The sequence below is a fragment of the Paenibacillus sp. VCA1 genome (assembly GCF_031583795.1).
Classification (GTDB): domain Bacteria; phylum Bacillota; class Bacilli; order Paenibacillales; family Paenibacillaceae; genus Paenibacillus_AQ; species Paenibacillus_AQ albilobatus.
Window position 1 is genome coordinate 56,971 of record NZ_JAVLSX010000007.1, and the last position, 57,671, is coordinate 114,641.

General features: G+C 52.3%; 54 protein-coding genes, 1 pseudogene and 1 riboswitch (1 of these 56 running past the window's edge). Of the genes and pseudogenes, 32 read left to right on the top strand and 23 right to left on the bottom strand.

The genetic code is table 11. The features are described 5' to 3' along the window. On the top strand, window positions 1-1,409 hold the 3' portion of the coding sequence (locus tag RJP21_RS16965; RefSeq protein WP_310860329.1) for an MMPL family transporter. The gene continues 682 nt to the left of window position 1, outside the view; 1,409 of the gene's 2,091 nt are visible here — the last part of the coding sequence; its start codon lies beyond the left edge, outside the window; its stop codon occupies window positions 1,407-1,409. A 37-nt stretch (window positions 1,410-1,446) separates the two neighbouring features. On the opposite strand, the gene coaA is transcribed toward RJP21_RS16965, so the two are convergent. Next, complete coding sequence (coaA, locus tag RJP21_RS16970; RefSeq protein WP_310860330.1) at window positions 1,447-2,370, bottom strand: type I pantothenate kinase; 924 nt, start codon at window positions 2,368-2,370, stop codon at window positions 1,447-1,449. 288 nt (window positions 2,371-2,658) lie between these two features. Between coaA and RJP21_RS16975 the strand changes: the two genes are divergently transcribed. From RJP21_RS16975 to RJP21_RS17000, 6 genes are all read left to right on the top strand, one after another. Beyond that, window positions 2,659-3,594 (top strand): DNA-binding transcriptional repressor DeoR, encoded by a 936-nt coding sequence (locus RJP21_RS16975; protein ID WP_160042063.1) that lies wholly within the window; start codon window positions 2,659-2,661, stop codon window positions 3,592-3,594. Window positions 3,595-3,787: 193 nt separating this feature from the next. Further along, window positions 3,788-4,456, top strand: a complete 669-nt coding sequence (gene deoC, locus RJP21_RS16980; RefSeq protein WP_310860607.1) for a deoxyribose-phosphate aldolase — start codon at window positions 3,788-3,790, stop codon at window positions 4,454-4,456. A gap of 160 nt (window positions 4,457-4,616) precedes the next feature. Beyond that, window positions 4,617-5,798 (top strand): NupC/NupG family nucleoside CNT transporter, encoded by a 1,182-nt coding sequence (locus RJP21_RS16985; protein ID WP_310860331.1) that lies wholly within the window; start codon window positions 4,617-4,619, stop codon window positions 5,796-5,798. Window positions 5,799-5,839: 41 nt separating this feature from the next. Continuing rightward, complete coding sequence (gene deoB, locus RJP21_RS16990) at window positions 5,840-7,021, top strand: phosphopentomutase (protein ID WP_310860332.1); 1,182 nt, start codon at window positions 5,840-5,842, stop codon at window positions 7,019-7,021. A gap of 41 nt (window positions 7,022-7,062) precedes the next feature. Beyond that, window positions 7,063-7,770, top strand: a complete 708-nt coding sequence (deoD, locus tag RJP21_RS16995) for a purine-nucleoside phosphorylase (protein ID WP_160042055.1) — start codon at window positions 7,063-7,065, stop codon at window positions 7,768-7,770. Window positions 7,771-7,813: 43 nt separating this feature from the next. Next, on the top strand, window positions 7,814-9,115 hold the full coding sequence (locus RJP21_RS17000) for a pyrimidine-nucleoside phosphorylase (RefSeq protein WP_310860333.1): 1,302 nt from the start codon (window positions 7,814-7,816) through the stop codon (window positions 9,113-9,115). Window positions 9,116-9,376: 261 nt separating this feature from the next. Here RJP21_RS17000 and RJP21_RS17005 read toward each other — a convergent pair whose 3' ends face one another. Together RJP21_RS17005 and RJP21_RS17010 are read right to left on the bottom strand one after the other, a co-directional pair. Next, window positions 9,377-9,790, bottom strand: coding sequence for a DUF4190 domain-containing protein (locus RJP21_RS17005; protein WP_397386232.1), 414 nt, complete (start codon window positions 9,788-9,790; stop codon window positions 9,377-9,379). Between the two features lie 99 nt (window positions 9,791-9,889). Beyond that, on the bottom strand, window positions 9,890-10,765 hold the full coding sequence (locus tag RJP21_RS17010; protein WP_310860335.1) for an AraC family transcriptional regulator: 876 nt from the start codon (window positions 10,763-10,765) through the stop codon (window positions 9,890-9,892). Window positions 10,766-10,964: 199 nt separating this feature from the next. Between RJP21_RS17010 and RJP21_RS17015 the strand changes: the two genes are divergently transcribed. The 5 genes from RJP21_RS17015 to RJP21_RS17035 all read left to right on the top strand — a co-directional run bounded on the left by RJP21_RS17015 (window position 10,965) and on the right by RJP21_RS17035 (window position 14,830). Then, window positions 10,965-12,023, top strand: a complete 1,059-nt coding sequence (locus RJP21_RS17015; protein WP_310860336.1) for a Gfo/Idh/MocA family protein — start codon at window positions 10,965-10,967, stop codon at window positions 12,021-12,023. Further along, entirely contained in the window at window positions 12,020-12,877 is an 858-nt protein-coding gene (locus RJP21_RS17020) for a sugar phosphate isomerase/epimerase family protein (RefSeq protein WP_310860337.1), read from the top strand. Before RJP21_RS17015 ends, RJP21_RS17020 begins: the two co-directional genes overlap by 4 nt. Before the next feature lie 30 nt (window positions 12,878-12,907). Beyond that, window positions 12,908-13,780, top strand: a complete 873-nt coding sequence (locus RJP21_RS17025) for a sugar phosphate isomerase/epimerase family protein (protein WP_310860338.1) — start codon at window positions 12,908-12,910, stop codon at window positions 13,778-13,780. Window positions 13,781-14,069: 289 nt separating this feature from the next. Continuing rightward, complete coding sequence (locus tag RJP21_RS17030) at window positions 14,070-14,495, top strand: SRPBCC family protein (protein ID WP_310860339.1); 426 nt, start codon at window positions 14,070-14,072, stop codon at window positions 14,493-14,495. Between the two features lie 2 nt (window positions 14,496-14,497). Further along, entirely contained in the window at window positions 14,498-14,830 is a 333-nt protein-coding gene (locus RJP21_RS17035; protein ID WP_310860340.1) for an ArsR/SmtB family transcription factor, read from the top strand. Window positions 14,831-14,923: 93 nt separating this feature from the next. On the opposite strand, the gene RJP21_RS17040 is transcribed toward RJP21_RS17035, so the two are convergent. The 3 genes from RJP21_RS17040 to RJP21_RS17050 form a co-directional block, all read right to left on the bottom strand. Continuing rightward, entirely contained in the window at window positions 14,924-15,568 is a 645-nt protein-coding gene (locus RJP21_RS17040) for a helix-turn-helix transcriptional regulator (protein WP_160042037.1), read from the bottom strand. 116 nt (window positions 15,569-15,684) lie between these two features. Continuing rightward, window positions 15,685-15,924: a DUF362 domain-containing protein gene (locus RJP21_RS17045; RefSeq protein WP_160042035.1), complete on the bottom strand. Its 240-nt coding sequence runs from the start codon at window positions 15,922-15,924 to the stop codon at window positions 15,685-15,687. An 18-nt stretch (window positions 15,925-15,942) separates the two neighbouring features. Continuing rightward, window positions 15,943-17,019 carry a P-loop NTPase gene (locus RJP21_RS17050; RefSeq protein ID WP_310860341.1) on the bottom strand — a complete coding sequence of 359 codons (1,077 nt, stop codon included), beginning with the start codon at window positions 17,017-17,019 and terminating at the stop codon, window positions 15,943-15,945. Between the two features lie 500 nt (window positions 17,020-17,519). Between RJP21_RS17050 and RJP21_RS17055 the strand changes: the two genes are divergently transcribed. From RJP21_RS17055 to mnmH, 5 genes are all read left to right on the top strand, one after another. Beyond that, complete coding sequence (locus RJP21_RS17055; RefSeq protein WP_373309159.1) at window positions 17,520-17,885, top strand: globin domain-containing protein; 366 nt, start codon at window positions 17,520-17,522, stop codon at window positions 17,883-17,885. 205 nt (window positions 17,886-18,090) lie between these two features. Then, entirely contained in the window at window positions 18,091-18,627 is a 537-nt protein-coding gene (locus tag RJP21_RS17060) for an NADPH-dependent FMN reductase (RefSeq protein WP_160042029.1), read from the top strand. Window positions 18,628-18,826: 199 nt separating this feature from the next. Continuing rightward, entirely contained in the window at window positions 18,827-19,876 is a 1,050-nt protein-coding gene (locus RJP21_RS17065) for a D-alanyl-D-alanine carboxypeptidase family protein (protein WP_310860343.1), read from the top strand. A gap of 208 nt (window positions 19,877-20,084) precedes the next feature. After that, a complete protein-coding gene (gene selD / locus RJP21_RS17070) occupies window positions 20,085-21,134 on the top strand; it encodes a selenide, water dikinase SelD (RefSeq protein WP_160042025.1) in 1,050 nt (349 codons plus the stop codon). A 10-nt stretch (window positions 21,135-21,144) separates the two neighbouring features. Beyond that, complete coding sequence (mnmH, locus tag RJP21_RS17075) at window positions 21,145-22,224, top strand: tRNA 2-selenouridine(34) synthase MnmH (RefSeq protein ID WP_310860344.1); 1,080 nt, start codon at window positions 21,145-21,147, stop codon at window positions 22,222-22,224. A 77-nt stretch (window positions 22,225-22,301) separates the two neighbouring features. Here mnmH and RJP21_RS17080 read toward each other — a convergent pair whose 3' ends face one another. Further along, window positions 22,302-23,483, bottom strand: a complete 1,182-nt coding sequence (locus RJP21_RS17080) for an MGDG synthase family glycosyltransferase (RefSeq protein ID WP_310860345.1) — start codon at window positions 23,481-23,483, stop codon at window positions 22,302-22,304. Between the two features lie 682 nt (window positions 23,484-24,165). Here RJP21_RS17080 and RJP21_RS17085 point away from each other — a divergent pair. After that, a complete protein-coding gene (locus tag RJP21_RS17085; protein WP_310860346.1) occupies window positions 24,166-24,930 on the top strand; it encodes an SDR family oxidoreductase in 765 nt (254 codons plus the stop codon). Window positions 24,931-25,008: 78 nt separating this feature from the next. On the opposite strand, the gene RJP21_RS17090 is transcribed toward RJP21_RS17085, so the two are convergent. After that, window positions 25,009-25,194 (bottom strand): hypothetical protein, encoded by a 186-nt coding sequence (locus RJP21_RS17090; protein ID WP_160042019.1) that lies wholly within the window; start codon window positions 25,192-25,194, stop codon window positions 25,009-25,011. A 138-nt stretch (window positions 25,195-25,332) separates the two neighbouring features. On the opposite strand from RJP21_RS17090, the gene RJP21_RS17095 reads away from it, so the two are divergent. The 3 genes from RJP21_RS17095 to RJP21_RS17105 all read left to right on the top strand — a co-directional run bounded on the left by RJP21_RS17095 (window position 25,333) and on the right by RJP21_RS17105 (window position 28,856). After that, window positions 25,333-27,729, top strand: a complete 2,397-nt coding sequence (locus RJP21_RS17095) for a YcdB/YcdC domain-containing protein (protein ID WP_310860347.1) — start codon at window positions 25,333-25,335, stop codon at window positions 27,727-27,729. 146 nt (window positions 27,730-27,875) lie between these two features. Next, window positions 27,876-28,382, top strand: coding sequence for a hypothetical protein (locus RJP21_RS17100; RefSeq protein ID WP_310860348.1), 507 nt, complete (start codon window positions 27,876-27,878; stop codon window positions 28,380-28,382). Between the two features lie 57 nt (window positions 28,383-28,439). Further along, on the top strand, window positions 28,440-28,856 hold the full coding sequence (locus RJP21_RS17105) for a potassium channel family protein (RefSeq protein WP_310860349.1): 417 nt from the start codon (window positions 28,440-28,442) through the stop codon (window positions 28,854-28,856). 100 nt (window positions 28,857-28,956) lie between these two features. On the opposite strand, the gene RJP21_RS17110 is transcribed toward RJP21_RS17105, so the two are convergent. Further along, on the bottom strand, window positions 28,957-29,469 hold the full coding sequence (locus RJP21_RS17110) for an acyl-CoA thioesterase (RefSeq protein WP_310860350.1): 513 nt from the start codon (window positions 29,467-29,469) through the stop codon (window positions 28,957-28,959). 227 nt (window positions 29,470-29,696) lie between these two features. Between RJP21_RS17110 and hemG the strand changes: the two genes are divergently transcribed. Together hemG and RJP21_RS17120 are read left to right on the top strand one after the other, a co-directional pair. Next, the gene (hemG, locus tag RJP21_RS17115) at window positions 29,697-31,091 is read left to right on the top strand and encodes a protoporphyrinogen oxidase (RefSeq protein WP_310860351.1); all 1,395 of its coding nucleotides are present in this window, start codon (window positions 29,697-29,699) and stop codon (window positions 31,089-31,091) included. Between the two features lie 231 nt (window positions 31,092-31,322). Further along, window positions 31,323-33,056, top strand: a complete 1,734-nt coding sequence (locus tag RJP21_RS17120) for an RNA polymerase sigma factor (protein ID WP_310860608.1) — start codon at window positions 31,323-31,325, stop codon at window positions 33,054-33,056. 97 nt (window positions 33,057-33,153) lie between these two features. On the opposite strand, the gene RJP21_RS17125 is transcribed toward RJP21_RS17120, so the two are convergent. After that, complete coding sequence (locus RJP21_RS17125; RefSeq protein ID WP_310860352.1) at window positions 33,154-34,059, bottom strand: helix-turn-helix transcriptional regulator; 906 nt, start codon at window positions 34,057-34,059, stop codon at window positions 33,154-33,156. 96 nt (window positions 34,060-34,155) lie between these two features. On the opposite strand from RJP21_RS17125, the gene RJP21_RS17130 reads away from it, so the two are divergent. Further along, a complete protein-coding gene (locus RJP21_RS17130; RefSeq protein ID WP_310860353.1) occupies window positions 34,156-34,698 on the top strand; it encodes a dihydrofolate reductase family protein in 543 nt (180 codons plus the stop codon). A gap of 199 nt (window positions 34,699-34,897) precedes the next feature. On the opposite strand, the gene RJP21_RS17135 is transcribed toward RJP21_RS17130, so the two are convergent. From RJP21_RS17135 to RJP21_RS17145, 4 genes and pseudogenes are all read right to left on the bottom strand, one after another. Then, complete coding sequence (locus RJP21_RS17135) at window positions 34,898-35,980, bottom strand: ABC transporter permease (protein ID WP_397386233.1); 1,083 nt, start codon at window positions 35,978-35,980, stop codon at window positions 34,898-34,900. Then, a complete protein-coding gene (locus RJP21_RS31460) occupies window positions 35,946-36,530 on the bottom strand; it encodes an ATP-binding cassette domain-containing protein (protein ID WP_483874794.1) in 585 nt (194 codons plus the stop codon). Before RJP21_RS31460 ends, RJP21_RS17135 begins: the two co-directional genes overlap by 35 nt. Then, window positions 36,519-36,893: pseudogene (locus tag RJP21_RS31465) on the bottom strand (ABC transporter ATP-binding protein); the annotation flags it as partial. The pseudogene RJP21_RS31465 and the gene RJP21_RS31460, both read right to left, overlap by 12 nt. 59 nt (window positions 36,894-36,952) lie before the next feature. Beyond that, the gene (locus RJP21_RS17145; protein WP_310860355.1) at window positions 36,953-38,116 is read right to left on the bottom strand and encodes a COG1470 family protein; all 1,164 of its coding nucleotides are present in this window, start codon (window positions 38,114-38,116) and stop codon (window positions 36,953-36,955) included. Window positions 38,117-38,345: 229 nt separating this feature from the next. Between RJP21_RS17145 and RJP21_RS17150 the strand changes: the two genes are divergently transcribed. After that, window positions 38,346-38,963, top strand: coding sequence for an RNA polymerase sigma factor (locus tag RJP21_RS17150; RefSeq protein WP_310860356.1), 618 nt, complete (start codon window positions 38,346-38,348; stop codon window positions 38,961-38,963). Beyond that, window positions 38,932-39,783 carry an anti-sigma factor domain-containing protein gene (locus tag RJP21_RS17155; RefSeq protein WP_310860357.1) on the top strand — a complete coding sequence of 284 codons (852 nt, stop codon included), beginning with the start codon at window positions 38,932-38,934 and terminating at the stop codon, window positions 39,781-39,783. The genes RJP21_RS17150 and RJP21_RS17155 overlap by 32 nt, the downstream gene beginning before the upstream one ends. Before the next feature lie 125 nt (window positions 39,784-39,908). On the opposite strand, the gene queF is transcribed toward RJP21_RS17155, so the two are convergent. The 5 genes from queF to RJP21_RS17180 form a co-directional block, all read right to left on the bottom strand. Further along, complete coding sequence (gene queF / locus RJP21_RS17160; RefSeq protein WP_310860358.1) at window positions 39,909-40,406, bottom strand: preQ(1) synthase; 498 nt, start codon at window positions 40,404-40,406, stop codon at window positions 39,909-39,911. Window positions 40,407-40,449: 43 nt separating this feature from the next. Continuing rightward, window positions 40,450-41,208 (bottom strand): 7-carboxy-7-deazaguanine synthase QueE, encoded by a 759-nt coding sequence (queE, locus tag RJP21_RS17165; protein WP_310860359.1) that lies wholly within the window; start codon window positions 41,206-41,208, stop codon window positions 40,450-40,452. Beyond that, window positions 41,205-41,696, bottom strand: a complete 492-nt coding sequence (queD, locus tag RJP21_RS17170) for a 6-carboxytetrahydropterin synthase QueD (protein ID WP_310860610.1) — start codon at window positions 41,694-41,696, stop codon at window positions 41,205-41,207. The genes queE and queD overlap by 4 nt, the downstream gene beginning before the upstream one ends. Continuing rightward, complete coding sequence (gene queC / locus RJP21_RS17175) at window positions 41,696-42,364, bottom strand: 7-cyano-7-deazaguanine synthase QueC (RefSeq protein ID WP_310860360.1); 669 nt, start codon at window positions 42,362-42,364, stop codon at window positions 41,696-41,698. The genes queD and queC overlap by 1 nt, the downstream gene beginning before the upstream one ends. Window positions 42,365-42,491: 127 nt before the next feature. Then, window positions 42,492-42,530: riboswitch (PreQ1 riboswitch) on the bottom strand. 476 nt (window positions 42,531-43,006) lie between these two features. Further along, window positions 43,007-43,648: an FMN-dependent NADH-azoreductase gene (locus tag RJP21_RS17180; protein ID WP_310860361.1), complete on the bottom strand. Its 642-nt coding sequence runs from the start codon at window positions 43,646-43,648 to the stop codon at window positions 43,007-43,009. Between the two features lie 317 nt (window positions 43,649-43,965). On the opposite strand from RJP21_RS17180, the gene RJP21_RS17185 reads away from it, so the two are divergent. After that, complete coding sequence (locus tag RJP21_RS17185; protein WP_310860362.1) at window positions 43,966-44,784, top strand: Cof-type HAD-IIB family hydrolase; 819 nt, start codon at window positions 43,966-43,968, stop codon at window positions 44,782-44,784. A 71-nt stretch (window positions 44,785-44,855) separates the two neighbouring features. On the opposite strand, the gene RJP21_RS17190 is transcribed toward RJP21_RS17185, so the two are convergent. The 4 genes from RJP21_RS17190 to RJP21_RS17205 form a co-directional block, all read right to left on the bottom strand. After that, window positions 44,856-45,296, bottom strand: a complete 441-nt coding sequence (locus tag RJP21_RS17190; RefSeq protein WP_310860363.1) for a hypothetical protein — start codon at window positions 45,294-45,296, stop codon at window positions 44,856-44,858. 156 nt (window positions 45,297-45,452) lie between these two features. Next, window positions 45,453-46,427: an electron transfer flavoprotein subunit alpha/FixB family protein gene (locus tag RJP21_RS17195; protein WP_310860364.1), complete on the bottom strand. Its 975-nt coding sequence runs from the start codon at window positions 46,425-46,427 to the stop codon at window positions 45,453-45,455. A 69-nt stretch (window positions 46,428-46,496) separates the two neighbouring features. Continuing rightward, window positions 46,497-47,264, bottom strand: coding sequence for an electron transfer flavoprotein subunit beta/FixA family protein (locus tag RJP21_RS17200; RefSeq protein ID WP_310860365.1), 768 nt, complete (start codon window positions 47,262-47,264; stop codon window positions 46,497-46,499). A 174-nt stretch (window positions 47,265-47,438) separates the two neighbouring features. Then, window positions 47,439-48,020, bottom strand: a complete 582-nt coding sequence (locus RJP21_RS17205; RefSeq protein ID WP_160041977.1) for a fatty acid metabolism transcriptional regulator FadR — start codon at window positions 48,018-48,020, stop codon at window positions 47,439-47,441. A 241-nt stretch (window positions 48,021-48,261) separates the two neighbouring features. On the opposite strand from RJP21_RS17205, the gene RJP21_RS17210 reads away from it, so the two are divergent. From RJP21_RS17210 to RJP21_RS17230, 5 genes are read left to right on the top strand one after another with little or no spacing between them, the layout of a single operon-like run. Continuing rightward, window positions 48,262-50,439, top strand: coding sequence for a heterodisulfide reductase-related iron-sulfur binding cluster (locus RJP21_RS17210; protein WP_310860366.1), 2,178 nt, complete (start codon window positions 48,262-48,264; stop codon window positions 50,437-50,439). Then, window positions 50,436-52,838 carry a 3-hydroxyacyl-CoA dehydrogenase/enoyl-CoA hydratase family protein gene (locus tag RJP21_RS17215; RefSeq protein ID WP_310860367.1) on the top strand — a complete coding sequence of 801 codons (2,403 nt, stop codon included), beginning with the start codon at window positions 50,436-50,438 and terminating at the stop codon, window positions 52,836-52,838. The genes RJP21_RS17210 and RJP21_RS17215 overlap by 4 nt, the downstream gene beginning before the upstream one ends. 25 nt (window positions 52,839-52,863) lie before the next feature. Continuing rightward, complete coding sequence (locus RJP21_RS17220) at window positions 52,864-54,048, top strand: acetyl-CoA C-acetyltransferase (RefSeq protein ID WP_310860368.1); 1,185 nt, start codon at window positions 52,864-52,866, stop codon at window positions 54,046-54,048. 24 nt (window positions 54,049-54,072) lie between these two features. Continuing rightward, complete coding sequence (locus RJP21_RS17225) at window positions 54,073-55,854, top strand: acyl-CoA dehydrogenase family protein (protein ID WP_310860369.1); 1,782 nt, start codon at window positions 54,073-54,075, stop codon at window positions 55,852-55,854. A 48-nt stretch (window positions 55,855-55,902) separates the two neighbouring features. After that, window positions 55,903-57,597 carry an AMP-binding protein gene (locus RJP21_RS17230; protein WP_310860370.1) on the top strand — a complete coding sequence of 565 codons (1,695 nt, stop codon included), beginning with the start codon at window positions 55,903-55,905 and terminating at the stop codon, window positions 57,595-57,597. The last annotated feature ends 74 nt before the right edge of the window (window positions 57,598-57,671 follow it).

A 57,671-nucleotide genomic window follows, 5' to 3' on the forward strand; every position in this document is an offset into this window, starting at 1 on the left:
ACGTCATCCCGATGACGGGTTTGGCGCTTTGCCTCGACTACGCATTTATTGTGATCAACCGTTTTCGTGAAGAGTTGGAGAAGGAAAGTCTTGAAAAAGCGCTGCAAACGGCGATGCGTACGTCTGGGAGAGCGGTTTATTTTTCGACTGTGTGCGTCTTGTGCGGACTGGCCGCCGTGGCGTTGATTCCGATGCCGATGTTCCGGAGCGCGGCTTTCTGCGCCATGTTGACCGTGATTCTGGCGGCTGCCGTAAATTTGAGCCTGGTGCCGGCGATGCTGCTGCTCTTTTCGCCATGGCTCAAGCGGAAACGTTTCACGCGTGCTTACCATTCTCGGAGTTATAAGCTCTGGGCATTTTGGGCCGATATCGTCATGCGCAAACCCGGCAGGATGTTGGTTGCGGCATGCTGTATCATGCTGCTGCTTGTTTTACCTACATTCCGGTTGACGACAGCCGTTCCCGATGCAAGTTCACTCCCGCCCGGGACGGCATCGAGGGAAGCGGATGAGGCGATCCGGAATCATTTCCGGCAGAATGGCGTTTCGGAGGTGCTGCTTGCGGCGCAATCCGCCAACGGGAAGTTTACTTCGGAAGAATGGAGAGAAATCGCGGGATGGATAAAGCAAATACAAAACGACTTGTCGGTTATGAGCGTTAAACCGTGGCCGGGAAGCTTCCAATCGAACTTGAAATCATCCGCCAATGCGACGGCCCTTTTTCGCATCTCATTAATGGGGGAACCGGGATCATCGGAGGTAAACGAATGGCTGCGGGTGACGGAAAACAAGGCCAAGCAAGCGGGACTTCGCATAGAATTGGGCGGGGAGGCCAAGTCCCGGCAGGAAGTGGTCGATGCGATTGCAGACGTTTTGCCCAATATGCTTTTGTTGATCGCAGGCACCAATGCGCTTGTTTTGTTTGCGGCGTTCCGGTCGGTTTTGATCCCCCTGAAAGCCATTCTGATGAACATGCTCAGCATTGCGGCCTCGTTTGGCGTATTGGTGATCGTATTTCAAAGCGGATTCGCCGGGCAAACACCTGAAAACATCGCGATTATGGTCCCGGTCTTTGTCTTTGGTTTGGTTTTCGGCGTGAGTATGGATTATGGGGTGTTTTTGCTGTCGCGGATGTCGGAAGCGTTTTGGGAAAAGGGAGATGTCGTCGCGGCGATCAGGGAAGGACTGGCTTCTACCGGCAAGCTGATCACGGCGGCGGCGGCCATTTTGATCGCCGTGACGCTGCCGTTTGCTTTTGGCAAAGTGGAGGGGGTCAGGCAGCTCGGCGTCGGAATCGCTGCGGCGGTTTTTATTGACGCGACGCTGGTCCGTCTGCTCATGGTGCCGTCGTTGATGAAGCTGCTGGGGCATTTCAATTGGTGGGTGCCGCGCTGGTTCCGTTCGCGCTGAACGTTCGGCGGCACCCATGATGGGAATGACCGATGATCTATTTGCGCAGCAGTACTTTATCGATCAAATGGTCGGAGCCTTTTTTGATGATCATTTTCGCGCGCTCTTTCGTAGGCAATATGTTTTCATGCAAATTTTTGGCGTTGATGTCCTGCCATATTTTGGCTGCAGTATTGATCGCTTCTTCTTCCGAAAGGGCGGCGTATTTATGGAAATACGAGCGCGGATCCTGAAACGCCGAGTCGCGGAGCAGCAGAAACCTTTCGATATACCATTTGCGGATGTTCGTTTCGTCCGCGTCGATGTAAATGGAAAAGTCAAAGAAGTCGCTGACGAAAAACGGTTCGCGGGTGTTCACCTGCAGGACGTTGATCCCTTCGACGATCAAAATGTCCGGCCGATCCACCAACTGCGTGCGGTCGTTTAACACGTCATAAGTGAAATGGGAGTACAACGGCGCCTCCAAGGCCGGTTCACCCGACTTGACGCTGCTGATGAAATGCATCAGCTTGTTGATGTCATAGCTTTCGGGAAAGCCTTTTTTGTTCATGATGCCTTTGGCTTCCAGCACCCGGTTGGGATAAAGGAATCCGTCCGTTGTGACGAGATCCACCTTAGGATGCTCAGGCCAATGCGACAAAAGAGTTTGCAGCAATCTGGCCGTCGTGCTTTTGCCGACGCTTACGCTTCCGGCGATGCCGATGACAAACGGTGCTTTGGTGCCGGGGACGCTCAAAAAAGAATTCATTTTCGATTGAAGCTGCATAAAGGCGGTGACATATACATGGATAAGCCGCGCAAGCGGCAAATACACCTCGGAAACTTCTTCAATCGCAATTTTTTCGTTTAAACCCTTTAATTTTTCGAATTCCTCTTCCGATATGGTAAGGGATGGCAGATCACGGGACAACGCCCAGGATGTCCGGTCAAACTCAAAGTATGGGGAATATGTATTTTTCATGATCGCTCGCTTTCTGTCCGGCCTGGAAGGGCGGGCCCGCGCGTCTTGTATTTCATCGTCCTTTTTCGGGGGCCGGGCTTGTCTTTAACAATATACGTCAATCCGCCATTTTTGTTATACTGTTTGTGACGGAAAATTCACATTTACTATCTTATCAAATAAACGGCGCCGGAAAAAGCATATCTTTCAAGAAGGAATCGGGCAAACGTACAGGAATTATATTTAGGATCGGATGCGGAATCGCAAGACCAAAGAGACTAGAGAGATAAAGACGGGTGATGATCACGAATGGACATAGAAAAACAACGATTGTCGATAGAAGCTGCGAGACTTTACTATCAATCGGACTTCAGTCAGCAGGATATCGCGCAGCGGCTCGGCGTATCCCGTCCGACGGTATCGAGGCTGCTGCAGTTCGCGAAGGAACAAGGGTATGTCAGGATCGAAATCGTGGATCCGCAGGAAGACTCGCACATGTTATCGAAAAAGCTGGAGCAAAAATACGGCCTTGATACCGTCCAAGTGTGTTATTCGCCGTTGAATACCTACGAGGAGATTCAAAAGCATATTGCTAAACAAACCGCGGATTACCTGCATGAAATCGTCCAGGATAAGGATATTATCGGGGTAACCTGGGGAACGACGATGTTCGCGGTCGCCCGGCAGCTGCAGCCCAAGAGCGTAAGGGGCGTCGAGGTCGTGCAGCTGAAGGGAGGCGTCAGCCATTCCCATGTCAACACGTACGCTGCCGATACGGTGAATCTATTTGCCGAAGCCTATCAGACGGTGGCGAGATATCTTCCGCTGCCGGTTATTTTTGACAATATTGCCCTGAAGCGCATTGTCGAGGAGGACCGGCATATCAGCCGGATCATCGAGCTGGGCAAGCAGGCGAACATTGCCGTGTTTACGGTCGGAACCGTTAGAGAGGACGCGCTGCTTTTCCGGCTGGGGTATTTTACCGATGAAGAGCAACATCTCCTGAAAAAAAAGGGGGTCGGAGACATCTCCTCCCGTTTCTTCGATAAGGACGGAAATATTTGCAGCGAGGAAATCAATAATCGAACGGTCGGGATCGATTTGCAGGAGCTGCGGAAAAAGGAAAAATCCATCCTCGTCGCCGGCGGGCAAAGCAAGGTTGACGCGATTCGGGCCGCGCTCGCAGGGAAGTACGCGAATATTTTGGTCACGGATCAATTCACTGCCCAATCCCTTCTTGTATAAAGAATGCAAAATCTGCCATAGGTACATATGGCAGATTTTTTTTGCGCAAAATAGGCGGGTAATTCCACTTCTTCCGTCATGAACATAATTTCAAGACAGTGTTTACATATGTTCTGGCGAGTGTTATGATAGGTCTGCAGCAACGAAAGAATGATAGAAATTTTGGGTAATTATTGTTGAAGGAGATGACATGATGGCAAATCTTGCAGGTATGATCGATCATACGTTGCTTCGCGCGGATGCAAGCCAAAGCGAAATCCAAAAACTGACGGAAGAAGCGAAGAAATACGAATTTGCTTCCGTATGTGTAAACCCGACATGGGTTAAATATGCTGCCGAACAATTAAACGGCACCAATGTGAAAGTGTGCACCGTCATCGGTTTCCCTCTGGGAGCGACGACTTCGGCCGTCAAAGCGTTTGAAACGCAAAACGCGATCGAAAACGGCGCCACCGAAGTGGATATGGTTATCAACATCGGCGCATTGAAGGATAAGCAGGACGCTTTTGTTGAACAGGACATTAAAGCCGTCGTTGATGCGGCCAAAGGAAAAGCGCTTGTTAAGGTCATTATCGAAACCAGCCTTCTTACGGATGAAGAAAAAGAGCGCGCTTGCCGCTTGTCCGTGAAAGCGGGTGCAGACTTCGTCAAAACTTCCACCGGATTTTCCACGGGCGGAGCGACGCCTGAGGATGTCCGTTTGATGCGTCAAACGGTGGGTCCGAACATCGGCGTCAAAGCCTCGGGCGGCGTGCGCAGCCTTGAAGACATGAACAAAATGATCGAAGCCGGCGCCAACCGGATCGGAGCAAGCTCCGGCGTGAAAATCATGGAGGGCGGACAGTCTACGTCTTCTTATTAATACGGCTGACGGTTTCAATCTTGCCGGCCGTAAAGCGGAGATAATTGGATAAGCCATGCTCCGCTTTTTCATGAATGCTATGGAAGCGCTTTATGAAAATAACTTTTCAACGCAGGCATCATAAGAATCTTTAAACTAAAATCAACATAGGGAGACAGCCATGAAATATTTGATTGCGGTATTAGGTTTACTCGTTGTGTTCGCACTGTCTTTTGTTGCCAGCAATAACAAGCGTGGCATTCGTTATCGTCCGTTGATCATCATGGTTATCCTGCAACTCATTCTGGCGTTTATTTTGCTGAATACGGTTGTCGGAACCGCGCTGATTAAAGGATTTTCGGATATTTTCAAAAACTTGCTGGATTTTGCCGCGGAAGGCATCAATTTCGTGTTCGGCGGTATTGCCAACGAAGGGCAAGCTCCGTTCTTCCTGAACGTGCTGCTGCCGATTATCTTCATTTCCGCTTTGATCGGCATTTTGCAATACTTCAAAATACTGCCGCTGATCATTCGGTTCATCGGTCTCGTGCTCAGCAAGATAAACGGCATGGGCAAGCTCGAATCCTACAATGCCGTTGCTTCGGCTATTTTGGGACAATCCGAGGTCTTTATTTCCGTCAAAAAACAGATCGGCTCGCTGCCGAAGCATCGTTTGTATACGCTTTGCGCATCCGCGATGTCGACGGTCTCCATGTCGATCGTGGGCGCGTACATGACCATGATCAATCCGAAATACGTCGTGACTGCCCTCGTCCTGAACTTGTTCGGCGGCTTCATTATTGCTTCCATCCTGAATCCATACCGGGTAACGCCTGAAGAAGACGAGCTTCAAGTGCAGGAGGAGTCGGAAAAACAATCGTTTTTCGAAATGCTGGGAGAATATATCATGGACGGTTTCAAAGTCGCGATTACCGTGGCGGCGATGCTTATCGGTTTCGTAGCGCTGATCGCCATGATCAACGGCATCTTCAACGGTATTTTCGGCATTTCCTTCCAGGAACTTCTCGGTTACGTCTTCGCGCCGTTTGCTTTCGTGATGGGCGTGCCTTGGAATGAAGCGGTGGAAGCCGGCAGCATCATGGCAACGAAGATGGTATCCAACGAATTTGTCGCCATGCTGGATCTCGGCAAACATACGGCAATGTCCGCGCGGGCCGTCGGCATCGTATCGGTGTTCCTCGTATCGTTTGCGAACTTCTCGTCCATCGGCATCATCGCCGGCGCAGTGAAGGGATTGCATGAGAAGCAGGGCAATGTCGTGGCCCGTTTCGGCCTGAAGCTTTTGTACGGCGCGACGCTCGTCAGCGTGCTTTCCGCAACGATTGCCGGAGTGTTTTTGTAAAAACAGATGCGTTATACTCATAGATGAAGGAGTGATCATAAATGGCAGACTTTAAACGCGTACATTTGATCGTAATGGATTCGGTAGGGATCGGCGAAGCGCCAGACGCCGCCCAATTCGATGATTTCGACGTCGATACGCTCGGCCACATCGCGAGAGAACGGAACGGTCTGAACATGCCGAACATGGCCAAGCTCGGCTTGTCCAACATTCGGGAAATCCAAGGCGTCGAAAAGGCCGGCAAACCGCTTGCCTACTACACGAAGATGCAGGAAAAATCCGCAGGCAAAGATACGATGACCGGACACTGGGAAATTATGGGCCTGTATATCGATACGCCGTTCCGCGTTTTCCCTGACGGTTTTCCGGATGAACTTATCAAGCGCATCGAAGAAAAAACCGGACGCAAGGTCATCGGCAACAAGCCGGCAAGCGGTACGGAAATCATCGACGAGCTTGGCGAAGAACAGATGAAGACCGGAGCGCTGATCGTCTACACATCGGCGGACTCCGTATTGCAGATCGCCGCGCATGAAGACGTGATTCCGCTCAAAGAGCTTTATGAAATCTGTGAATTTTGCCGCGAAATCACGTTGGATGATCCGTACATGCTGGGCCGCATCATCGCACGTCCTTACGTGGGCCAGCCGGGTTCGTTCAAACGTACGGCCAACCGCCACGATTACGCGCTGAAGCCGTTTAACCGCACGGTGATGAACGAGCTGAAGGACGCGGGCTTTGACGTCATCGCGCTCGGCAAAATTTCCGACATCTATGACGGGGAAGGCGTTACCGAGGCGATCCGTACGTCCTCCAACATGGACGGTATGGACAAATTTATCGCGACGATGGACAAGGACTTTACCGGCCTCAGCTTCCTGAACCTGGTCGATTTCGACGCGCTGTACGGACACCGCCGCGATCCGCAAGGGTATGGCCAGGCGCTTGAGGATTACGATGCGCGCCTGCCGGAAGTTTTCGCAAAAATGACCGACGACGATCTGCTGATCATCACCGCGGACCACGGCAACGATCCGACTTACCGCGGTACGGACCATACGCGCGAATACGTGCCTCTGCTCGTCTATTCCCCGCGTTTCAAAAACGGCGGAAGCGAGCTTGCGCTGCGGAACACGTTTGCGGACCTCGGCGCCACCGTGGCCGACAACTTTAAAGTAACGATGCCGGAATACGGCACCAGCTTCCTTAAAGAGTTGAAATAATCGACGCATTCCTATCAAATACCTGTCGGGAGGACAAATTCATGAGTACACATATTGGAGCAAAAGCCGGCGATATCGCCGAAACGATTCTGCTGCCTGGCGACCCGCTTCGGGCGAAATACATCGCGGAAACGTATCTGCAGGATGTGACCTGCTACAACGAAGTGAGAGGGATGCTTGGTTTTACGGGGACATATAAAGGCAAAAAAGTTTCCGTTCAAGGCACGGGCATGGGGATTCCGTCCATCAGCATTTACGTGAACGAGCTGATCAACGAATACGGCGTCAAAAACCTGATGCGTGTCGGCACCTGCGGCAGCATGCAGAAAGACGTTCATGTCCGCGACGTCATTTTGGCGCAGGCGTCCTGCACGGACTCCGGGGCGAACCGCCATTATTTCGGAGGATATGATTTCTCGCCGATCGCCAGCTTCCAGCTGCTGAAAACAGCTTACGACAAAGGCGTAGAAAAGGGACTGAAGCTGCATGTCGGCAACGTGTTCAGCTCGGACATTTTCTACCGCGACGACAAATCCGTCGTTGAAAAGCTGATGCAGCACGGCATTCTCGGCGTGGAGATGGAAACAACCGCTTTGTACACGCTCGCGGCCAAATTCGGCGTCAACGCGCTTACGCTGCTCACCGTCAGCGACCATCTGCTGACAGGCGAAGAAACAACGGCGGAAGAACGCCAAACGACGTTCAACGACATGATGGAAGTTGCGCTCGAAACGGCAATCACGCTGTAAGTTATCATAATTATTATCCTTTGAAAGAGAGGCATTGCTACCTATGAGAATGGTCGACTTGATTGAAAAGAAACGTGACGGCGGAGAATTGACAACGGAAGAAATCAATTTCATCATAGAAGGCTATACGAAAGGGGAAATTCCTGATTACCAGGTCAGTGCCTTGGCAATGGCGATTTTCTTTAAAGACATGACCCAGCGGGAGCGCGCCGATTTGACGATGGCCATGGTCCATTCCGGCGATACGATCGATCTGTCCGAGATCGAAGGGATCAAGGTCGACAAGCACTCCACGGGCGGCGTTGGCGATACGACGACGCTGGTGTTGGCACCGCTGGTCGCCGCGCTTGATATTCCCGTAGCCAAAATGTCCGGCCGCGGCTTGGGCCATACCGGCGGAACGATCGACAAACTCGAGTCCATCGAAGGTTTCCATGTGGAAATCGAACGCGAACAGTTCGTTGAACTGGTGAACAAGCATAAAATCGCGGTCATCGGCCAAACCGGCAACCTGACCCCTGCGGACAAAAAACTGTACGCGCTCCGTGACGTAACGGGCACGGTTGATTCGATTTCCCTGATTGCCAGCTCCATCATGAGCAAAAAAATCGCCGCAGGCTCCGACGCGATCGTGCTTGACGTTAAAACAGGCGCCGGCGCGTTCATGAAAACGGTCGACGATGCAAAGGCGCTCGCGCATGCGATGGTCAGCATCGGCAACAACGTCGGACGCAAAACGATGGCCGTCATCTCCGATATGAGCCAACCGCTCGGTTTTGCCATCGGGAACTCCCTTGAGGTGAAAGAAGCCATCGACACGCTGAAAGGCCAAGGGCCAAAAGATCTCGAAGAACTGTGCCTGGCACTCGGCCGCCAAATGGTGTATCTGGCGAAGAAAGCCAATTCGCTCGAGGAAGCGGAAGAAATGCTGAAGGAAGTCATCCGCAACGGAAAGGCGCTTGAGAAATTCAAGGAATTTATCCGCAACCAAGGCGGCAACCCGGACGTGGTGGATCATCCCGAAAAACTTCCGCAAGCGAAATACCTCATCGAAGTTCCTGCGAAAGAAGACGGCGTAGTAGCGGAAATCGTCGCCGACGAAATCGGAACAGCGGCAATGTGGCTTGGAGCCGGACGTGCTACCAAAGAATCGGAAATCGATTTGGCCGTCGGCCTCATGCTGAACAAAAAAATCGGGGATCGCGTGAAGAAAGGCGAATCGCTCGTCACGATTCATGCCAACCGTGAAAACGTGGATGACGTCATGAACAAAATCTACGAAAACATCCGCATCTCCGACCATGCCGAAGCACCTGTATTGATTTACGGAACGGTGACGGAATAAAATCCGGTATAATTGCTATAAAAGCTGCCCATATGGCCTTGATGGCCGGGGCAGCTTTTTTATATAGCGCAAATCAAATTCGGTTAGCTTTGTTTCCGGTTGATTATCCATCAAAAAACGTCGCTGCCAAGGACACATTATGAATAGGCGGGGTTTCTCGAGAATAAAGGGTTGTGCGATAAATTGGGCCTTGTACTTCCTTATATGTGCAAAAAAGGATTGGAGCTTTCGCTTCAATCCTTTTTACTCTCTGATACTGTTTTATCCCATGTTCAACGACGGAATCGACGAAAGCACGTCATAGTAGTCGGTAGTAGCGCCAATGGCCATCAGGGCGATAACCAGAATAACGATAATGATGCCGTATAACGCGGTTCCGATAATGCCGCACACGAGCCCTCCGATGGCTAGGCCGCGTCCGCCTTCTTGTCTCTGCTTGATTTCCTTAAAGGAGAGGCAGGCGAGAACGATGGCGATAATGCCGAGGATGAGGCCGACGTACGGGATCATCAAGCTGAGAATGCCGAGCACGAGCGCTGCGATCGCCTTGCCGTTCGTCTTCGGCGGCTGCATCGGCGGCATTTGTTGATACTGGTTAAACTGACCGGATGAATATGGATCCAAAGAATTGTTCCTCCTCAAATTGAAACTATATGTATGAAAGATATCAAACATTCAGAACTATTATACCCAGAAAAAAGGAGATTGACCATGCAAAATCCCTATTTTTATTCGACAATATTTGATTTCTTGCACAAACCATGAAAATTTCATTTAGATATGAAAGTTTTTACGCATTTCGGAAGGAGAAACATGCTTATATTTTTTGAAAGAACGGCTGAAATAATAAATATCTTTAAAGCCCGTCGATAACGCGATTTCGGAAATGTTCATGCGCGAGTTGCGGAGCAGGTATTCTGATTTGTTGATCCGCAGCGTATTAATATAATCCGTAATGGTGCGTCCGGTCAGCTCCTTGAACAGCCTGCTGAAATGGAACCGGCTTAGGCCCGCGAGCCCGGACAACTGGTCGACGCTAAGATCCTCCGGGTAATGCTCTTCGATATATTGAAAAACGGGCGTAAAGCGCTCCAAATTTTTCAGCCGCTGCTGGTCTTCCTCCGTCGACAATTTATTCGTTCCGTAACGGCGCAGCAAAATGGTTAAAATGCGGTACAAATAGGATTTGATCGACAGCTCGTAGCCGAGTTCGCGCTGGTTCAGCTCCTGGATCAGGGAAGAAACGCAGCTGATGATCTCGGCATCGCCGGTGATTTTGCTGGCGAACAAAATCCGGTTTTGCGAAATCGGCGTGATGAATTTGGTTTCGATCGCATCGATCGAGTGGCTGTGCAGCAGCTTGATGTCTATGATCATCGCATAATAGACCAAATCGTCGCATTGGCTGACCCCGTAATGAAGATCGTTGCTGTTGATGACCACCAGATCCCCTTCGCTAACTTCGTAAGGAACGGAATTCAGCTCGATCATCGCGGACCCTTTTGTGAAATACAGGAATTCGAGATGATTGTGCCAATGATGGTTAAACAGCGTAATTCCGTATTCTTTGGCGGTCGTATGGTGCACTTTGATCGGGAAGAAGCGGTTGGGCATATCCATCGGTTCTAAAAGTGAAAGGGGTCTTTCCATATCGGTCACCTCAAAATCGCACAATTATACAAATAAACAGCAAGGCTCTGCATGGCAGACGAATCTAGAAATATTATAATTCAAAGTAAGAAAAACATCTATCAAAGTACTTCAGCGAGGCCGACCGCATCATACAAAATAAACCGCCGAAGCGCTTCGCAAAAAGTATGAAAACGAGTAAAAGGAGCGTCGAATTCGAATGAGCAAAATCAAAGTAGGGATTATCGGTGCGGGTTCCATTTCCGAATCGCACATGAATTCGTACCAAAAAAACCCGGATGCCGAAATCGTGGCCATCTGCGACCTGAACGAACAAAGAGCGAAAGCGGCCGCACAAAAATACGGCGCAGCGCACACCTATACAGATTACAACGAGCTGCTCGCCAATCCCGACATTGATGCCGTCAGCATTTGCACATGGAACAATTCCCACGCGGAAATCAGCATCGCTGCGATTAAGGCAGGCAAGCATGTTCTGGTGGAAAAACCGCTGTGCCGCACCGTTGAAGAGGCGTTGAACGTGCAAAAAGCGGTACGCGCAAGCGACAAGCTGCTTCAAGTCGGCTTCGTTCGCCGGTATGACCCGAACATCGGCATGCTGCAGGGATTTATCCAAAACGACGAGTTCGGTGAGCTTTATTATGCAAAAGCTTCGATTTTGCGCCGCCTTGGCAATCCGGGCGGATGGTTCGCGGACAAGGAACGCTCCGGCGGCGGACCGCTGATCGATATCGGCGTTCACGTCATCGACCTCTGCTGGTACATGCTGGGCAGACCAAAAGTGAAATCGGTTACAGGAAACGTTTATCATAAGCTTGGCAACCGCTCGAACGTCAAACATTTGTCCTTCTACAAGGCCGCCGATTACGATGCAAACAAAAACACGGTCGAAGACCTCGCAAATGCCCTTATCCGCTTTGAGAACGGCGCATCGCTGATGGTGGACGTCAGCTTCTCCCTGCATGCGAAAAAGGATGAGTCGGCGGTTCGCCTCTACGGTACGAAGGGCGGATTCGAAATCGATCCGGAAGTGGTGATCGTGACCGAAAAGAACGACGTCATGGTCAACATCGAACCGCAAATCGATTACAAAGGTTTTAACTTCGCAGCCGCGTTCCAAAACGAAATCGATCAGTTCATCCTGAACATCCAGAACAACAGGGAGCCGATGAGCCCGGTGGAAGACGGATTGGAACTGATGAAAATATTGACGGGCATTTACGAGTCCGCCGAAAAAGGAGTCGAAATCCAGCTATGAAAGTGGGAGTAAGCACGTACAGTTTGTACCGTCCCGTGCATGAAGGGAAAATGACGATTCTCGAGGCCATCGAAAAAATCGCGGAAATCGGGGGAGAGCACGTGGAGATCGTGCCGATCGGTTACTCTCTGTCCGACAATCCCGAACTGACGGACCAAATCGTGGCCAAAACGAAGGAAGTCGGCATCGATGTTTCCAACTATGCGATTTACGCCAACTTCGGCGTCGACAGCGACGAAGAAATCGCCAAAGAGATCGAACGCGTCAAAAAAGAAGTGGACGTCGCCGCCCGGTTGGGCGTCAAGCTGATGCGCCATGACGTCGCAGGCCGCAGCGACACCTCCATCAAGCAGTTTAACGGGGAGCTTCCACGTCTGGCCGAAGCATGCCGCCAGGTTGCGGATTATGCGGCGCAATACGGCATCACGACAAGCGTCGAAAACCACGGGTACTACATTCAAGCTAGCGACCGCGTGCAGGCGCTCGTTCAAGCCGTGGACCGCCCGAATTTCAAAACGACGCTCGACGTCGGCAACTTCATGTGCGTCGACGAGGATCCGGTCATTGCCGTCCGCAAAAACCTGCCGTTTGCGTCCATGGTGCACATCAAGGATTTCTACCTGCGCCAAGCATCCCAGGATCCGGGCGAAGGATGGTTCAAAACGGCTGGAGGCAATTTCTTAAGAGGAGCCATCGCCGGGCATGGCGACATCAACCTGCGTGAATCGATCCGCCTCATCAAGGCATCGGGTTACGACGGATATCTGTCCATCGAATTCGAGGGCATGGAAGACGCGGTACAAGGAACGCGAATCGGATTGGAAAACGTGAAACGCTTCTGGAACGAAGCATAAACATACAAATTTGAAAGGAGTCAAATCGATATGAACAATAAAATCGGCGTTATTGTAGACAGCTTTCGCGCAGGCGTTAGGGAAGGGCTGCAGCGGGCCAAAAAGGTCGGAGCGGACGGCGTTCAAATCTATGCGGTAAGCGGGGAAATGGACCCGGCAAACCTCTCTGCGGCGCAGCGCAAAGAGCTGAAAGATTACATCGCTTCGCTTGGCTTGGAAATTTCCGCGCTTGTCGGCGATCTGGGCGGTTATGGTTTCCAGGATAAGAGCGTAAACGCGGAGAAGATCGAAAAATCAAAGCGGATTCTCGATCTGGCCGTCGAGCTGGGCACTTCCGTCGTGACGACGCATATCGGAATCGTGCCTGAAGACCGGAACAGCGAAATTTACCAAAACATGCATGATGCCTGCGAAGAGCTGGCTTCGTACGCGACAAGCATGAACGCCTATTTTGCGATCGAGACCGGTCCGGAGCCGTCCGCAAGATTGAAGGAGTTCCTTGACGGGCTTGGGTCCAAAGGCGTTTCCGTCAACTTCGACCCTGCCAACATGGTTATGGTTACGGGCGACGATCCCGCGCAAGGCGTATACAACCTGAAGGATTACATCGTCCATACGCATGCCAAGGACGGCATTCGTTTGCGTGAAGTGCCGGCCTACTACATTTACGAATCCCTCGGTTATGACGCGCCTGTGAACGAAAACAACACGTTTGTACCGGGCGAAGGGCAATATTTCCGCGAAGTTCCTCTCGGCGAAGGCAGCGTCAATTGGACGGAGTACCTGAAAGCGCTCAAGGATATCGGATATACCGGATATTTGACGATCGAACGCGAAGTGGGCGAAGATCCGGAAGCGGACATTTCCAAAGCGGTACAATTTTTGAAACAGTTCAGAGGTTAATGCGAAGCGTTTTACGGCGAAAACAGTGGACGTGTTGCGGATTATTCCGCGGCGCGCCGCTGTTTTTTTGTTCAAACCGAAATATGGAATACTACCCTAAAAGGGCAAGGCAAAAATTGGACTTGATATGAAACCAAATGGTTGTATATAATAAAACAGAAATGAAACCAAAAGGTTTCGCATCAGAATGTCAGTCAGCAACGTCGCCGTCGATGACCGGTGGTCCGCGCTGCGTTTTCGTCATATCGACTTTGTCAAATCCAAAAAATAATCCGGGAGGAATAAGACGATGGAAACCGTAAAACCAGGGGCTATGCCCGATATTCGTTACACCGGCGTATTTAAGGCGCCGATTCAAAAGGTATGGAAGGCGGTCGCTACGGCGGATGGCCTGTCGGCATGGTTTATGCCTAACGATCTCGAGCCTGTCGTAGGGCATGAATTCCACCTCAACGCGGGACCTTACGGGATGTCTCCATGCAAGGTGACGGAGGTGGACGAGCCTTACAAAATTTCGTTCCGCTGGGGAAAGGACTGGACGCTGAGCTTTGAATTGAAGGACTTGGAAGGCCAGACCGAAGTAACGCTCATCCATTCCGGCTGGAACGAGCATACGCTGACCGAATTCGGACAACCTCATCCCGTTATTCGCGGCGTGATGGACAAAGGCTGGTCGGGTCTGCATCAAAAACTGGGTGCATACGTCGAGGGGTAACCATGGGAGAACCGCAGGCCAAACACGACGTGTTTCAGGCGATTGCCGATCCGACGCGCAGACGGCTTCTGAAGCTTCTGGCCGATCAAGAAATGCCGGTGACGGTCATTAGCGGCCATTTTCCGATGAGCCGTACGGCGGTGTCGAAGCATCTTCGCATATTGTCCGAAGCGGGATTGGTAAAGGAGAGAAGGGTTGGAAGGGAAAACAGGTACCGGCTCGATCCGGAGCCACTGCAGGAGATTAAACAGTGGTATGCCTACTTCGAACGGTTCTGGGAAAACAAATGGGCTGCGCTGCAGCATTTCGTGGAATCGGACGACCCGGACCAGTAAAGAAAAACGTTCATAAAAACGATAAAAAACCTCGCATGAACCAAGCTGCATTCCTTGTGTCGGGAATACGGGCTTCCGGACATCCGGCCCGGATCAATGCGAGGTTTTCTTTTTGTTTTTAAGCGTATAAGCGCATTTTTTGTCGCCTTGTGCCAGGCATTCGGTACGTACCACTTCGGCCCCCAGCAGCGATTCGAACATTTTCATTTCGCAGGTGCAGGCGTGGTTGTATTTTTTGGCGATTCGCGATATCGGACAGTTGTATTCCAATAACGCATATTCATCTTCGCTGTTTTGTTCAAGCTCGACCATATACCCGTTGTCGTTCTGGATTTCAGCCAAAATGGCGACCTTTTCGCCAAACGATTTGCCCTTCATTTTGGCCGCATGGTTCTTTTGGAGCGATTCGCTGCGGCGTTCGAACAATCGGTCGACCATCGCCGAACCCGCGTCCAATTCAAGCTCGCCAAGAAGGTCCAACGTCAGCGTATGGTATTTGTTCGGGAAAAAGGACTCGGCTTGATCTGTCAAATGATAAATCGCCGTAGGCCTGCCCATCGGCTGCCGAATCGTTTTCGATTCGATCAAACCTTCTTTCTCCAGCGTGTTGATATGCCTGCGCACAGCCATGCTCGTAATCCCGATGAACTCGGTAATCTCCTTGGCACTGAGCTCCCCTTTGGTTTTCAGCAGCTGCAGGATTTTGTCCCGGGTTGAAATATCCAGTTGTTGGTTCATTTTCATCACCGCCTGTTCTGCTTTTTCCTTAAGCTCTGGTGCAAAGTGCATAACAGCCTGCCGACACGGGGATCAACAGGCTGCAACCACTCGAAATGTATCGTTTGTTTATCGAATTATCTGTTTTTGTAGAAGTTTTCGGCTTTTTCGATGTATCCTTTTTCTTCTTCAGGCAAATCCGCGTCGTAATATACCGCGCCGACAGGGCAAGCCACTTCGCATGCTCCGCATTCGATGCAAATGTCGGTGTCGATGAAATACTGATCCGGACCTTCCTCGATGCAATCTACTGGACAAACATCCACGCAATCGGCCGCTTTTTCATCGATGCAAGCCGAGGTAATAACGTATGCCATTTCTTTCACCCTTTCTGTTTAGTTCGCATTTTTGCTGTTCATAATTTTTGATGCCATATCCATAAAAATATGCCACTGTTCGCTGTTTTCGTCAAACAGGGTCGAAGCCGCATCGGCGCCATCCGGCGTATCGGCTGATTGAATCGGGATCTCCGCCAACAGTTCCGTGTTCAGCTCTTCGGCAAGCTTTTGCCCGCCGCCGCGGCCGAACAGATAATGGCGTCTGCCCTCCGGATCCTTAAAATAGGACATATTTTCGACGACGCCAAGAACGGGGTGGTTCGTCTGCAGCGCCATTTCGCCGGCTCTGGCTGCAACATGGTGCGCCGTCTTATGAGGCGTAGTCACCACGATTTCGGCGCATTGCGGAATCCGGTTATGGACATCGAGCGCAACGTCGCCGGTTCCCGGCGGCAGATCCAGGATGATATAATCCACGGAGCCCCATTCCACTTCGTTCAGGAAGGTGCCGATCATTTTTCCGAGCATCGGGCCTCTCCAGACGACGGGTTTGTTGCCTTGGACGAAAAATCCCGTCGAAATGACCTTCATGCCGTGGCTTTCCACGGGAGCGATCCGGTTGCCCTGCTTTTGCGGCAGCTCCTTGATCCCGAGCATTTCCGGGATGCTGTGTCCGTATATGTCGGCATCGATGATTCCTACGCGGTTGCCTTGCTTGGCCAAGGCTCTGGCCAAATTGACGGTAACGGTAGATTTTCCGACGCCGCCTTTACCGCTGGCCACGGCAATAAACGTCACGCCGGAACCTTCGGATAGAAGCGGGGAATTCATCAGCGTCGGGGCACGGCGCACCGATTTGTTAAGCTTAATAGCTATAATATCATTTTTTTCTTCATTTGAAATCGTTTTGAAGCGTATGTGAATATCGGTAATTCCTGTCTTTTGCACCGCACGGGTGATTTGCTCTCTAAGCTCCTGCTCCCGGGAAACGGAATCGGGGGGAAGGAGGACGGTCATGGCTGCACGATCCTTGTTCGTGGTAATATCCCGGATCAGCCCGATGTCCGTGAGCGGCAGCTGGTGCTCTTCGTCTTTAATATGGGCGATGGCCGCGACCAGATCTTCTTTCGTCAAATGTTCTCACCTTCAATCCACTTCGATCTTTAACACAAAGTATGTCCATTATATCGCAAACCTTTACCGGATTCGCTTGACTGTACCATGCCTGCATGTAATGAAGCCAAGGAAACCAAGGAAACCAAGGTTTGAAAAACCGCTTGGAACGACCGCGCGCACAATTCAGGACACGGTAATTGTAGAACACGCAACGAATATAGTCAACATATATGTATAAAAAGTAAAACAATATTCATGATCCGTACTTGACAAAGGGTTTAAAGGATTATAATAATTAATATACATTTATGTATACTAATTAGAATGGCTGCGATTGGCAAAAGCGCCGTTCATGAATATGGAAAAGCCGCCTGTCCGTTTTTATGTATTCGGGGATGCGGCGAACATTCCTCATTTCCGGAAGGAGGCTTTATTTTTTTATGAATTCAGACCGCAATAAAGGCGCTGAAACGCAGCCGGGAGAAACGGCGCGGCGGCCGATATCCTACTACGAGCAGATGGGCGGGGCGGAGACGATACGCGCCATCGTTGAAGCGTTTTACCCGAAAGTCGTTGAACATCCGCTGCTTGCTCCGTTGTTTCCGGAAGACATTCGGCCCGTTATGGAGAAACAGGAAATGTTTTTGACGCAATATTTCGGAGGGCCGCAGCTTTATACGATGAAAGAAGGCCATCCCCGCATGAGGGCAAGGCATATCCGGTTCCCGATCACGCCGGACCGGGCGACCGCTTGGCTTAGCTGCATGCAGCAGGCGATGGACGAAGTCGTGGAAGACTCCGCGCTGCGCGAGCAGATGATGGAGCGTCTGGCTATGACCGCATATTTCTTCGTAAACACGGACGAACAAGAGGCCGATATGTAATTTTTCGCTATACAAGCTGCGTTTTGGACGGATATGGGAATAAGATAGGAAGTGTAAGCAACTTAATGTAACGGCAGAAAACGGCTGAAGGAACACTCCCGTTACCGGCAAAATAAAGCGAACATCACCATAGGGGCATTGCCAAACCGGATCCGTGGGATCCTTGCATGTTGCGGCGCCTCTGCATGAAAAGGAGACTGCCTTCATGAAGCTGGTTGGAATATCAGGTGCGATTATCGGCAGCAAAACCGCCATCGTCGTACAAAAAGTATTGGAAGAAGTCAGAAAACTGGATCCGGAAATCGAAACCGAACTGCTGGACATGAAACATTACGATGTCCAATTTTGCGACGGGCGCGATCCGTCCGCGTATACGGGGGACACGAAAAAAGTAATCGATGCCGTCAGCTCCAGCGATTTTTGCCTGATCGGCACTCCGATTTATCAAGCCTCCATGTCCGGCGTGCTCAAAAATCTGTTCGACTTGATTCCGCAGTCCGCGCTGCAGCAAAAAGTCGTCGGATTCGTGGCGACGGGGGGAACCTATCAGCATTACCTCGTCATCGAGAACCAGTTGAAGCCCATCGCCGGCTACTTCAGATCGTACGTTGCCCCCGGTTACGTCTATGTGCATGACGATCACTTTAATGAATTCAAGGAAATCCATGATCCCAACGTGCTGGAACGGATCGAAAGACTCGCCGCAGAACTCGTATTTATGCAAAAACGCCTAAAGTCTTAAAGACTGACGGTTTACATAGCTTTTACAATGAGGATTTTGCAAAATTATGAATTAGGAACGAATGGCCTGATCAATCAGTTGATCAGGTCATTTTTTGTCGTATAATGAAATAGTAGATTCATAGATTTGTAGATGATAATGTCGAAACAAAGGGATTTTTTTCGGGGAACAAGCTTAACATGGGGAGAGATGCTCGTTTATGCGTAAATATATCGTTACCTTTGCGGCAGCCGTTTTGATCGTCGCGGGAGGTTTTTGGGCATGGGGGAAAAACCAGGCTCCGGCAGCGGATGGCGGACATGTTGAAAAACCGCCCGCACTGGCACAGCGACATTCGCAGGAAACGCCGACGACCGTTCTGGATGGACAAAACGACGGTTCGGCTTCATCGGAAAACAATCCTGAGCAAGATAAGGATCAACAGCCGTCCGGCAGCGTGGGCGGTCAGGACAAGCCTGCCAAACCGGCCAAACCGGCTGCAGATCAGTCAACACCCGCAAAAAACACGAACACGGGAGCGGCGCAAAACGGAAAGCCCTCCCAAAACGCTTCCTCCGACAAGACGCCAACGGGCGGCAAATCGGCCTCGGGGACGGGGAACGGCAGCAGCAAAACGGGTGGAAAAGGTTTTACCAATATGTACAGCGTAGAGCATGTCGTATCCAATCCGAAGAGCATCGAGGTGCTGGTCAATAAAACGTACAGGCTTCCGGAAGGATATGTCCCGCCGGATCTTGTCTACCCGAACGTGCCGTTTATTTTTTCGGAAAAAGTGGATAAACGCAAAATGCGCAGGGAAGCGGCGGCGGCGCTTGAGAAGCTGTTTGCGGCTGCGAAAAAGGACGGGGTCGAGCTTGCGGGCGTATCCGGTTACCGGTCGGAATCCCGGCAAAAGACGCTGTATAACAACTACGTCCAGCGCGACGGCGTTAAGGCGGCCGACACGTACAGCGCCCGCCCGGGCCACAGCGAGCACCAGACCGGGCTGACGATCGACGTATCCGGGATCACGGGCAAATGTGCCGCGGAAAGCTGTTTTGCCGGCACGAAAGAAGCGAAATGGCTGGACAAACACGCGCATGAATATGGATTTATCATCCGTTATCCGGAAGGCAAAGATGCGATTACGGGTTATAAATATGAGCCCTGGCATCTGCGGTACGTGGGCACCCGTATCGCGAATGAAATCGCGAGCCGTTCCACGACGTTGGAACAATATTTTGGCAGTGCGGTCCCAGTATCCAAATAAGTTTTGGCCCTCTTCTAGGAAATATTGAAGCGGACGGAGTCGTTAAACAGGATTTCCGGCATGCGTGATGCACGCCGGAGTCCTGTTCTTTTCATTTGCCTTTTTTCCGAGGGATGTGTACGATTTATAGGGGACATTGTCCAATCCGGAACGGAAATGAAAAAATGGATTCCGATACATTATGTGAGATGAAAGGTCGTGCAAACGAATGAATTCCGATATGAACATTAAATTGACTTCTCTTTCGAGCAAAGGGGGCTGCGGCTGCAAGATCGGCCCGGCCGACCTAAGCCAGGTGCTTCGGAACCTGCCTCCCGCGGAGCCGAACCCGAACTTGCTCGTCGGCCTGGACACCAGCGACGACGCCGGCGTATACAAGCTGAATGACGAATTGGCGCTCGTGCAAACCCTCGACTTTTTCACGCCGATCGTGGACGATCCCTATTCCTTCGGGCAAATCGCCGCGGCAAACGCCATCAGCGACATTTACGCCATGGGGGCAAAACCTTTAACGGTATTAAATATTGTCGCATTCCCGATTTCCACGCTGGATAAACGGATCCTTTCCGAGATTTTGCGGGGAGCGGGGGATAAAGTGAAAGAAGCGGGAGCAACGCTTGTAGGCGGCCATTCCATCGACGACAAAGAGCCAAAATTCGGTTTAGCGGTAACCGGACTGGTCCATCCTGATAAAGTACGCAGCAACGCCGGGGCGAAGGTAGGGGACAAGCTGATCCTGACGAAACCGATCGGTGTCGGCATCATGACCACCTCCATCAAAAAGGACCGCCTAACGGCCGAAGAAATTGCCCGTGTAACTCAGGTAATGTCGACCTTAAACAAAACGGCAGCCGAAGTGATGGAAGGTTACGACGTTCATGCTTGCACGGACGTGACGGGCTTCGGCCTGATGGGCCACTCGCTCGAAATGGCGAAAGGAAGCGGCGTAGAAATCCGGATCCGCAAGGATGACGTTCCCGTGCTTCCTAGAGTGCGCGAACTGGCGGAAGAGGGACAGGTCCCGGGTGGTTCCAAAAACAACTACGAGCATGTGAAGGACAGCGTTCGTTTTCCGGAAACGATGGATCAAATCGACCGCTGGATTCTGTGCGATGCCGTGACTTCCGGGGGGCTGCTTATTTCCGTGGGCGCGGACGAAGCGGAGAAACTCCATGCAGAGCTCGTCAAAGCGGGCGTCGAGGCCAACATCATCGGCGAGGTTACGGCAAGCGGCAGCGGACAAATCGTGATCGAATAAGGAGATTTCTATGTTCCAGGACATTTCGATAGAAAAACTGAATGAACTTCGCAGCAAAAAAGAAATGACGGTTATCGATGTGCGTTCTCCTTCCGAGTTCGCGGAATCGACCATTCCGGGAAGCATCAACATTCCTTTTTTTACCGATGAAGAACGGGCCGAAATCGGGACGTTGTACAAGCAGGTCAGCGTACAAACCGCCAAGGAGCGCGGCCTCGAGATCATGTCCGCCAAGCTGCCCGCGTTCGTCAAAGAGTTTGCGGAAATTCAGGGCAACAAGGCCGTCTTTTGCTGGCGCGGCGGCATGCGCAGCCGGACAACGGCTACCGTGCTCTCCTTGATGGGGATCCATGTATACCGTTTGGACGGAGGCTACCGCGCTTATCGCCGCTGGGTGGTCGAAACGCTGGGGAGCCTCGAATTTTCACCGGAGGTTTACGTGCTTCACGGTTATACCGGCACCGGCAAGACGGAAATTTTAAGAGCCTTGAAAGACAAAGGATATCCGGTTATCGACCTGGAAGGACTGGCGGGCCACAGGGGATCGATCTTCGGCGAGATCGGGCTGAAAAGCCATAATCAGAAAACGTTCGACGCGCTGTTGCTGGAAGAGCTTCTGCGTTACAACCATGAGCCGTACATTTTGATCGAGGCGGAAAGCAAGCGCATAGGCAAAGTGGTTTTGCCGGAGTTCCTGATCGAAAAGAAGGAAAAGGGCACCCACATCCTGCTGCAGGCGCCGACGGATTTGCGGGTAAGGAACATTATTCAAGATTACCGGCCGGCGGATCATGCGGAACAAAGCCTCAATGCATTTAAGCAAATCAAATCGCGCATCCATACGCCGATCGCCCAGGAAATCGAAAGTTGCCTGCTGTCCGGCGATTACGCGCGCGCGGTGGAGTTGCTGCTTTCGTATTATTATGATCCGAGATATGCCCATACGGCGTCTTCCTACGGGGAAGAATTCGAAAAATTAAAGCCGATTTCCTTCGAAACGATTGATGAGGCCGTGATGCTTATCGAAGAGCGCCTGCGGGAATTGTCGAAATCGGAGTCGACGGAGCGAAAGGTTCAGCCGGGCGCATAATTTGGCTGAATATCGTTTATATACCGAAAAAGAGAGCCGGCGGGCTCTCTTTGTTTATAGTTATATTTTGCAGCGGATCAAATTCCGACCGGAATGCCATGCACGTTGATCATGCCCTCGCGCTGCTGAGGGTATTCCAGCGTTTTGGCCACCTCAGTCGCGCATCGGCTCGGGCTGTAACTATCCTTGGCGGGGGAGTCGAAGCGGGAAGGCTGGGAGCCTTGTTCCAAGCGGAGCTGTTCGCCATGCGCCAGCTTGCGCAGCCACTCTTCCAGAACGTTTTCGTTCTGCAGTGCTTCCCCGTATCCGCGTTTGACGAAATATTCGCGGTTCATTTCTTCCTGACCGGGCAGCGACTCGCAGAACAGCATCGGCAGACCTTTGGCCAGCGCCTCGGTGCAGGTCATTCCCCCCGGTTTGGTGATCAAAAGATCGGAGGCGTCCATCCATTTGCTGATCTCGCGGGTATGGCCCAGGAGCACAATGTTTTCATGCGCGAATCTCGGGTCGTTTTTCAATTTATCCAGCAGCTTCTGGTTGCTGCCGCAGCAGAATACGAGCTGGACCTGGTCTTTCCAACGAACGAGCTGCTGAACGAGACGATGGTTTGACACGAGTCCCCATCCGCCTCCCATCACCAGGACGGTCGGCATGTTTTTGATGTTCAGCGCGTTCCGGACGCAGGTTTTGTCTTCGGAGGACCAAAAGTCCGGATGGACCGGTATGCCGGTCACTTTGACGTTTTCCGGATATACCCCGCGGTCTAGAAGAAGCTGGCGGACGGTGTCGGTGGAGACGAGAAAGCGGTCGACTTCCTTGTTGATCCATGAAGCGTGCGCGTCGTAGTCCGTAATGACGGTATACAACGGAACATTCAATCCGGCAGCCTTAAGTCTGGAAATGATGTTGGTCGGAATCGGGTGCGTGCTCACGATCAGGTCCGGACGCAAATGCTCGATGACCTCTGCGGTGTGATGATAAAATATCCGGTGCAGCGCCATGGTGGTCAGTTTGCTCAGCGGTTTATCGTGCTGCTTGCGGTAGAGTAAACCGACAAGACCTGGATTGGTATGAATGGTCAGACGATATGCGGAAATGATCCAGGGAGCGACGGTAGGGTTCAAAAACGAACCCAGTTCAATCACCTTGGCTTGAATGTTGGGGTTCATTTTTTTCATGCCTGCGGCTAACGCGTATCCGGCCTGGGTATGCCCGCTGCCGAAACCTTCGGATAAAATCAGTACTCTTTTCTTGCGCATATGATCACCTTCGATCTTATATATTGGATGCCATTCGTAAAAAGGCAGCTTATGTTCTAACGTTAAGTAACCCTGTGAATGCATGCGGCGTTCAGCCCTATGCTTGGTCGCAATATTTGATTAATTTAAGTGTATGACGAATCGATACGGGTCCAAAACGGACCGCGGACTGGTTTCATGCTGGACCAAGGTCGGGGGAACACTGCCTGTTCGGGTTGTTCTATGTAGTTAGACGATGCGCAAAAAGATAACCATGCAAGGTTATTGAAATTTTTTCGAAAAGAAAGCAGCGGGCATGAAAATCGGTTGTTATTCTACTAATAATAGATTATTAGGGAATTTATGTCTGATCAAGAGGGCAAATGATGCAAAATATGAAAAGCGGGACGGCAGCACAAGGAAAGTTAACATCGTTAGTCTGCCGGATATTGCTGGTCCCCTTGAATATAAGCCTTAGGCGAATACGGCAAAATCTGCGGGAAACAAGGCACTGCCCGATTTGAGTTTACAGGCCTATCGTATGCGTCGTATTTACAGCATGTAAAAATACAATCAAATCATTTGCGGAAATTTGGAAAATAGCCATACTTTCGCGTATAAACGATTTGAAGCCTTCGGGGACAAGTATTACAATATATTATAGACATGATGTCTAATTATATATCCCATAGGAGGAATTGCGATGAAGCTCCAAGACAAAGTTGCGGTAATTACGGGTGCCGGTTCGGGCATGGGAAAAGAAATGGCGCTGTTGTTCGGGCGTGAAGGCGCCAAGCTGGTCCTTGCGGATATCAGTCAGGCTTCGCTTGATCAAGTCGTTGCGGAAGTGAAGCAATACGGGGGACATGCGGTCGGCGTCGCCGCCAACGTCGCTAAGGAAGAAGACGTTCAGAACATGATTGAAACCGCTGTCAATACGTATGGTTCGCTGGATATACTGGTGAACAATGCAGGAATTATGGACAAAATGACACCGGTTACGGAATTGACGGATGAGCTGTGGGAACGCGTCATTGCGGTGAATGCGACGGGACCGATGCGCGCGATTCGCAAAGCCCTCCCGATCATGATCAAGCAAGGCAAAGGGGTTATCATCAACACGGCTTCGGTTGGCGGATTGTACGGTTCACGCGCCGGGGCGGCTTACACCGCGTCCAAGCATGCGGTCATCGGCTTGACCAAAAACGTGGGCTTCCAATACGCCGATGCAGGCATCCGCTGCAACGCGATTGCTCCGGGAGGCGTAGAGACGAATATTATGGCGGATGCGGGTGACATGAACCCCGAATCGCGCGGATTGAGAAAAGCCATGTCCGGCGCCGGATTCAACCCTCGAAACGGCAAACCGGAGGAAATCGCCAAAGTCGCGCTTTTCTTGGCTTCCGACGATTCCAGTTTCGTGAACGGCACGGTGATCACCGCCGACGCAGGCTGGACCGCATACTAATTATCATTGCTTCGGGTTATCCGTGAATCATCAAAAATAGAATGAAGGCGGGGTTCAAACGTCGGGGTAGGCAACTGGTCAGGAAGCAATAAAAAAAGCGCCGTCGTCCGTGCCTTTACGGCACCACGTTCGGCGCTGCTCCGCTTTTTTGTTCATGACGACTTGCGTCATCGGCTTCCGGTTCCAAGTGATTCGTCCTCCAAGCACCGGCCCTGCTTCTCCAGTCCGTGCGGATCTCGCGGACATCTTATTCCGTTTCTTCATCCTAACATCGCTCCTTGTTATACATGTTACGTTTCCAGCATAAAACATTTTAAACATGAACTCAAGCAAACTGCGTAAAATGAAATGGTATGCTATAATTATTTTGGTTTTATATGGAAATCATGGGAGGTTGAAAGGATGAAGCGCCACAAGTCCAAGAGACAAGCCCGTACGGTTGTTTCCGCCAACAAAGTAGCCAAAACCGTCATTGCCGGAACGATCGGGCTAAGCCTGCTTCAAATCCCTGTCTGGGCGGGAGCATCGCCGGAATCCATATCCGGAACCGGAACGGCGACGGCAAAGGAGAGTCCGGCTGCGCCCGCCGGCGCAGCTACAGGGGAAAAAGCAAAAATCACCAAAGAGGAAGCCGCGAAAAAAATGATCGCCTTGTTTCCGGTTTTGCAGGAAGCGAAGCTGCAGGATACCGAATATTCGGAGGGGATGAACAATCCCGGCACCGAATCGGTATGGATGCTGACATGGACGGTGACGAAAGGAAACAGCACCTATTCTTTTACAACCGGTGTGGATGCCGTTACGGGCGATGTGCTTAGTTTCTATCAACCGGAGTATTTGTCCCCCGATAACAAAGCCTATTATCCTCCTGAAATCAGTAAAGCCCAGGCCGAAAAAGCAGCCAAGGATTTTATCGCGCAAGCCGCCAGTTCGGTTAAAGTCGATGACCTCGTTCCCCAGGATGGAGCCTACTATGGCAGCAAAACGTTGTTCGGACCGGTCACCTACAATTTCAGCTATACCGCCAAAGTGAACGGCATCCCGTCCGATGCCGAAAATTTCAATGTCGGCGTCGACGGAAGAGGGCGAATCTTCAGCTACAACCGGATGTCCACCGTCAAATCGTATCCGTCCGCCAAGCCCAAGATCTCTTCATCGGAAGCGGTGGAGTCGTTTAAAAAGGATCTGTCTCTTACGCTCGCCTACGTGCCTTTTAACGATGTGTTTAATCAAGCTAATATCAAAAAGGATTGGCGATTGGAATACATACCCGCTCCTTCGTTGACGTCCATGGACGCGGGAACCGGGAAAAGAATCAATCCGCTCCTGAATTCGGATACGCCTATTCCTCAAACCCTTGAGTATACGGCGCTGCCTGCCGGCAAGGATTCCTTTAAAGCCCGCCAAGGCGGGACGCTGTCCTCCAAAGAAGTACTTCAGCTGTATGGCGATATCGCTCCTTCAGGAAACGAATACTCGCTTTCCTCCTCGCTCAGCAGTTATTGGAGCGGGACAGGGAAGCAGGTTTGGAATTTGAACTGGTATAAAAAAACCGGGGCGGGAATGCCCGGCGATAGCGTGTATATGACGGTAGACGCGGAAACGGGACAACTGCTCAATTACAATATTAACGAATTTCCGATCTATCTGAATGTGGACGAAAAAGCCCCGGCAAATTCGAAAGCGGGCGCAAACAACAAGGCTCCGGCCATTTCCGAATCGGAGGCGCGAGAAAAAGCGTTCGGGCTTGTCGGACGCTTCTACCCGGATGCTGCCCGGACATTAAAACTGTCGAACGAGTCTTCCGTGGATCGGACAGACGGCAAACCGAAGTACAGATTCGTGTTTCAGCAATTTTACAAGGATTTGCCATTGTACAACTATCAAGCAAACCTTGTGCTCGACGGCAGCGGTAAAATGATTTCCTATAACGCAAACCTGCCGCTTTCCTCCCAAAACCTAAAGGAGCTTGATGCATTGGCTGCGAAAGTGAAGCCGGAAGAAGCGGCCCAAACGTATCGGGATGCTTTGGGAGCGCAGCTTATTTACGCTTCGACCGGCGGTTTTTACACGGAAAGCAAATTCGTGGAGCCCAAAGTCCTGCTGGCTTATATGCCAACCTTTCAAGGCGAACGGAGATTGCCGTTCATTAACGCCGTTACCGGAAAAAGCGAAATCTATGCTTACCCGTCCTCCCAAAACGGCGAAGCCGCGGCCGTTCTTCCTTCGGACGCCGCTTCGCATGCTGCAAGCAAGGATCTTGCGACACTGCTGGAATACGGCGTGATCGCGCCGGGAAATGACGGGCTGCTGCATCCGGATGCGGAGCTGACTTACGGCGATTTGCTGGTGATGATCGCAAAAGGGGTAAATCCGGGATCCAACTATTACGATCCGGGCCGTCTCGGAAAACAATTCAAGGATGTGCCGGCCGATAGCCCTTATGCCGAAGCGGCCCAGTTTTTCGCGGACCGGGGCTGGCTTCCGGATACGTCTGGAGAGCTTCGCCCTGAACAGAAATTGACGCGGGAGAAGCTGGCCGAGACGATCGTGAACCTGCTGAATTACGATAAATTGGCCAAGTTTTATGACGCGGATCCTCAAGTCCTCGCTCTGTCCGATGCCGGATCCATCCAAAATAAAGGGGTGGTGAAGCAGGTCATTCAACTCGGGCTGATGTCCGCCAAAGACGGCAAGTTCGAGCCGGGTAAAACGGTGACCAAAGCCGATGCCGCTCAAGTGCTCGTGTTGTTGGCTCACATGCAAGGCAAGGTGGATTCCCCAATCGTTGGCTACTAAACCCATCGAATCCGACTGCGGCATACGGCAGCCGGATTCTTTTTCAAATGTTCGATTTTCGTGTGGCGCGAGATGATGGCGGAGAGCTGGAAAGGGCAATGACCGTTCATGTTTTCATGATTTTATCTAGTCCGGAGGTGGGCTTTTTGGCTACTCATACTCAAAAATCCAAATCCTTGTTATGGAGCGTATCCGCCGTTGCGCTGGCGCTGATCGTTTACAGCTTGGCCGCTCCGCCGCAGAAACAAGCGGAAGCGCCGTCTTCCGGCGGCGAGCCGGTCCGCGAACAAGAGGGCGGCACGATTCAAACGGCCGCAGCCGACACCCTTAAAACCGATTTCGGCTCCATCATCTACGGCGCCGATGATCGCGCGATCAACCTCGTTTTGGATTTAGACCGGTTACAATACGACCAAGTAGGGATTACATTCCTTGGCGCGGACGATAAAGGCGTAATGTTCGGGGACATGATTAGCAGCGTAAAAGTTGGGCATGTTGATGATGAGACGACTTTTGTGCCGGTAAACCATAAGCTGGTCCTCTGGACACAGTTGCCGATCCGTTTTCTCGGGGAAACCCGCGAAGGCTGGCTCGAAATGACAGACAAGGAGAGCGGAAAATCCTTATTTAAAGAAAAGCTGTCGTTCCGGTAAAGAATTTTGGGAAGGGTGCCAAATGAACCTGCATCGAAAGAATGTGAATGCACAACCATGATTTCGTTTGTCCTGACGTTAAAACGGCTGTTAAGCGGCCTGTTTCATGTTTTTCATCATAAAAGGTTCAGGGTTTTGTTCGTGGTGATCGTGTTCATGCTGTTGTCAGGGACGATTTTTTATTCGCGCGAGGAAGGACTGCCTGTGTTGGACGCCCTGTATTTTTGTATTGCCACCCTTAGCACGTCGGGCCATCCGAGTTTCGTTCCTCACACCACATTCGGCAAAATTTTTACGATGCTGTATATCGTCGTCGGCACGGGGCTGTTCATGGCGCTGTTGAGTTACATCGCATACGGTGTCATCAAAAGCAGCCAACGGGAAGACGATAAGGAGAAGGATCAAAAGAAACAACATAACGGCGGGAGGAACGGACGATCGGAAGAGAGCGTTAAGGAGCCGGATCAAGCATGAATTGGATATGAAGGGCGCCCGTCTTTGTTCTAACCATTCAAAAAATGATGGGGCAAGATGCTCAGATACGAACGGACGCCATGTGGCTGAGGCGAAGAGCTTATTCCCAAGGAAAATCGATGGTTAAGTAATTTGCGAATTTTTTGCTTTCTTCCCTGCGATGCTTGCGCATGTCCGCCCGGCGGGGCGCCGTCTCGTGAAGCCGGATTTCCTCTTCCGTCTCGGGTATGACCTTCGGCACCGGAGCCGGTTTTTTATCCTCACCGATCGCTACGAACGTCAAAAACGAAGTTGCGGCGATATGGCGCTCACCGGTTCTCAGATCTTCGGTAATGACCTTTACGAACACTTCCATCGAACTTCTTCCCGTCCAGGTGACGTACGACTCCAAACAAACCGAATCGGTCATCCGGATCGGCAGCAAAAAATCGACGGAGTCGGTTGACGCCGTCACGACCATTTTCCGGCTGTGCTTCGATGCGGAAATGGAAGCGATGTCATCGATGTAAGCCATCAATTTGCCGCCAAACAGCGTTTCGTGGTTGTTGACGTCCGTAGGAAAGACGCGCGCGATCTTAAAGCATTTCGATTCTTTTGCAAAGCGTTGTTCCATGATCATCCCTCTTTTTTGGTTTGCGTTTTTCGTTTCTGTAGTATTTTCCAGTATCCGAATGCCCATGCACATTAATTTAGATATACGTAAACTATATTATGTAAACTTAATGGTTATACATACTTATCGTATTGTCGTAGGAACGTCACAAATAGACGCGGGAATCGATCGAATAGGCTGTGATATAATAGAGGCATCGATTATTGACGGAAGCAGGTGTCCCGATTTTGAAAAAAGCAGTGATTATCGGCGGCGGCGTCACCGGATTGTCTGCCGCTTATTTTTTGCAGAAAAAAGCCCGCGAAAGCGGACAAACCATTCATATTACGATTGTGGAAGCCGAAGAGCGGTTAGGCGGCAAAATCAGAACCGTCCATGACGGAGATTTCACGATGGAAACGGGCGCCGATTCCATTGTAACGCGCAAAACGAACGCGGCCGATCTTATTGAGGAGTTGGGTTTAAAAGATGAAGTCGTGTACAACGCAACGGGCATCTCGTATATTTATGCCGACGGGAAGCTGAACCAAATTCCGAAAGAGGCCGTTTTCGGCATTCCGACAAGCATCGAGTCGCTGGCGACGACGGAATTGGTGTCGGCCGAAGGGAAGGTCGAAGCGCTTAAAGACTTTTATACCCCCAACCAGACTTTTACCAAAGACGACTCGGTAGGCGAGTTCCTTGAAGCATTTCTCGGCAAGGAATTGGTTCAAAAGCAGATCGCTCCCGTCCTGTCCGGCGTATATTCGGGAAAGCTGAGCGAACTGACCATCGCCTCGACGCTGCCGTATCTCATCGATTATAAAAACGAATACGGAAGCATCATTCGGGGATTGTCCGAACATAAGGCAAAATTCCAAAGCGGGGGCGGTAAGAAGTTCCTGTCGTTTCGCCAAGGCGTTTCCCAACTGATCGACGGATTGGAGCAGAAGCTGGATCAAGCCGAAATCCTCAAGGGCGTCGCTGCCGAAGCTTTGAAGCCCTCGCCGGGCGGCGGCTACGAGATTACGCTGATGGACGGACGCGCGCTTGAAGCCGACGTTGTAGCGATCGGCACCTTATCCGCTGCGGCCCAAAAACTTCTGAAGAACGAACGGCTGGATGAGGAGTTTAATCAATTCCGGCACAGCTCGCTGATCAGCGTGTACATGGCGTTCGACGTGCCTGACGAGGAACTGCCGGCAGACGGCACCGGCTTTATAACGGCGGATAGCGACGATGTGAAATGCAACGCATGCACATGGACAAGCCGGAAATGGGAGCATACGTCGGCGGAGGGCCGACTTTTGGTAAGACTTTTTTACAAGAGCGTCAATCCGCATTACGAATCCCTGGTGAACATGACCGAAGACGAGCTGCTGCAAATCGGCATGGAAGATATTAAAACCAGCTTGGGAATCGCAAGCAAACCGCTGACATATAACGTAACGAAGTGGCATGAAGTGATGCCGAACTATCATATCAAGCACCATCAAATCGTCCAATCGCTCGAAGCGAAAATGGAGAAGGTGTTTCCGAACGTCTTGTTGGCCGGATGCTCCTATTACGGGGTAGGGATTCCGGACTGCATCGCGAACGGGGAGGAAACGGCGGCCAAAATGCTGGAACGCATCTCGGAATAACGCTTTTTAGAAAAAAAGGCTCGGACTTTAGATCCGAAGCCTTTTTTGCATTCGCCAGGCAAACCCCCGTCATTGGGATTGGCTAGCACCTTGAAATAACGGATAATGGGGTTAACCTTAATCGTCGGAAAAAAAATTTTACAAAAAGCCGCTCCTTTTTGTCAGAAATCGCTGCCTTTCGAAGTCTATACTGCAAGTCAACGTAAGAGAGGGGAACTTTACTTGAGTCATGTGCGGGAAATGATCGAAGACTGGGAATCATTGGACGATACGACGCTAGTCGCGGAAGCCAAGGAAGGGAACCGGGAGGCTTTCGGCGAGTTGGTCCGCAGGCACCGTTCCAAGGTGTACGGATATGCGCGAAGCATGGTTCAGGAAGCCCACGCGGCGGAGGATATCGTTCAGGATGCGCTGATCCGCGCATTTCTCCATCTGGGCAAGCTGGTTGATGTCGAGCGTTTTTTGCCATGGGTTCACCGGATTGTACGCAATCAGGCGATGACCCGTTTGAAACAGGACGGCCGGCAGCGGGAAACGACCTTTACCGGGCTTGAGGCGGCGATGGCCGGAGGCGAGGAAGAAATCGAAATGTGGGGACGACTGGACTATGTGCTGAACCGCGTCGCCCGCGGGATGGAAAAGGAAATGCTTCAGGATGGCCTGCCGGAGGAACGGCTGATGCGGCTGGAAACTCAGCGGGTGCTTATGGAGATCGTCTCCTGCCTGAAACCGAGGGAGAGGCAAATTTTCGAGTCGCATTTTTTCCGCCAGCTATCCCCTCAGGAAATCGCCCGGGAGTTCAGCCTGTCATCCGCCAATGTCTATCAAGTGATTTCCCGCACCCGTAAAAAAGTGATTCAGGAACGAATCCGGATTATCGTTGACTCTTATATTCAAACGAGAAAGGATTGGGGTACGATGGGTAAAACGATGTTGGAGACGGGAAAATGGCAGGAGAACGCCCATTCTTGGGCAACGGCGGGCAACGTGCTGCATGCGCTGGCCAAAGCGGCCGGGAGAGACGACTCATTGGCGATGGTCATGGGACTTACCGGATTGGCATTCCGGATTCAGGTGCTGCCGGACGTTCATATTGCCGGACCGACGGCTTTCGATTTTGCGGAGGTGTTCCGTAAAGGGCTTCAAAACTTGGGGCTGAGCGTCAAGATCGTCAACGGGATGAAGCCGGGGATCGGCGAAAACTTCAATCTGCTTGACGAAACGGAGAAAGGCCCGAAAGCGATGAAAAAAAGGGATATCCATCAGGCGCTTCCCGAGGCGCTCGAACTGATACATCAGTCGTTGGACCGGGGATATCCGGTGCTTGCGTGGGATCTGTGCATTCCGGAATTCGGCATGCTCTACGGATACGACGATGAGCAAAAACTCCTTTATATGGAGGAATGCGGGCGCAAAGATACTATCGGCTATGAGGGCTTGGGACGGGGCGTGATGGAAGAAATCTTCGTGCTGGCCGTCGACGCCGCGAATCCTGCCTCGCTTAAGGATGGACTGCGCGGGGCGCTGCAAATGATCACGGAGCATTATTCCGGCAAAGAACCGAACGTGCCTGCCGAAGCCGTCAATGGCTTGGAAGCGTACGACGTTTGGATCGAGGCATTCCGCGGCAAAGGCGTGGAAGCAAACGGCAACGCTTATAACGCTGCGGTTGTGGGAAGCAGCCGAAAATATGCGTCATGGTTTTTGGAGGAGGCTGCCCGCAGCTCGGAAGCATTCGGGCAAGACGATGAAAAGGTCAAAGGGCTATTGAGCGAAGCGGCGGAAACTTATCGTCAAGTCGCGCAAGCTTTCGCGGAACTACATACCTTGTTCCCGTATCCCGAAGGCGGCAATCCGAATGACCCGAAGGTAGCGCCGCAGGCGGTCGCTTTGCTGGAAAAAGCAAAAAAGCTCGAAACACAAGGGGCAAAGCAGCTGGAAAATCTGTCGAACTTCATTGATTAATGTCGATAATAATTAATGACATAAAATAAAAAAGAAGGCTTGATCGCAATCGGTCAGGCCTTTTTCCCGTTTCGGGTTTCCGCCGCTTTTCGCAGCTTCATGTCAAATACGGTTTTAAGCTATCCTGAAGAAGGGTTTTGACCATACTTCTAAGCTCTTCCGGATGAAGGACTTCGGCTTCCGGTCCGTACTTGAGCAAAAGGCGGGACATGAAAGGGAATTCCTCGCGGGGGATGCTCCCGGCCCACTCCTGCCCGGAAATGTTTTGAAACAGCGGATCGGATTCGGCCAGCCGCACGCCAAAAGGACTAAACCGGATTTTGGCCGGTATTCCTTCATGCGGGCCGGTAGCATGCAGCCATTGTTTGAGGGTTGGCAGCCCGGATTCGGTGCCATCCAGCATCGTCATGTCGACAATCCGATCCGCCCGGTACAACAAGATCCGATCTCTGCCTAATGCCGGCATATACCAATATCCGTTTTCAAAATACAATCCGACGGGATGTACCTCAAGGTTTTTCCTTCCGGATGCGGAGGCATATGTCATGCGTACGCGCCGTTTGTCCATGGCGGCTTCCAAAATAAGCGAAGTAAAAGGCGATGCGGCCGTGGTAGGCGTCATGCGAAAGGCGACGTATTCCTTCAAATGATCGACCCGATCCTGCACGTCTTCGGGAAGCTCGGCATAATAGTGTTCGGACAAGTGGGCGCGCACCTCCCCGAACGGGATATCCGGAAGGTCCTCCAACAGCTTCAGCATCAAAAACAGTCCGATTGCTTCGTCGCGGGACAGGTGAAGCGGGGGGAGAAGCCGATTCGGCAGCGCCCGGTATCCGCCGTGCGGCCCGGTTTCGGTGTAGAGAGGAAGCCCGATCTGCTGCAAATAATCGAGATCCCGTTGGATCGTCCGCACCGAGACGTTAAACCGCTCTGCAAGCTCGCGGGCGGTGTACTTTTTTCGCGAATCGAGCATTCTCATTATAGCAACTCTTCGTTCATTCATCCTTGGTCCGCTCCTTCCGAACATCAATCCCTATATATACGACAACTAATGTCATAAATGTATTGTAGCATAGAATCAGAAGGGAGCGATAAACCAATGAACCAATCGAATGCCAAAAAAGCGGTGTTGTATCTTGCGATCAGTCTGGACGGGTATATTGCCCTGCCGGACGGTTCTGTGGATTGGCTGATGGACGTCAAAGGAGACGGCGGCGACAACGGATACGCCGAATTTTACGGCACGGTAGGCACGATCATCATGGGCAGGCAGACTTACGACGAGATGCTCAAGTTGACTGATGAATTTCCTTATTTCGGCAAAACTTGTTACGTCGTGACCCGCAATCCGTCCGGGCAAAAAGAAAACGCTCATGTCACGTTTACGAACGAGGCGCTGACGGAACTGGTCCCGCGGCTCAAAAAACAAACCGAAGGAGCGATCTGGCTCGCAGGCGGCGGCAAGCTGGTCCAAGCCTTCATGGAAGAAGGGCTGATGGACGAAGCCATGATTGCCGTCGTTCCGAAGGTGCTTGGCCGCGGCATCCCATTGTTTCCGGAAGGAACCGTGCCCGCAACGTTCGAATTGCACGATATCAAACGACTCGGGGATATTGCCATGCTGCATTATAAGGTTCATTAAAAATAGGTGCCGGATTTCCTGTTCAGAGCGTTTTGGCCTGCCTTGGCCAAGGGGCTTGGCTTGAACGGCCATTTCCATTCCGGTCCACGCAGCGCCCTTCCTAAGGAAACGAAAAGGTCGCGAGCGCAAACGAAAAGCAGCCTCCCCGGATCGGTTTTCAGGGAGAGCTGCTTTCCGTGGATGTGCCGAAGTTATCGGCTTATGAGCGGCCGCGGATTTCCTGACGAAGAAACATCACATAAGAAATGGCGAAGCAGACCAGCGTCAGCGCAACAAGTCCGGTGACCTGCGGCCACACGAGCAACAGGCTTTGCCCGAACGGAAGCGGGCTGTTGATGGCCCCGTATGCCTGCTCGGTCGTCAGTGGTCCCAAATTGCGCACGGTAGGCATCAGCAGAGTCGATGTCGCTTCATTAAAAAGCGTGTATGGCGAAATCCGGCTGAGCCCCATCATCAGGCTGACATGATGCAGCATGTCGTCGACGGATGCGTTTTGGCCGTTGCGCAGCAGCACGGAGGACACCAGATTCAGGATCATGTCGTAAAAGAAGCTGAAGAACAGCCAAACCGCGATCCCGGCCATCGCCGACGTTGCCGGCTGACGGAAACGGACCGAAAACAGGATGGACAGGTTAAGCCAAAATCCGATATAAAATACGGTCACGACCAAAAACGCGATAATCCGCAGCAATTCCTCGAAGGACGGGGGAAGCCCCACGATAAGCAAACCAAGCGATAAAACCAGCAGGCCGAGCGCCAAAAACATGAACCCGATGATAAACAGGGCGGCGGTGAATTTGGCGTTGAGCAGATCGTCGCGGTGGATAGGCTGCGCCATGATCCGGCTGAGCGTCCCCTTGTTGCGTTCGCTGTTGACGGCGTCAAAACCGAGGCCGATCCCAAGCAGCGGCCCGAGAAACCCGATGAACCCGATAAAGGAAGGCAAGGTGCCGTCCGAGATGGTGAATAGCTTCAAGATGACGAAATCGCTGTAGCCGTCTTCCGATTTGATGGCATCCTGCAGGCTGTGCAAGGCCGTATAAAGAGAGGCTACGCAAGTCAAAAAAATGATGGCCAGAAGCAGAATAAAGCGCCAGCTCCGGACATGGTCGGCGATTTCCTTGCGGACAAGCACCCGAAATGCTGCCGGATTGGCATTGGACTTGTCAAACCGGTCGCGGTCCGACAAGGAGCCCGCAAATTTCCGGAAGCCGTCGGGAAGCCTCTCGGATACCTCATGTACCCATTTATTTAGCCGTTTTTTTAGTACGCTTGCTTCCACGTTCCTCACCTCCCGCAAAATAACGCCGATAGATTTCGTCCAGCCCGTATTGCTTCCGCTGCAGACTGAATAAGGATACGCCCGACGAGACGATGAACCGGGCAATCGCATCGCTGCAATCCTCGCTGCACCCGATCTGGATCAGGCTGCGGCTGCTTGGCGCAAGAAACGCATCCTGATCTGCTAGTTCCGCACCGTGCACTCCTTCCAAATCGTTTAATCCGTCCAAAAGCTGCCGGTCGGCACGATCCACTTCGGCGGTGATCAGGATCGGCGTATCCGTCAGCAGTTGGCGCGTCAGTGTATCGAGATTGCCTTCCGCGAGCAGTTTGCCCTTGACGAACAATCCGACCCGGTCGCAAATTTGCTGGACCTGATGCAGCTGGTGGGAGGATAACAAGACGGTTAACCCTTGTTCCCGGCTTAGTCCGTAAATCAGACCCAGCAGCTCGTCGATCCCTTTCGGGTCGATTCCGAGCGTCGGTTCGTCGAGGATGATGATTTCCGGCCGCTTGATCAGCACGTCCGCGAGTCCGAGGCGCTGCCGCATCCCGCGCGAATAGGCGCCTGCCTTTTTGTGGGCGGCTTCTTTTAGGCCCACCTGGTCCAGCAGCCTTATCGCGCGTTCATGGGCTTCCTTTTCGCCGATTCCGTTCAGCCTTGCGGTCAGCTTGAGGTTCTCAAGGCCGGTCCAATCCTCGTAAAAGCCGACGTCGTCGGGCAAATACCCGACGCGGCGTTTGACTTCGATCGGCTGCCGGGTCGGATTCATGCCGAGCACGTTAATTGTTCCGCCATCAGGCTCGCTGAGCCCGAGCAGCATCAGAATCGTCGTGGATTTCCCGGCGCCGTTCGGGCCGAGCAGACCGAAGATTTCACCGCGGCGGATTTGCAGGGACAAGCTGTCAACGGCCCGATGGGTACCATAGCTTTTGGACAATTGCTCGATGTCGATGACTGTTTCCGCCACCATTATCTCCTCCCGTATTTACGAATAAGCACATAGATTCCGCCGAGGATGACGAGAATGATCAACACGCCGATCCAACCCCATAGAACGGAGCCTTTGACCGCTACCCGGAAGGTCGCCGTCGAGGAAGCTTCCGAAGCTTGCGCCGTCATGTCCGTGACGTAATCGCCCGCAATGGCTTTATCGCTGGACGTCAGCTTGGCTTCGACGGTGGTTGACTTGCCGGCCGCCAGCTTATCGATCGTTTTCGGATTAAACGTAACCTCCCAATTGCTTGGCGCGGAAGACGTCAAATTGATGTCGGTCAGATCGGCCGTGCCGGTGTTTTTGACCACGAGTTCGACCGTTTTGCTGCCGCCGGCTTTGACGTCGGTGCTGAGCAATCCGCTGGGCGTCGTCAGTTCCATGCTGTATTTTCCGGAAATGGCCGCTTCAAGGACAAGCTGGGCGTCCGTTGATTGGTTATAGGCGCGAATCGGGATTTTAAACGTTCCTTTCGTGACGTTTTCCGCCGGTTTGACGTTGACCGTAATCGCTTTGCTGCCGCCGGGATCCACTTCGACGGAAGACACCTGCTTGCTGTCTGCGCTGAACGTGACGTCCCAGCCGGGTTCCGCTTGGGAGGTCAGCGCATAGGTTTGCTTTTCGGCCGTCCGGTTCTGCAGATTGACCGAATACGTAAACGTCGCGTCCGAATGGCCTTCCAAATTGGCCTGATCGGTGGTCAGCTCCGTTTGGTAGGTGCCTTTTTCCGTAATTTGCACCGTCAGCGGCAAGGAAGCCAAACTTCCGGCTTTCAGCGTGAAGCGGTACGTGCCTTTATCGATTTGCATCGGCACCGTAACGGCAAGAGAGATCGTTTGCGACGAATTCGGCAGAACCGAAATTTCGTTCAAATCCCAGCCGTCGCCGGTCATTTTGGCGGTCCAGTTTTGAGGCAGGTCGGGGATGGAGAGTGGAGCCGTGACGACGCTGCCGGTATCGTTTTTCAGTTCGACGTTATAATTCAGCGATTCGCCGGGAGGGACCGAGATGGATGTATACGACGTATACAAAGTCACTCCGCCGGCTGCGTGGGCGGATACACCGCCGAGAAGCGGCCCGATTCCGAGCGCAATAACAAGAATAAGGCCCGTCAGTTTGATGTTCCTAAGGAATCGTCTCATGAAACATAACCCTCCTAATTGAAATTGTTTTTTTCATTTGGAGTACGTAGCCCGGAACGGAATCGGATTTATCCGAAGCTTAAAAAAAGATAAAAAATTGCTGAAAATCAGATAAAACTCGCAGGAAGGTGAATCCGTTCCCATCCGCTTCTGCTAAAATGTTGCTGAATAATCACGACAGCCCGGACTTGAAAAAGGGTGAATGACACTTGAGGGGGGATCATCGAAGATGGAAGAACATCCTGCCGAGTGGCTCAAAGAAATCGCGGAAGGCTCGGCGGCAGCCTTTAACCGTTTCTATGATGCGTTTGCGCCCATGGTTTACCGGCTTTCGGAGCACTGGCTGAAGGATGCGCTCGAAGCGGAGGATGTATGCCAGGAGGTCTTCATCGAAGTGATGCAAAAGGCGGGCCAATACGACCCGGAGCGGGGGAGCGTGGAAGCATGGCTTGCCGTCCGCGTGCGGAGCAGGGCGATGGACCGGCTCCGGAAAAAACAGCGCGTGGCCGCCATGGAACAAACAGGCGGGGATTTGAGCGAGTCGCATTGGGCTGGTCAGCTTGAATCCGCCGAACTGGAAGCGTTCCGGCATCTGGATCGGGAACGGATCCGCCATGCGCTGGGCAGCATCCCGCCTTTGCAGCGGATGGCGCTGTACGGCAGCTACATCATGCAGCTCTCGCACCGCGAACTTGCCGACAAGATGCAAAAGCCCGTGGGTACCGTCAAATCTTTGATTCGATACGGGATTCGCAATTTGCGGGGACAGCTGCAGGAGAATCAGGCGAAACAAGCAGCGAACGGAGGTGAGCCGCATGCATTCATGGAGACCGGAAATTGGGAATAAAGAGGAGGGCCGCAATTGTGTTGTCCTGCCCGAAGAAAAACTGGTCGATTACGCCATGAATCGTCTGGGGGAAGCCGAGCGGCTGCGGGTTGCGGCCCATGCTGCGCAATGTCCGCATTGCGCGGAAAGGCTAAACGAGTGGGAAAGTTTAATGGCGGTTCCGGAAATGCAAGCCTTAAGCTTGCGGGAGCAAGGAAACGCGCCGGAAGATGAAGCCTGCATGGTTAAATCCGACAAAATGATCGCCCGTACCGTCCAACCCGACTTCGGGCCTCCCGCGCGTTTGGGCCGAAAGCTTCGTTTGCTTGCCTTGCTGCGCTCTTTCCGCATTCGGCTGAAGCTAAAGCGCAGATTTATCCTTCCGGGCGCAGCCGGGCTGGCGCTGATGATATGCTTGTTCGCCGGGCTGTTCACTTTGAAACATCAAGCAAACCCTTCCGACGCGTCCATCGAGCGGCAGGTAACCTCAAAAATCGCTTACATGCAATCCGCGGACTACGAGAAATACCCTATCGCGCCGCTTCCGCCGCTGCACGGCTCCGGAGGGCTTTGGATCAATCCGGACTCGGGCGAACTGCTCATCGTCATGGACGGATTAAATCCGTCCGAGGAAAAGGATTACCAGGTATGGCTTCAGCATGAACAGCAATCGTTCAGCGCCGGAATGATGTTAACCCGCAATCTGCAAGGAAAAGGGTATTATTACGGATACGGCATCATGAATCCCGACCGGATCGTGATCAGCCTGGAGCCCAAAGGGGGAAGCCTTGTGCAGACCGGGCCCGAAACCGTAAGGATCAAGTTGAATAAGCAGCCTTGAGCAAGAATGCAAGAATGCAAGAAATGCGTCTGTCAAATTCCTCTTTATTAGATCGAGAAACGAAGGCAGCCGCATTTAAAATGAAAAAGCCGCATTGCTGCGGCTTTTTTGCATGGTTCGCCCGATTAGCGATTATCGATTTTTTCGGGATACAGATCATGGTTCATTAGGCGGTGTTCCGCCATCTTTTCGTATTTGGTTCCGGGTTTTCCGTAATTGCAATACGGATCGATGGAAATCCCGCCCCGTGGCGTAAATTTGCCCCACACCTCGATATAGCGGGGATCCATCAGCTTGATCAGATCGTTCATGATAATGTTCATGCAGTCTTCGTGGAAATCGCCGTGGTTGCGGAAGCTGAAAAGATACAATTTCAGGGACTTGCTCTCAACCATCTTTTGGTCCGGAATGTAGCTGATATGCAGCGTGGCGAAATCCGGCTGGCCCGTAATGGGGCACAGGCTCGTAAATTCCGGAAAATTGAATTTCACGAAATAATCGCGGTATACATGTTTATTGTCAAAGCTCTCAAGCACCTCGGGCGCGTATTTGAACACGTATTTCGTCCCCTGGTTGCCGAGCAGCGTTAAATCCTTCATCTCATCAGGTTGTCTTCCAGCCATTGTTTTTCCTCCTTGTTGTAAAAAAGAGATCGTTCGCTCCGTCCTAAACGCCCCGTTTATTGCCCCACACGAGCGTATGAAGCTGCGGAAGCACGCGCACCTCGTTTAATGCTTCCGATGCCGTAACCTTGTCGATCAACGACTCATACTGCATAAGCAGTTCGGCGGCATGTCTGTCCTTGTCCATCCGCGACGTATCCCGGTTTCCGACCTGCAAATACATCGGCACGCCGGGATAACGGAAATGCACGGACTCCGCGTACTCCAGGTCCCGGTCATCGAATATGACGACCTTCAAGCTGAACGCGTAATGAACCGGACGTCTGCGGAGCCGATCCACGATATCGTCCAGCCGTTCCCAATCGGTCGTCATTCCGGAGCTTGGCGGCTTCGGCGATATCGTGACTTCATCGATTTCCGCCAGCCAATCCTGCCATCTCGAGCCTTGGGTTTCTACGGCGATCCGGATGCCTTCGGATTGAAGCAGTTCCACGAGGGAAGAGAGCTGGGGAAGCAGGAGCGGGTTGCCGCCGGAAATCGTCACATGCGAGAAACGGTTTCCTCCGATGCGTTTCAACTCGTCCCATACCTTCGCGGCGTTCATCTTCCGGATATCTTTAACGCCGCTTCCGTCCCACGTAAACGCGGAATCGCACCAGGAGCAGCGGTAGTCGCAGCCGGCGGTGCGGACGAACATCGTTTTTTGGCCGATGACCATCCCTTCCCCTTGGACCGTTGGACCGAATATCTCCAATACGGGAATGGGGGAGGGGGACTTCACGGTGCTGCGCGTTTCGCTCATGCTTCCACCCACTCTCTCCGAAATTCGGCGTAGCTGGTCGGCGTTTCATATAAACGGACGAATTCGGTGCGGCCTTGCTCGATCAGATCGGTATAAGGTTTTTCTGTCAACGCTGATTCCATTTGTTCGTACAGCCAAATCGCCATGTTTTCCGCGGTCGTGTTCATCGGAGGCAGCGTTTCATTGAGATAACGATGGTCGAGATAAGGTTCGATCCGCTGCTTCCATATTTCTTTGATCAGCCCGAAATCGGCAGCGATTCCGATCTCGTTCGGGTATGCGCTGATCCCGAACACCGCTTTATAGGTATGGCCATGCAGGTTTTTGCATTTCCCTTCGTAAGCGTGCAGGTGATGGGCGGCGTCAAAAGTAAATTCTTTGCTGACCATGACACGGTAATGGCGGTATTTCAATTCGCTTGGCTGAATGTCCGTTCCCAACTGCTGCAGTTTCTCGACGATCCGGAATTCGCCTGGCGTTCGGCCCATCATCGGGATGCCTCCTGCGTCCGGCGCTCCAGGTATTGTTCCAGGCCTTTGCGCCGCAGCTGGCAGGAAGGACATTCGCCGCAACCGTCGCCGATGACGCCGTTGTAGCAGGTCAGCGTCCGCTCGCGAACAAAATCGAATGCGCCGAGGCCATCCGCCATGGCCCAGGTTTCGGCTTTATCCAGCCACATCAGCGGCGTATGGATCACGAAGTTGTAATCCATCGCCAGGTTCAAAGTGACGTTGAGGGATTTAACAAAGGAGTCCCGGCAGTCCGGATAACCGCTGAAATCCGTCTCGCAAACGCCGGTCACCAGATGTCTGGCGCCGGACACCTTGGCCAGCACGGCCGCAAAGCTGAGGAACAGATGATTTCGTCCTTCGACGAAGGTGCTCGGCAGTTCACCGTCCTCCTGCGTGATTTCGATATCGCTTCTTGTCAGCGCGTTAGGGGCGAGCTGATTGAGCAGACTCATATCCAGAACGGTGTTTTTGACGCCGAGTTCATTGGCGATCCCTTGCGCGCATTCGATCTCAAGGCGGTGGCGCTGGCCGTAGTCGAATGTCACCGTCTCGACCTCCGCAAATTGCCGTTTGGCCCAAAACAGGCAGGTGGTGCTGTCTTGGCCGCCGCTGAATACGACGACCGCTTTTTCGTTTTTGAGCATAAAAAAACCTCTCCATCTTCAAAATTTGTCGTACAAGCGCAAATAAACGCTTCTACCTTCGAAGAGAGAGGGTTCTTGAACTGACCGTAAAAAACAAGCCCAGACGGAAATAAACCCGACGGGCGACCTTAGTTTTTTATAGAGGGAGTTCGCGAACCTCTCCCGGGCGGTGCATAACCGCAGCCGGATTTTCTTCTGTTTGTGCGCGATTGAAACGCACCGGTCCATTATAACACAACGATGGCCGATGTGGGTACCTGGTTTGCAACCGTTTTAAAATACGCGATTTCATGAGGTTCCGCTCGCGAATGCTTTCCCAGCGTTCAAGCAGGATCCGTTTCATTTTTGTCAGCCGCTGTTCCCGTTCCTTTTGATAAGCTTTTAACTGAAAAACCACTTCTTCGATCGGAATGTTGTCCATGAAAGAGAAAGGAATTATATATAAATGCCTATGTATGATAGTAAAAAAACACCTTTACGGGCTGCCGCGATGGCAAACCGAAAAGGTGTTTCTTCTGACAATATAAGAAAGTATAAGTTTCAGAGCATCGGCTTGCTTTTTATCGCAAGAAAAACTGCCCCTAACCACTGCCTGTCTTCTATGAAAGCACGTCGATAGACGTTTTTTCGAAATGTGTCGGATTAAGCGTGTTGAAGCGTCAGTTGTTTCGCTACTTCTCTTACTTTGTTCAGGCCGGCTTCGATAAACTCGTCTTTTTTATGCGGCATCGCGTTATGGCCTTCAATGACCACTTCGCCGATGATTTCCATGCCGAATACGCCGCCGAAGACGTTGCGCATGTAGTTGACGGCCATTTCCATAGGCGCCGTTTCAGGGCTGGAATAGAATCCGCCGCGCGCGTTCAGGAAGATCGCTTTTTTGTCCGGCATCAACGAAACCATGTTGCCTTCTGCGTCATATTTGAATGCAAATCCTGCAGCGTATACGTAATCGATGAACGTTTGCAATTTGGCAGGGATCGTCAAATTCCACAACGGGAAGGCGAAGACCACGACGTCAGCCGCCGTCAGGGCGTCCATCGCTTTTTGTTTTGCGGCTACGATGCGTTTTTCAACATCCGTCAAGTCGCCGCCGTTTTGCATTTTGCCGAAGGCATTAAACAAGTCTTGTCCAAAGTATGGCGTGTCTTCTTCATATACGTCGTACGTAGTCACATTCAGGTTTTCGGTGCCTTTCACGGCTTCCATGAATGCTTCGTACATTTTAGTGGAAACGGCATCGGATGCCGGACGGTTGTTTGCTTTAACGACTAATACGTTCATTGTTTCTTCCTCCTAATGTCAACACAAATATGAACTTGGCTCAGTGCAATATCTTGTGTTCGTGATTTTTGATATAAAACAAATGAAGCATAGTTGAATTGTAAGCAACTTTCGAAAATTCCGCAACCCCTAAAAAATAGTTTTTAAGGACAAGCTTGATATATGTTCATAAAATGTTCAAATTTATAATCCGTGGTTCGATCCGTCCCGGTTAATTCGGAACGAGCCGTCTTATCCTGACGATTGAATCGTGTTATAGTATAGGAATGGTTTTATCATCAGATTGATCTATCACATATAAAAAGGATGTTGCCATCATGAAATACAAAATGATCGTTTTGGATCTGGACGATACGCTGCTTCGCGATGATCTGACCATCTCGCCCCGAACGAAAGAGGCGCTGATGACCGCCCAGAAAGAAGGGGTGAAGGTCGTCCTGGCCTCCGGGCGCCCCACGTTCGGGATGAAGCCGATCGCGAAGGAGCTTGAGCTGGAGAAATACGGAAGCTTCATTTTATCGTTTAACGGCGCGAAAATTACGGACTGCCGAACAGGAGAAGAGATTTTCAGCAGCACGTTATCCGTCGACACCGTGCATCGACTGTACCGGATCAGCCAGGAAGAAGGCTTGTCCATTCTAACGTATTCCCCGGACCGGATCATTACGGAAAACAGCAACGAATATACGGAGATCGAATCCGGCCTGACGGGCATGAGCATTCAAGAGGTGGAAAGCTTCGTAGAAACGGTTCGGGAGCCGGTCGTCAAAACGTTGATGGTTGGAGCGCCGGAAAAAGTGGCGGAGGCAGAGAAAAAGCTGCAGGCGGAATTGGCCGGGGAGCTTAGCGTCATGCGTTCGAAGCCGTTTTTCCTGGAATTCACCGAAGCGGGAGTGGACAAGGGGACAAGCCTTCACCAATTGATCGGCCACCTTGGCATCAAGCAGGAGGAAGTGATCGCGATGGGCGACAGCTCCAATGATCTGCCGATGATCCGTTTTGCCGGCCTTGGGGTTGCCATGGGCAATGCCCGGGAAGAGATCAAGGAAGCCGCCGATTACGTGACGGACTCCAACATGAACGACGGCGTGGCGAAGGTCATCGAGAAGTTCGTGTTTGCTTATCAAGAGGCGTAATAAAAACAACCGGCGTTGCCAGGAACGGCAGCCCGGTTGTTTTTGTTTTGGGGGAGGCGGCGTTGTCGTCATTACAAGGTAAACGTCGCAGCGGCGACGGCGTCGCCCCATTCCACCCGGATCGCATACGTTCCGGGTTTTACGTTTTTGAACGTCTTTGTGTCCGTGTAAGCTTCTCCTTGAGCCAGATCGATGTAGTCCTTGATCGGAACGGAGCCTTTTTCCAAAACGGCATTGCCTTTCTGCAATGTGTATTTTGCGCCGCCTACCACTTCAATAGGATGTTCCGTTTGGTTTTTGAAGGTGTAGGTGACTTTAACGTTCGATCCTTGCTTTTCGACTTTGACCGTTCCTTCCAAACGGCCGGCGGCAATCCCGTGGGAAGAAGGCGCTTCTTGTTTGGGCGGCGACGCGTTACCGGAATGGGTTTCAACTTTTGGGATCTTATAACAGCTTGTCAGTACGGCGGAAGCGATCACGATTGAAAAAAGAAGCAGAGACGTATTTTTCATGTTTACTCACCTCGCTTTATGGCTGCTTTTAAAATCATTGACGAAAGGTCGGCGGCAATTGTTGCCGACATGAGGGCATGTCAGGCATTAAAAAAGCATGGGAATAAGCCGCCTTAAAGGCGAACTTACTTCCATGCTTTTTGGCAATTATTCGAATTATACCAGCGCTTTGCGGAACTCCTGGGTAAGCAGCGGAACGACCTCGAACAGATCGCCGACGATGCCGTAATCCGCGATTTTGAAGATCGGCGCTTCCGGATCTTTATTGATCGCGATGATGATCCGGGATTGGCTCATTCCGGCCAAATGCTGAATCGCGCCGCTGATGCCGCAGGCGATGTAGATTTCGGGCGTCACCACTTTGCCGGTCTGGCCGATCTGCATCGAATAGTCGCAATAACCGGCGTCGCAGGCGGCGCGGGAAGCACCCACGGCGCCGTTTAGCACCTCGGCCAGCTCCTCAAGCGGTTTGAAGCCTTCCGCGCTTTTGACGCCGCGGCCGCCGGAGACGACGATTTTGGCTTCGGTCAGGTCGACTTTACCCGACGTTTTGCGAACGATGTCTTTGACGATCGAACGGAGGGAGCCTGAAGGCGTATAATCCAATTCGACGATTTCGCCGGGGGTTGATGCCGCTTCGACCGGGGCAAAGTTGTTCGGACGGATGGTGACGACCTGCGGGCCGCCCGTAAATTGCCTTTGCTCGAAAGCTTTGCATGCGTAAATCGGACGGGTAAACAGGATATCATCGCCGTTTTTTTCGATGGCCGTCACGTCCGATATTTGCCCGGCGCCGAGATGCGCCGCGATCGCAGGTCCCAAATCGCGTCCCAGTGCGGTGTGACCCAGCACGATCGCATCCGGCGCTACGCGTTCAAAGACCGTTTTCATCACGTTCAGATAGCTTTCCGGATTATAAATTTCAAGGTCGGGATGGTCGACGGAAAAGACCTGCCCATCCACATAATTTGCCAGCTCCGATGCGAGCGGCGTAATTTGCGATCCGATGAGGACCGCTGCCGCGACGTCGCCATCCTGTTTGGCGGCCGCCACCGCTTGAAGCGCTTCCAGCGAAACTTGGCGCAGACTGCCTCCGCGAACCTCGGCTACCACGACATACGTTTTACCCATCTCAAGATTCCTCCTTTAACAGTTAAGACCCTTGAACTGCAAGTCGCTTTATGGATTGGTGCATCATCATTAGACCAGCTTGGCTTCGTTCCGCAGCAGGTTGACCAGCTCGGCGGCCTGCTGGGCGTAGTCCCCTTGAAGAATGCGTCCGGCCTCGCGCTTTGGCGGCAGGGAAAGGGAAACGCGCTGCGTTTTTGACGCAACGTCGGCGTTTTCGAGGCCAAGCTCGGCCGGCGTTACCTGATGGAAAGGTTTCTTTTTCGCCTTCATGATGCCCGGCAGGGAAGGGTAGCGAGGTTCATTAAGCCCTTGCTGGGCGGTAAAGACGGCGGGAAGGGCGACCTCCAGCGATTCCGTGTCGCCTTCGGCGTCGCGTTCCACGGCAGCCTTTTGGCCGTCGATGGCCAGTTTGGTGATGGAGGACGTATGCGGAAGATCGAGCAGCCGCGCCAGTCGAACCGCAACCTGTCCGCCGCCGCTGTCCACCGAGAAGTTGCCTCCGAGAATCAGATCGTAAGACTGCTTTTCCAGGTAAGCCGCTAGGAGGCGGGAAACCGTATATTCATCCGTCTCCAAACCGTCGTTTTGAATCAGCACCGCTTCGTCCGCTCCCATCGCGAGCGCGGTCCGCAGCGCTTCGGCCGTTCGTTCCGGCCCGACGCTCAGGACGGTTACCGTTCCGCCATGCCGATCCCGTTGCAGCAGCGCTTCCTCAACGGCGTACTCATCGTACGGATTCATGACGTATTTCACGCCGTCGTCGGAAATTTCCCCATTTTGAATCACGATACGTTCTTCCGTATCAAAGGTCTGTTTCAGCAGTACAAAGATATTCATGCGGCAAACTCCTCTCATTTTGGTTTGGCGGGCGTTTGTTCGCCCGCGGGAATTATTTCAGGATTTTGCAAAATTCGATTCCTGCCGCTTCAGGCTACAATATATAGACGAATTAACCCGTTTCGCTCTATAGATTGCTGATTGGAAGCCGCTTTTTGGATTTTTGCAAAACCCTCATTTGAGTCCCTTCAGAAAAAACTCGACCGTCTTATCGACCTGGGCGGAAAGCGAATATTTGCGTCCGGATATCAGCCAGGAGGTGACCACCTCATCCATGGCGCCGAAAATAAGCAGCCGGGTCAATTTCGCGTCGAGCTCCTTGCGGAAGGAACCTTCCGTCTTGCCTCTTTCCACAATATGCTCGATCAGCTGAATATAGGGCTTAACGACAAGCCCGATCGCTTTGCGCAGCTCCAACGAGCTTTGCCTCAGTTCGATTTGGGTGACGTAGGCGAGGTTTACGTTGTTCTCGAGCTCGGTAAAATGGATTTCGCATACTTTGCGGAGCGCGTCTTCCGCCGTGGACGATTCCTTGATGCTGCTGTGGAACATCCCGACCAGGTTGCCGAGGCGTTCCTGAAAGAGCGAAATAAGGATATCTTCCTTGTTTTTAAAATATAGATATATCGTACCGTCCGCGACACCAGCCTCCTTTGCGATTTTGGAAATTTGGGAGCCGTGAAAACCGTTCTCCGCAATGACCTTTAACGCTGCATCCAAAATTAACTCATATTTTTCCAATTTTCTACTTGTCATCAGGCCACCCCAGTGATAGAATTCAATTAACTGAATGAATGCTCATTCATTTTTTTCTTAATCTTATGGTAAACGATGCCAATTGTCAATGACTCAGACAAGATTTCTTGGAAACGTTTCGCGAAGAGGATGAAGAACCAAACATTCGACGCGAAACTCGCTTATGTCGCATTTTGTAATCGCTATCTATAGGAAACCAGTAATTAAATTACTATTATTCCAATATAGGGAGGAACAGCGAATGATGTGGCAAATGATCAACTTGATCTTGTTTCTCGCTGCGGCAGGTTACGGCATGTACCTTTTTTACAAAGCGGTATACCACCGGATCCTGTACGTCAAACTGGGCAAGCCGGGCGATTTCCGCAAGCAGCGCGAAGGAAAGTGGGGCGAATTTCTGTCGCAGGTATTCGGGCAGAAAAAGCTGTTCAAAGACATGAAAAGCGGCATCATGCACGTCATCGTTTTTTACGGCTTCATCATCCTGCAGTTCGGCGCCTTGGATCTGATCGTCAAAGGGCTGACGAACGGAGGCCATCTGCCGCTGCCGGCATACGAAGCGTTCGGTCTGCTGCAGGAGACTACCGTATTCCTCATTTTGGTCGCCATCGGCTATGCGGCCTACCGACGGTACGGCGAGAAGCTGCCCAGACTGAAAAAGGGCTGGAAGCCCAGCCTCGTCATTTTCTTCATTTTTTTCCTCATGCTGTCCGTCGTCTTATCCCTGGGGTTCGAACGGGTATGGCTTGGGCAGGAAGCCTCGGCGCTCGCGCCGATTTCATCGCTGCTGGCCGCTCTCTTCGGCGGACTCTCCACGGCAGCTGCGCAGGTTCTTTTCTATATGTGCTGGTGGGCGCATCTGCTCATTCTGCTCTCATTCCTTGTTTATGTGCCGCAATCCAAACATTTTCATTTGATCTCCGCCCCGGTCAACATTTATCTCGGCCGCTCCGAACCGGTAGGCAAACTCAGCAAGCTGGATCTGGAGGACGAAGAAGCCGAAAGCTTCGGCGTCGGCAAGATCGAGGATTTTACGCAAAAACAGATGATCGATTTCTACGCCTGCGTGGAATGCGGGCGCTGTACCAACGTCTGTCCGGCATCCAACACCGGCAAAGCGCTGTCGCCGATGCATTTGATCGTCAAGCTGCGCGACCACTTAACGGAAAAAGGAACCGCGATTACCGGCAAGCCGCCTTACGTGCCCGAATTCGCTTTTTCGACCCTCGGCGCGCATGCATTGTCCTCTTCATGCGGAGAGCCTGATTTTGACAGCGGTGCCGTTACCGATATCCGTCCGACTCTTGCCTGGCAAAAATCGAGTTGGACCCATCAAGCCAAAGATCCGCAGGAATTGAACCTGATCGGCGACGTCATGACGGAAGAAGAAATCTGGTCATGCACGACATGCCGCAACTGCGAAGACCAATGTCCGGTCGGCAACGAGCATGTGGACAAAATCATCGATCTGCGCAGACATTTGGTGCTGATGGAGGGCAGTATGCCGGCCGAGGGCCAGCGCGCCCTGCAGAACATTGAGAGACAAAGCAACCCGTGGGGTCTGAACCGCAACGACCGCGCCAATTGGAGCGGAGAAGTGGAAGGCATCAAAGTGCCGACGGTTAAGGATAACCCCGGTTTCGAATATTTGTTTTTCGTCGGTTCCATGGGCTCATACGATCTCCGCAGCCGAAAAGTATCCAGAGCCTTCGTCAGATTGCTGAACGAAGCGGGCGTCAACTACGCCATTCTCGGCAACGAGGAAAAAAATTCGGGCGACACGCCGCGCCGGATGGGCAATGAAATGCTTTTTCAGCAGCTCTGCATGGAAAACATCGCCACATTCGAAAAATACGGCGTCCAAAAAATCGTGACCGCCTGCCCGCACACCTTCAATACGTTCAAAAACGAATATCCGGAATTCGGACTCGAAGGCGTGGAGGTGCTTCACCATACACAGCTTCTGGATCAACTGATCCGCGAGGGCAAGCTTAAGCCGAAACATGAAGTCAAAGAACGCATCGTCTATCACGACTCCTGTTATCTCGGCCGCTACAACAACGTATATGACCAGCCGCGCAACGTGCTGAAGGCCATCCCGGGCGTCGAACTCGCCGAAATGAAGCGCACCCGCGAAAACGCGATGTGCTGCGGCGCCGGCGGCGGGATGATGTGGATGGAGGAAACCTCCGGCAAACGCGTCAATTTGGCGCGGACGGAGCAGGCGCTGGAAGTGAACCCGGGCATCATCAGCAGCGCATGTCCTTACTGCCTGACGATGATGGAAGACGGGACGAAAATGAAGGAAGTCGAAGACCGTGTGAAAGCGAAGGACGTCGCTGAAATACTGGAACTCTCCGTATTCGGCGATCATCCCGCTCACAATAAAGGACTAGAAATGGAGGCAAGCGCACAATGAACAAAGCCATTCGAAAAGCAGCCGTCATCGGTTCGGGAATCATGGGTTCCGGCATCGCGGCCCAATTGGCCAACGTCGGGATCCCGTGCTTATTGCTGGATATCGTTCCGCAGCGGTTGACCGATGAAGAGGCGGCCAAAGGATTGACCTTGGAGCATCCGCCGGTGCGTAACCGGCTTGCGGCTTCGGCGATTGCCAAGCTGGCCAAGACGAAACCCGCTCCCCTGTATGATCCGTCATTCGCGGAACGCATCACGCCGGGCAACCTGGAAGACCACCTTTCCCAGCTTGCCCAGGTCGATTGGATCATCGAGGTCGTCGTGGAAAACCTGGAAGTGAAAAAAGGGCTGTTGGAAAAAATCGAAAGCGTATGGAAACCGGGAATCATCGTGAGCTCGAATACATCCGGCATTTCGATCAACGCGATGGCGGCGGAGCGAAGCGACGAGTTCAAAAAACATTTTATGGGCACGCACTTCTTTAACCCGCCGAGATATATGAAACTGCTCGAAATTATCCCCGGCGAGCGCACCGATCCGGAGCTTGTGGGTTTTATGAAAGGCTTTAGCGAGAAGGTGCTCGGCAAAGGCGTCGTGCTCGCCAAGGACACCCCGAATTTTATTGCCAACCGGATCGGGACATACGGGCTGCTCGTTACGCTGAAGGAAATGACGGAAAACGGCTTTACCGTGGAAGAAGTCGACGCCGTCACCGGACCGGCCATGGGCCGTCCGAAAAGCGCCACCTTCCGGACGCTGGATCTCGTCGGGTTGGATACGTTCGTGCATGTGGCGAACAACGTATACGACAACGTATCGGATGAAAAGGAAAAAGCGATTTTTGACGTTCCCGCCATCATGAAGAGCATGGTCGAAAAGGGCTGGCTCGGGGAAAAATCGGGGCAAGGCTTTTATTTAAAGAAAAAAGGCCCCGGCGGCAGCGAAATTCTCGCGTTGGATCTGACGACGATGGAATATGCGCCGCAATCGAAGCCGAAATCCGCCTCGATTGAAGCGGCAAAGCTGGCAAAGGGCGCTAAAGAGAAGACCAAAGCGCTGCTTGCTGCCAAAGACCGCTACTCCGACCTGGCTTGGAACATTCTGAAGCAGGTGTTGGTGTACTCGGCGGAAAAGGTCGGTGAAATTGCGGACTCCGTCCAAGAAATCGACGAGGCGATGAAATGGGGATTTTCGTGGGAACTCGGGCCGTTCGAAACCTGGGACGCGATTGGGCTTGTACGCTCGGTCGAACGGATGGAGGCTGAAGGGCTGACCGTTCCGGCTTGGGTGAAGGATTGGATCGCGGCAGGGCATGCCTCCTTTTACAAGCAGGAAGAAGGAAAGCTGTATTCCGTTCAGATTAACTCCGGTCAGTTTAAAGAAATTGAATTTGCCCCGGAAATCGTGAACCTGCGCAGTTTGAAGGAGCAAAACAAGGTGATCAAGGGCAACAGCGGCGCCAGCCTGATCGATATCGGGGACGGCGTGGCGTGCCTTGAGTTCCATTCGCCGAACAATGCCATCGGCGAGGATATTCTCAGCATGATTACCCAGAGCCTTGAAGAGGTCCGTAAAAACTACAAAGGCATGGTCATCGCCAACCAAGGCCGCAATTTCTGCGTCGGCGCAAACATCATGCTCCTTTTGATGGAAGCCCAGGATGAGGAATGGGATGAAATCAACGATATTATCCATTTATTCCAAAGCACGATGTACAAAGTCAAACGCTTCGAAAAACCGGTCGTGGCCGCACCGCACCGGATGTGTTTGGGCGGCGGCGTCGAAGCCTGCATGCCGGCCGACCAGGTGGTCGCTTCCGCCGAAACCTATTACGGGCTCGTTGAAGTCGGCGTCGGCCTGATCCCGGCGGGAGGCGGATGCAAGGAGCTAGCGCTGCGCGCCAGCCAGCATGCCAGCGTTGAAGGCGTCGATCTGCAGCCGTTTATCAACCACGTGTTCCAGACGGTCGGCACCGCCACCGTATCCAGCAGCGGGCATGATGCGAAAAGATTAGGTTATTTGCGTTCGACCGACCGTGTAGTCGTCAATCAGGATTTTGCCATTTATGAAGCGAAGCAGTCGGTTCTCGGGCTCGCGAATACGGATTACAAGCCGATTCCGGAAGAAAAGATCCGCGTGGTTGGTTCCGAAGGCAAGGCGGTGCTGCAGCTTGGGGCGATCGACATGAAACGCGGCGGATACATCAGCGACCATGACCTGCTGATCGCCAACAAGCTCGCCCATGTGCTGGCGGGCGGTGATGTTCCGGCGGGATCGCTTGTCACCGAGCAATACATGCTCGACCTGGAGCGCGAAGCGTTCCTCAGCCTTTGCGGCGAGCCGAAAACCCAGCAGCGGATGCATCACATGCTGACCAAAGGCAAAGCGCTCCGCAACTAACATCCCAGGGGAGGGTGAAATCCAAATGAAAGAAGCAGTAATCGTATCGGTGGCCCGTACCGCCGTCGGGAAAGCCAAAAAAGGCAGCCTGGCCCAAACCCGGGCGGATGATCTTGGAAAGGCCGTTTTGGAAGCGGTCATAGACCGCGCGCCGGGACTGCGCAAGGAAGACGTCGAGGACATCATTATCGGCTGCGCCATGCCGGAAGGGGAGCAGGGCCTGAATTTTGCGCGCATCATGTCGCTTTATGCCGGGTTCCCCGTGACGGTCCCCGCGCTGACCATCAACCGTTTCTGCTCCTCGGGGCTGCAGGCGATCGCCTTTGCGGCGGAGAGGATCATGCTCGGCCACGCGGAGGTGCTGATTGCAGGCGGCGTCGAAAGCATGAGCCACGTGCCGATGACGGGGTTCAAAGTGTCGCCGAATCCGAAGCTGGTTGCCGACATGCCGGAAGTGTACATGGGGATGGGCCATACCGCCGAAGAGGTGGCTGAACGTTTCGGCATTTCCCGCGAGGATCAGGACCGGTTTGCCGCCCGTTCGCACGCGAAGGCTGCCGAAGCGATCGCGGAAGGAAAATTCCGGGAGGAGATCGTTCCGATTCAGGTTGAGCTGAAAGCCGTCGATGAAAAAGGAAAGGTACAGTCGCGTTCGTTTACGTTCGATACGGATGAAGGCGTACGTCCAGACACGACTCCTGAAATTCTCGGCAAACTCAAGCCTTCGTTCAAGCTTGGCGGAACCGTCACCGCGGGGAACGCGTCCCAGACGAGCGACGGCGCGGCCGCCGTCGTCGTCATGAGCCGGGAGAAGGCGGACGCTCTTGGTTTGAAACCGCTGGCCACCTTCCGCTCGTTCGCGCTCAGCGGCGTCGAGCCGGAAATTATGGGCGTCGGCCCGGTTAAAGCCATTCCGAAAGCACTGCAAATGGCGGGGATTACGCAGGACGACGTGAAGCTGTTCGAAATCAACGAAGCTTTTGCTTCCCAATGCGTACACATCATTCGCGAGCTGAACATTGACGAGGAGAAGGTCAACGTCAATGGCGGCGCGATCGCGCTCGGCCATCCGCTGGGCTGTACCGGAGCGAAGCTGACGACGACGCTAATCGGCGAGCTTCGCCGCAGAGGTGGGGGATATGGAGTCGTTTCAATGTGTATCGGCGGCGGCATGGGAGCCGCAGGCGTTTTTGAAGTCCATTCCGAATAATCATGATAAAGGAGAGGAAAGCGCATGAGCACGACGATGAACAAAGTGGTTGGCGGCAGTTTTATCATTGAAGATACCGATTTCAATCAAGTCGTTACCCCGGAGGATTTTACCGAAGAGCATCGCATGATCGCCCAGACGACGGCCGATTTTGTCGAAGGTGAAATCGTACCCCGCGACGAAGAAATCGAAAAGCTCAATTATGAGCTGACGGTGGAAAAAATGCGGGCGGCCGGAGAGCTTGGCCTGTTGGGTGCGGATGTGCCCGAAGATTACGGAGGGCTTGGGCTCGACAAGGTCAGCTCGACCTTGATCAATGAAAAGCTGACAAAAGCCTCCGCCTTTGCCCTATCGATCGGAGCGCATGTCGGCATCGGAACGCTGCCGATCGTCTATTTCGGCACGGAAGAGCAGAAGCAAAAATATTTGCCGCTTCTTGCTACGGGCGAAAAGATTGCCGCATATTGCTTGACGGAGCCTTCCTCCGGATCGGACGCACTCGGAGCCAAGACGACAGCCACCATATCGGAGGACGGCGAATATTATGTATTGAACGGCACGAAGCAGTTTATTACGAACGCCGGATTCGCGGACATTTTTATCGTCTACGCCAAAGTGGACGGCAAGGATTTCAGCACGTTTATCGTCGAACGCACGATGGATGGCGTCAGTATCGGTCCGGAAGAGAAAAAGATGGGGATCAAAGGGTCTTCGACCTGTCAGCTCATTTTGGAGGATGTAAAGGTTCCCGTCGAAAATTTGCTCTGGGAAGTCGGCAAAGGCCATTTGATTGCGTTCAACATTCTGAACATCGGACGTTTCAAGCTGGCTGCCGGCTGCGTCGGCGCTTCGAAGGACACGATCGAGCTGGCCGCGGCTTACGCCAATGAACGGACGCAGTTCGGACGGAAAATTTCCTCTTTCCCGCTGATCGGCAAAAAGCTTGCCGACATGAACACGAAGGCTTACGTGCTTGAGAGCATGGTTTACCGCACGGCAGGTTTGTTCGACGTAGGGTTGGCCGAAGTGGATCACGCGAGCTCCCAGGTTGGTTATCAATCCGCCAAAGCCATTGCCGAATATCAGCTCGAATGCTCCATCAACAAAGTGTTCGGCTCCGAGGTGCTGGATTTTATCGTCGATGAAGGCGTCCAAATTCACGGCGGTTACGGCTTTACCCAGGAATACCGGATCGAGCGGAATTATCGCGATTCGCGCATCAACCGGATTTTCGAAGGCACCAACGAAATCAACCGCCTGCTGATCCCGGGAGCGCTGGTAAAAAAGGCGATGAAAGGCCAACTGCCTTTGATGCAAAAAGCGATGGCTCTGCAAAACGAACTGATGGAGCCGATTCCGAATCAAATCTTTGAAGGCACGCTCGAACAGGAAGCCCATTTGCTGAAAATGTCGAAGAAGATCTTCCTGATGTGCGGCGCGCAGGCCGTTCAAAAATATCAAATGAAGCTGGAAGAACAACAGGAGATACTCAGCAACCTGGCCGATATCATGATTTCCGTATATGCGATGGAAAGCGCGCTGCTCCGCACCCAAAAGATCATCGACCGTTCCGGCGAAGACAAAGCGCGGCTTGCGATTCGAATGACAACCGTATTCATTCATGATGAATTCGCGAAAATCGAGCAGTGGGCAAAAGAGGTGCTGGCGGCAATGGAATCCGGCGATACGCTGCGCACGCAGCTCTCCGTGCTGAAAAAGCTGGTCCGCAAATCGCCGATCGATACGATCGGCATCAAACGCGAGATTGCCGCTGAAGTCATCGACGCCGGCGCGTACGTATTGTGAAGCTTAAATTTTTGCAAAACCTCAATTACTTGAGATGGGGTGACCTGGATGACAAATAATCCATGGTTGGATCAATATCCTGAAGAGGTTCCGCACAGTTACGATTACCCGAGGCAAAACCTGGCCAAATTTTTGGTGGATTCAGCCACCGCCCATCCCCAGCACATCGCTCTCGATTTTCTGGGGAAGAAAATAAGTTATGCCAATCTGCTTGAATCGGTTTACCGTTTTGCGAACGCCCTGCAAAGTCTGGGCGTCCGCAAAGGGGACCGGATTGCGATTATGCTGCCCAACTGCCCGCAGGGAGTGATTGCCTATTACGGCACACTCCTTGTCGGCGGTATTGTGGTCATGACCAATCCGCTTTACGTCCCGCGCGAGATCGAACACCAGCTGACGGATTCGGGAGCGAAAATCATCGTTACGATGGATGCGCTGGTGGAGCGCGTCCATAAAGCGATGGAACGCAGGCCGCTGGATTATACCATCGTCACCTCGATGAAGGACTACCTGCCGTTTCCGAAAAACGTGCTGTATCCCATCAAGGCGAAAAAGGACGGCATGGCGGCCAGGATCGAATACAATGAGCGCGTATTGTCCTTCGTTTCGCTTCTGAAAAACGCAGCCGATACGCCGGTGGAAGTTTCCGTCGATCCCGAAGAGGATTTGGCGCTGATCCAATACACCGGCGGCACGACCGGATTTGCCAAAGGCGTCATGCTCACGCATATGAACCTCGTATCCAATACGATCCAGGCGCAGCTTTGGTGTTACCGAACGAAAATCGCCTACGAAAAATATCTCGCCGCGCTGCCTTTTTTCCATGTCTTCGGCCTGACTGTACTGCTCAATCAGGCGATGTATATCGCCGGCACGCTGATCTTAATTCCGCGCTTTCAAATCGACGACGTACTAAAGACGATCCATAAGAAAAAACCGTCCGTGTTCCCGGGAGCGCCGACCATGTATATAGCCGTCATCCATCATACGGAGGTCGGGAGCTTTGATCTTTCTTCTATTCAAATTTGCGTCAGCGGCGCGGCGCCCCTGCCGCTTGAGGTGCAGGAGCGGTTTGAAAAGATTACCGGGGGCAAGCTGATCGAAGGATACGGCTTGACCGAAGCTTCGCCGGTAACGCATGCCAATAACATTTGGGAAAAACGGAAGCAAGGATCGATCGGCATTCCGTTTCCGGATACGCTTGCGAGGATTGTGCATCCCGAAACGGGAGAAGAGCTGCCGATCGGCGAAATCGGCGAGCTTGTCGTCAAAGGTCCCCAGGTGATGAAAGGCTATTGGAACCGTCCCGAAGAGAACGAACGCACGCTTCGCGACGGTTGGCTCTTCACCGGGGATCTGGCACGGATGGATGAAGAAGGATTCTTTTATATTTTGGACCGGCGCAAAGACATGATCATTGCCGGAGGGTATAACATATACCCGCGTGAAGTGGAGGAAGTGCTGTTTGAGCATCCTGACGTGGAGGAGGCGGTCGTCGCCGGTGTAAAGGACCCTTACCGCGGCGAAAATGTAAAGGCTTACATCGTCCTGCGCAAAGGTTCAAACGTCACCGAACAGGAGCTTAAAAGCTGGTGCAAGGAACGGCTTGCGGTCTACAAGGTTCCGAAAATTTACGAATTCCGCGAATCGCTTCCCAAAACGCTGGTAGGCAAAGTGCTTCGCCGCAAGCTCATTGATGAGGAAAACGAAAAGCTCGTCAACCAATCCAAAGTGGATTTGTAAGGGTGGTCAACATTACGGTCATTGGGTAACCTTTAGGGTTTGCCAAAACTTCGGCATATTCCGAACAAAAGGGG

Coding starts and splice junctions, on each gene's coding strand:
- coaA (WP_310860330.1), bottom strand. CDS start 2,370: ATGAAAAATACATATTCCCCATACTTTGAGTTTGACCGGACATCCTGG.
- RJP21_RS16975 (WP_160042063.1), top strand. CDS start 2,659: ATGGACATAGAAAAACAACGATTGTCGATAGAAGCTGCGAGACTTTAC.
- deoC (WP_310860607.1), top strand. CDS start 3,788: ATGGCAAATCTTGCAGGTATGATCGATCATACGTTGCTTCGCGCGGAT.
- RJP21_RS16985 (WP_310860331.1), top strand. CDS start 4,617: ATGAAATATTTGATTGCGGTATTAGGTTTACTCGTTGTGTTCGCACTG.
- deoB (WP_310860332.1), top strand. CDS start 5,840: ATGGCAGACTTTAAACGCGTACATTTGATCGTAATGGATTCGGTAGGG.
- deoD (WP_160042055.1), top strand. CDS start 7,063: ATGAGTACACATATTGGAGCAAAAGCCGGCGATATCGCCGAAACGATT.
- RJP21_RS17000 (WP_310860333.1), top strand. CDS start 7,814: ATGAGAATGGTCGACTTGATTGAAAAGAAACGTGACGGCGGAGAATTG.
- RJP21_RS17005 (WP_397386232.1), bottom strand. CDS start 9,790: ATGTTTGATATCTTTCATACATATAGTTTCAATTTGAGGAGGAACAAT.
- RJP21_RS17010 (WP_310860335.1), bottom strand. CDS start 10,765: ATGGAAAGACCCCTTTCACTTTTAGAACCGATGGATATGCCCAACCGC.
- RJP21_RS17015 (WP_310860336.1), top strand. CDS start 10,965: ATGAGCAAAATCAAAGTAGGGATTATCGGTGCGGGTTCCATTTCCGAA.
- RJP21_RS17020 (WP_310860337.1), top strand. CDS start 12,020: ATGAAAGTGGGAGTAAGCACGTACAGTTTGTACCGTCCCGTGCATGAA.
- RJP21_RS17025 (WP_310860338.1), top strand. CDS start 12,908: ATGAACAATAAAATCGGCGTTATTGTAGACAGCTTTCGCGCAGGCGTT.
- RJP21_RS17030 (WP_310860339.1), top strand. CDS start 14,070: ATGGAAACCGTAAAACCAGGGGCTATGCCCGATATTCGTTACACCGGC.
- RJP21_RS17035 (WP_310860340.1), top strand. CDS start 14,498: ATGGGAGAACCGCAGGCCAAACACGACGTGTTTCAGGCGATTGCCGAT.
- RJP21_RS17040 (WP_160042037.1), bottom strand. CDS start 15,568: ATGAACCAACAACTGGATATTTCAACCCGGGACAAAATCCTGCAGCTG.
- RJP21_RS17045 (WP_160042035.1), bottom strand. CDS start 15,924: ATGGCATACGTTATTACCTCGGCTTGCATCGATGAAAAAGCGGCCGAT.
- RJP21_RS17055 (WP_373309159.1), top strand. CDS start 17,520: ATGGGCGGGGCGGAGACGATACGCGCCATCGTTGAAGCGTTTTACCCG.
- RJP21_RS17060 (WP_160042029.1), top strand. CDS start 18,091: ATGAAGCTGGTTGGAATATCAGGTGCGATTATCGGCAGCAAAACCGCC.
- RJP21_RS17065 (WP_310860343.1), top strand. CDS start 18,827: ATGCGTAAATATATCGTTACCTTTGCGGCAGCCGTTTTGATCGTCGCG.
- selD (WP_160042025.1), top strand. CDS start 20,085: ATGAATTCCGATATGAACATTAAATTGACTTCTCTTTCGAGCAAAGGG.
- mnmH (WP_310860344.1), top strand. CDS start 21,145: ATGTTCCAGGACATTTCGATAGAAAAACTGAATGAACTTCGCAGCAAA.
- RJP21_RS17080 (WP_310860345.1), bottom strand. CDS start 23,483: ATGCGCAAGAAAAGAGTACTGATTTTATCCGAAGGTTTCGGCAGCGGG.
- RJP21_RS17085 (WP_310860346.1), top strand. CDS start 24,166: ATGAAGCTCCAAGACAAAGTTGCGGTAATTACGGGTGCCGGTTCGGGC.
- RJP21_RS17090 (WP_160042019.1), bottom strand. CDS start 25,194: ATGAAGAAACGGAATAAGATGTCCGCGAGATCCGCACGGACTGGAGAA.
- RJP21_RS17095 (WP_310860347.1), top strand. CDS start 25,333: ATGAAGCGCCACAAGTCCAAGAGACAAGCCCGTACGGTTGTTTCCGCC.
- RJP21_RS17105 (WP_310860349.1), top strand. CDS start 28,440: ATGATTTCGTTTGTCCTGACGTTAAAACGGCTGTTAAGCGGCCTGTTT.
- RJP21_RS17110 (WP_310860350.1), bottom strand. CDS start 29,469: ATGGAACAACGCTTTGCAAAAGAATCGAAATGCTTTAAGATCGCGCGC.
- RJP21_RS17125 (WP_310860352.1), bottom strand. CDS start 34,059: ATGAATGAACGAAGAGTTGCTATAATGAGAATGCTCGATTCGCGAAAA.
- RJP21_RS17130 (WP_310860353.1), top strand. CDS start 34,156: ATGAACCAATCGAATGCCAAAAAAGCGGTGTTGTATCTTGCGATCAGT.
- RJP21_RS31460 (WP_483874794.1), bottom strand. CDS start 36,530: ATGCGGCAGCGCCTCGGACTCGCGGACGTGCTGATCAAGCGGCCGGAA.
- RJP21_RS17145 (WP_310860355.1), bottom strand. CDS start 38,116: ATGAGACGATTCCTTAGGAACATCAAACTGACGGGCCTTATTCTTGTT.
- RJP21_RS17150 (WP_310860356.1), top strand. CDS start 38,346: ATGGAAGAACATCCTGCCGAGTGGCTCAAAGAAATCGCGGAAGGCTCG.
- RJP21_RS17155 (WP_310860357.1), top strand. CDS start 38,932: ATGCATTCATGGAGACCGGAAATTGGGAATAAAGAGGAGGGCCGCAAT.
- queF (WP_310860358.1), bottom strand. CDS start 40,406: ATGGCTGGAAGACAACCTGATGAGATGAAGGATTTAACGCTGCTCGGC.
- queE (WP_310860359.1), bottom strand. CDS start 41,208: ATGAGCGAAACGCGCAGCACCGTGAAGTCCCCCTCCCCCATTCCCGTA.
- queD (WP_310860610.1), bottom strand. CDS start 41,696: ATGGGCCGAACGCCAGGCGAATTCCGGATCGTCGAGAAACTGCAGCAG.
- queC (WP_310860360.1), bottom strand. CDS start 42,364: ATGCTCAAAAACGAAAAAGCGGTCGTCGTATTCAGCGGCGGCCAAGAC.
- RJP21_RS17180 (WP_310860361.1), bottom strand. CDS start 43,648: ATGAACGTATTAGTCGTTAAAGCAAACAACCGTCCGGCATCCGATGCC.
- RJP21_RS17185 (WP_310860362.1), top strand. CDS start 43,966: ATGAAATACAAAATGATCGTTTTGGATCTGGACGATACGCTGCTTCGC.
- RJP21_RS17190 (WP_310860363.1), bottom strand. CDS start 45,296: ATGAAAAATACGTCTCTGCTTCTTTTTTCAATCGTGATCGCTTCCGCC.
- RJP21_RS17195 (WP_310860364.1), bottom strand. CDS start 46,427: ATGGGTAAAACGTATGTCGTGGTAGCCGAGGTTCGCGGAGGCAGTCTG.
- RJP21_RS17200 (WP_310860365.1), bottom strand. CDS start 47,264: ATGAATATCTTTGTACTGCTGAAACAGACCTTTGATACGGAAGAACGT.
- RJP21_RS17205 (WP_160041977.1), bottom strand. CDS start 48,020: ATGACAAGTAGAAAATTGGAAAAATATGAGTTAATTTTGGATGCAGCG.
- RJP21_RS17210 (WP_310860366.1), top strand. CDS start 48,262: ATGATGTGGCAAATGATCAACTTGATCTTGTTTCTCGCTGCGGCAGGT.
- RJP21_RS17215 (WP_310860367.1), top strand. CDS start 50,436: ATGAACAAAGCCATTCGAAAAGCAGCCGTCATCGGTTCGGGAATCATG.
- RJP21_RS17220 (WP_310860368.1), top strand. CDS start 52,864: ATGAAAGAAGCAGTAATCGTATCGGTGGCCCGTACCGCCGTCGGGAAA.
- RJP21_RS17225 (WP_310860369.1), top strand. CDS start 54,073: ATGAGCACGACGATGAACAAAGTGGTTGGCGGCAGTTTTATCATTGAA.
- RJP21_RS17230 (WP_310860370.1), top strand. CDS start 55,903: ATGACAAATAATCCATGGTTGGATCAATATCCTGAAGAGGTTCCGCAC.